Consider the following 56,869-nt stretch of genomic DNA (forward strand, 5'->3'; position numbering starts at 1 on the left):
GGCCAGGGTCAGCACCAGGTGCCAGCGCAGCGGCCCCCGTTGCAGGCGCTGGAGCAGGTCGTGGGCGAGGAAGTCCTTGTCGTCCGCCTCGCCGGCCAGCGGCTGGTAGGGCGTCTCCGGCTCCATGGCCCAGCGCACGTAGCGACCCTTGCCGTCGCCGTCCACCAGGCGGAAGGCGTTGATGCTGTTATAGGTGGCGTTGGCGAAGCTGTTGGAGGGCTTGTTGTCCTTGGCCCACTGGCGGAAGGCGGCGCTTTCCGGGTGGGCGGCGAAGAAGGCCTGCAGGCGCGCCGGGTCCGGCTTGCCGGTGGCCGGATCGGGTTTGGAGGCCAGCACCTGCTCGAAGAAGCCCTCGATGGTGGACACCGGCAGCACCGGTGGCGTGTTCATGCCGGTGCGCCATTCCTGGCCGCTGGCCGTGCGCAGCTGCAGCGCCAGGCTGCGCACCGGCACGCTGGCATCGGGCGCGTAGGGGTTGCTGCCGCCGATGGCCAGGCGCCCGACCACCGGCACGTCGCCCGGGGCGAACACCTCGGCGCGGGAAAGGCCGGCGGCCGCGCCGTTGCTGGCGAAGTGGCCGCTGATGCAGAGGCCCTTCGCGTGGTTCTTGCGGTAGCCGGGGTAGCTGCCGGCGTTGGCCTCGAAGGTATCGATGATGCGTTGCGGGGTCAGGCGCTGCGGGCCGATCCAGCCGGCGACATAGGCGAAGGTGCCGGCCAGCGTGGCCAGGCCGAGGCCTATCAGCGCCAGGCGGCCCAGGGTCTGGGAGGGGGAAAGCGGGGGTTGGCTCATCGGTGGCTCCAGGGTGAGCGATCGGGTCGTCGAGCCTGTGGGACGAACGGGATGGAGATTTATTCCCGGCACCTGGAATAAAGTCGTTTCCCGGGCGTCTTCCTGCACCCGATCCACGACGAGCCGCGCCACCCATGCACGACATCGATGACGACGAACTACGCGAGCTGTTGCAGCGCCTGCGCCGCTTCGCCCTGTGGCTGACGCGCAACCCCGCCAGCGCCGACGACCTGGTGCAGGCGACCCTGGAGCGGGCGCTGGACGGCCGCGCCGGGCCGCGTACCGATGGCAGCCTGCGTGCCTGGCTGTTCGCGATCCTCTACCGCAAGTTCCTCGACGGCCAGCGGCGTGCACGGCGCTATGCGCGCATCCTCGAGTTCTTCGGCGCGGCGCCGGCCGAAGCCCCCTCCACCGAGGAACTGGTGATGGCGCAGTCCACCCTGGAAGCCTTCGCCAGGCTGCCGGCCGAGCAGCGTGCGCTGCTGGTGCTGGTGAGCGTCGAGGGCCTGAGCTACAAGGAGGCCGCCGTGGCCCTGGACGTACCCATCGGCACCGTGATGTCCCGCCTGTCCCGGGCGCGCAAGGCCCTGCGCGAGCTGGCCGAGGGCGAAATCGCCAACCCACCGCTACGGATACTCAAATGAATCGCCTGGAACCCAGTGAGAACGACCTGCACGCCTACCTGGACGGCCAGCTGGACGCAGGCCAGCGGGCCTGGGTGGAAGCCTGGCTGGCGAACGACCCCGAGGCGCGCGCGCGCGTGGAGGCCTGGCGCCGTGATGCCCAGCAGCTGCGGGCCGGCCTTGCCAACCTGGAAGCGCGCCCGACCAACCCGGCGCTGGACCCGCTGGCCATCCGCCGCTCCCTGCGTGCGCGTCGGCGCCAGCGCCTGGCCACGGCCGCCGCGCTGGTGCTGGCCCTGGGCTTCGGCGGCCTGGGTGGCTGGCAGGCCCGCGACCGCACGTTGCTGGCGGAGAACCCGCCGATGCAGGACGCCCTGGAGGCCCACCGCCTGTTCGCCACCGGGCAGGCCGGCGTGGTCGACGTCGCCGCTCGTGATCCGGGGCAGTTGCAGGCCTGGCTGGACCAGCGCTTCAGCCATGCCTCGCGCATCCCCGACCTCGCGCCCTACGGTTTCCACCCCGTGGGCGGGCGCCTGCTGACCAACGAGCAGGGCGTCGCGGCCATCCTGCTGTTCGAGGATGTGGGCGGGCAGCGCATCAGCCTGTACCTGCGCTCGCCGGGCTCGCTCTATGCCGAGATGCCCGCCGGCAACCGTCGCGATGGCGAGCTCCAGGCGCGCTACTGGTCACGCGATGGCTACAACTACGCCCTGGTCGCGCCCAGCGATGATCCGCGCGGCGAGGTGGTGCAGCGGGCGTTCTCGTTGTAAGCCGGGCACCGCCGGTTGGCGCCGAGCGCAGCGCGGGCGGCTCATGGGGACACCTGCGTGATGGGAGCGCAGTGGTGGCCGGGTGACGCGTCGTCCACCCTGCCGGGGCGCAGCGGTTGGAAGCGGGAGCCCCGCGCCGACTGGCGCGGGGCGGGGCAGTTACATGCCGTTGGCGAAGGCCGGGATGCTCAGGTCGATGGTTTCGCGGACGGGTTTCAGCGCGCTGGCGTACTTGGCCAGGATGTCTAGGTCGTAGTCCATGCGTGCGCGGATGCGCTGGTCGTCTTCACCGGTCACTTCGGCGCCGTTGAGCACCTTCTCCACGCCGCGCACGATCAGGTGCTCGGGCAGGTAGCAGAGGCGGCAGTTCTTGTAGCTGGAGGCGCGCAGCTCGCTGATCGGGTAGCCGCCGCCGATGCCGGAGGACACGCCCACCAGCAGGCCCGGCTTGTGCGCCAGTTCCGCCTTGCTGGCATAGATGAAGAAGTTCTTGATCGCCGGGCAGGCCATGCCGTTCCACTCGGGGGCGATGACGATCACCGCGTCGGCGGCCTTCAGCTGCTGCTGGAATTCGGGCCAGGGCCCCGTGTCTTCGGCCGGCCACAGGGGCAGCGGCTGGGCGCCCAGGTCGATGACGCTGGTGTGGGCTTCGCTGGCCAGTTGCAGTTCCACCAGGCGCTGGCGAATGAAGCGGGCGACCTTGCCGGACTGGCTGTTGGCACGGCTGGAGCCGGCGACTATGGCGTAGTTGAGCATCTCGGGTTTCCTTGCTGAGGGATGACGCAGGCTAGCTGGCGGCGAAACGGCGGACAAGCACCGGCGCGTCAGTGGGGCGGGCAAATGGTGTCAGGGCGCGGTGGACGCCCTGGCGCGGGCGTCCACTGCTGCGCATCAGGCGCGGAACTGGTCCATCAGCCCCTGCTGGTGGTTGGCCAGGCGGTTGAGCGCCTGGCTGACCTGGGCGGATTCCTGGGCCTGGCCGGAGAGGGATTCGGTGACGTCGCGGATGGCGGCGACGTTGCGGTTGATCTCCTCGGCCACCGCGCTCTGCTCCTCGGCGGCGCTGGCGATCTGCAGGTTCATGTCGGTGATCACCGCCACCGCGTCGCCGATGCGCTGCAGGGCGGCGACCGCGTGTTCGACCTGCTCGACGCTGCCCTGGGCCTGGCGGTGGCTGCTGTGCATGGAGCCGACCACTTCGCGGGTGCCGTTCTGCAGGCCTTCGATCACCTGGCGGATTTCCTCCACCGAGTCCTGGGTGCGCTTGGCGAGGTTGCGTACCTCGTCGGCGACCACGGCGAAGCCGCGCCCGGCCTCACCGGCGCGGGCCGCCTCGATGGCGGCGTTGAGGGCCAGCAAGTTGGTCTGCTCGGCGATGGCGCGGATCACCTCCAGTACCGAGCCGATCTGCTCGCTGCTGCTGGCCAGGCCCTGGACCTCCTCCATGGCGGCGCTCATCTCGCTGGCCAGTTGCTCGATGGCGCTGGTGGTCTTGCCGATCACCCCAAGGCCCTCGCGGGTGGCGTGGTCGGCGCCGCGTGCGGCTTCGGCGGCCTGGGCGGCGCTGCGGGCGACGTCCTGGGCAGTGGCGCTCATCTCGTGGGAGGCGGTGGCGACCTGGTCCACCTCGCGGTACTGCTGCTGCATGCCGGCGCTGGTCTGGCTGGCGATGGCGGCGGACTGGTCGGCCGTGCTGCGGGCGTCCTGCACCGAGCGCTTAACGTCGGCGATGATCGGTTGCAGCTTGTCGAGGAAGCGGTTGAACCAGCCGGCCAGTTCGCCCAGTTCGTCCTGGCGCGCATAGTCCAGGCGGCGGGTGAGGTCGCCTTCGCCGCTGGCGATGTTCTTCAGCATGGCGGCCACCCCGAGGATGGGCCGGGTCACGCCCAGGGCGGTGAGCCACACCAGCAGCAGGCCGATCACGGCGGCGGCGAGGCCGATCAGGGTGGCCACCAGGCTGCTGGAGGCGCTCTGCTCATCGAGTTGCGCCTCGAGCTTCAGGGCCGGGCCCAGCAGGACCTTGTCCGGCACTTCCAGCAGCACGCTCCAGGCGGCGCTGGTGGGGATCGGCTTGAACGGCTGAATGACGCGCAGGACGCCATCGTGGTCGATTTCGGCGGATTTGCCGGCCGTGACCACCGAGGCGATCTCGCTGGCGTCGGTACCGAAGGCCTTGTCCAGCTTGAAGCTGAGCTGCGAGGCGTCGCGGCTGTGGCCGGCGAGCAGCCCGGTGGGGCTGATGATGCTGACCTGGCCCTGGCCGTCGTAAAGGTCCTTGCTGCCATCGATGCTGAGCTGCTGGAGGCTGTCCAGGCTGATGTCCAGGCCCATGACACCGATCACCTTGCCGTTCAGCTCCAGGGGGAAGGCGATGCTGGTCATCAGCACCTTCTTGCCGCCGACGTCGTCGTAGTAGGGCTCCAGCACGCAGGAATCGCGGGTCTTCAGCGGGCAGGTGTACCAGGTGTTGTAGGGCATGCCGCTGGCCATGGGGCTGCTGTCGCCGAGCAGCTCCTCGGTCATGGATTCGGACTCCAGCTTGCCGGGGGTGGCCTGCGACCAGTAGAGCGAGAAGCGCCCCTTGTCGTTGCTGCCCAGCTCGGCCTGGTCGATGAACAGCTCGTCCTTGCCGTCCAGGGCGTTGGGCTCGAACACCAGGTAGAGGCCGAGCAGGTTGGGGTTGGCCTCCAGGCTGGTCTTCACCTGGCGGGTCATGTCCTCGCGCAGGTCGAAGGCGTCGAGGAAGCGCTTCTCGGCCTGGTCCTTGAGGAACAGCACCTGGCGCGAGAAGCCCTTGCCGTACTGGTAGGTGTCCATGAAGTAGCGCTGGATGCGCAGGGCCTGCAGCTCGCCACGGGCCTGCATGCGCTGGCGTGCGCTCTGGTCGAGCATCTGCGAACTCGCGGACTTCACCAGCTCGGCGCTGCGCTTGGACTGGTAGAGCGAGGCACCGACCAGGAGGGTCACGATGGCCAGCAGGCAGAGGCCGGCGAGCAGGGTGATCTTCCACTGAATGGACAGGCGACTGAACGGCATGGGGCTTTCCTTCTATCTCGTCGGACTGCAAGCCGCTATCGGCGCGGCAGGGAAAAACTTGATGCGCCTGCCATGGCGATGCGGCTCCATACGGAATGCATGGGAGCGGCGAATCTGGATGCAAATATTATGCACAGGGCGTCCAGTATTTCGCACGGCGTTTCTTTTGACACCCGCCCGCTCATTCGGCAGAGTACGCGGCTTTTTTTGCGGGACACCGCAAGGCGGGAGAGAAGCGGATGAATGCAGTGATTGTAGCTGTCGCCATCATGCTGGTGCTGAGCCTGTGCCGGGTGCACGTGGTGATGGCCCTGGTGATCGGCGCGCTGGCGGGCGGCCTGCTCGGCGGCCTGGGCGTGCAGGGCACGCTGGATGCCTTCAACAAAGGCCTCGGTGGTGGCGCGACCGTCGCCCTGTCCTACGCGCTGCTGGGGGCTTTCGCCGTGGCCATCGCCCGCTCCGGGCTGGCCCACGCGCTCGCCGACAGCGTCGTCGGGCGGGTCGAGCGTGGCGGGGATGCGGGCGGCGCTGCGCTGAAATGGGGCCTCATCGCCCTGTTGCTGGGCGTGGCCATCTCCTCGCAGAACATCCTGCCGATCCACATCGCCTTCATCCCGCTGCTGGTGCCGCCGCTGCTGTACGTGCTGACGCGCCTGCAGATCGACCGGCGCCTGGTGGCCTGCGTGATCACTTTCGGCCTGGTCACCCCCTACATGTTCCTGCCGGTGGGGTTCGGCAACATCTTCCTCAACGAGATCCTGCTGGCCAACGTGGCGAAAAGTGGCGTCGACGTTACCGGTGTGAACGTCACCGAGGCGATGGTGATACCGGCGCTGGGCATGGTGGCCGGCCTGTTCCTGGCCGTGTTCGTCAGCTACCGCCGCAAGCGCACCTACGACCTGGCGCTGATCGCCCGCGCCGAGCAGGTGGAGGCCAGGTACGACCGACGCAGCCTGGCGGTGGCCGGCCTGGCCATCGTCGTCGCCTTCGTGGTGCAACTGTGGCTGGACTCGATGATCGTCGGTGCGCTGGTGGGCTTCCTGGTGTTCTCGTTGTCGGGCGTGGTGCGCTGGAACGAGGTCGACGACCTGTTCACCCAGGGCATGAAGATGATGGCCATGATCGGCTTCATCATGATCGCCGCCGCCGGTTTCGCCGAAGTGATGCGCGCCACCGGCCAGGTGACCAGCCTGGTGGAGGCCTCCGCCGCGCTGATCGGCAACAGCCAGGCCCTGGGTGCGCTGCTGATGCTGCTGGTGGGCCTGCTGGTGACCATGGGCATCGGCTCTTCCTTCTCCACGGTGCCGATCATCGCGGCGATCTTCGTGCCGCTGGGCATGCAGCTGGGCTTCAGCCCGCTGGCCATCGTGTCCATCGTCGGCACCGCCGGGGCCCTCGGGGACGCCGGTTCGCCCGCCTCGGACTCGACCCTGGGCCCGACGGCCGGCCTCAATGTCGACGGCCAGCACGACCATATCTGGGACACGGTCGTCCCCACTTTCCTGCATTACAACCTGCCGCTACTGGCATTCGGCTGGGCGGCGGCCATGCTTCTCTGACAGCCCCCGTGCCATCCGGCCGAACGTCGGTGTCGGCCGGGTGCTACAGCTATTCACGGGGCTGCCGATAAGCGGTCGATCCCGTTTCGTTTTCCCGGCCTGCCTCCCTTCAAGGAATGGAAATATGCGCCTGACACTCAAATCCAAGGTCCTGCTGCTGGCGCTCGCGCCGGTGATCCTCTTCGCCCTCGTGCTCAGTGGCGCCGCCGCCAAGGTGCTGCTCGACCTGGCGGAAGGCGAGGTGAAGGAAACCCGCGAACGGCTGATCCAGGAGAGCCGCCAGGAGCTGCAGCACTACATGCAGATCGCCCTGGGCTCGGTCCAGACCCTCTATGACGCGTCCCCGGCCAACGATATGGCCACCCGCGACAAGGCCATCGAGATCCTCAAGAAGATCAAGTACGGCAAGGACAGCTACTTCTTCGCCTACGATTCGCAGGTGATCCGCCTGTTCCGCGGCGACAGCCCGGTGGACGTGGGCAAGAGCTTCTCGGGCCGCAAGGACGTCAACGGCGTGCCTGTCAACGACGAGCTGGTCCGGGTCGCCAAGGATGACAGCCACTACGTGTTCTACAGCTCGCCCCTGCCGGGCAACGAGAGCGTGCAGGTGCCCAAGCTCGGCTACACCTACTACCTGCCCAAGTGGGACATGGCGCTCGGCACCGCGGTGAACCTCGATGGCGTGGAGGCCCAGGTGGCGGTGGTGCAGGAGGCGATCGACGCGCGCATCAGCACCATCCTCACCAGCATCGCGGTGATCGCCGCGATCCTGCTGGTGGTGTTCGGCATCATCGGCACCGCGCTGAGCAACGCCTTCCTGCGTCCCCTGCAGCAGATCAAGGCCAACCTGGACGACATCGCCGCCGGTGAAGGCGACCTGACGCGCCGTTTGCCGGCCGACAGCCATGACGAACTGGGCGAACTGGCCGGTTCCTTCAACCGCTTCGTCGAGAAGATCCACGGCCTGGTGCGCCAGATCGTCGACATGACCGGCCAGCTCACCGGCCTGGTGGGGGAGGTGTCGGCCCAGGCCCACCGCTCCGAGCAGGCCATGGAGCGCCAGCGCCACGAGACCGACCAGGTGGCCACGGCGATCAACGAGATGTCCGCCGCCGCCCACGAAGTGGCCAAGAGCGCCCAGGGGGCCGCCGAGGCCGCCCAGCAGACCGACCAGGAAGGCCAGGCGGCGAAGAAGGTGGTGGACGGCAGCATCACCCGCATCCATGCGCTGGTGGGCGATATCCGCGAGAGCGGTGCATCCCTGGACAGCCTGCAGCAGGACGTGCAGTCCATCGTCAGCGTGCTGGGGGTGATCCGCTCCATCGCCGAACAGACCAACCTGCTGGCGCTCAACGCCGCCATCGAGGCCGCACGGGCCGGCGAGGCGGGGCGCGGCTTCGCCGTGGTCGCCGACGAGGTGCGCGCGCTGGCCAGCCGCACCCAGCAGAGCACCCAGGAAATCCAGGGCATGATCGACCGCCTGCAGCAGGGCACCCAGGAGGCGGTGACCTCCATGCGCCGCTCCAGCGATGCCGGCGAGATCACCAGCGAACAGGCCAACCAGGCCGGCTCCTCGCTGGACGCCATCGCCCAGCTGATCGGCACCATCAATGCGATGAACGCGCAGATCGCCAGCGCCGCCGAGGAGCAGACCGCCGTGGCCGAGGAGATCAACCGCAGCGTGCACCAGATCGCCGTCGCCGTTGACAGCGTCGCCGACGAAACCCAGCAGGGCGCCCAGACCGCCCGCAGCCTGGCGGCCCTCGGCGAGCGCCTGGGGGCGCTGGTGCGCCAGTTCCGCATCTGATCCGGTTGCCGTCCGTGGGGGCGAATCCTTATGCGGTTCGCCTCCCCGGGCTGAAGCCCGGGCTACACGCCACCCCGTAAAGTCTTCGCACTTTGCCCGCTTCGCGGCGGACTAATCAGGAACTCTCCCTGATGGCGTCCGCTCCATGTCCGAATCCCGCTACCCCCTCGAAATCCGTTCGCTGATCCTGCTGCTGGTCCTGGTGACCCTGGCCTTCGGCTGGATTCTCCTGCCGTTCTACGGCGCGGTGTTCTGGGCGGTGGTGCTGGCGGTGGTGTTCAGCCCCCTGCAACGACGGCTGGCCCTGAGGATGGGCGGGCGCGGCAACCTGTCGGCGCTGATTTCCCTGGGCGTCTGCCTGCTGGTGGCGATCCTGCCGGTGTTCCTCATCGCCGCCTTGCTGGTGCAGCAGGGTGCCGATCTCTACCAGCGGCTGGATTCCGGCGAGCTGGACGTCGGCTCCTATGTCGCGCGGGTTCGCGAGGTGCTGCCCGAATCCCTCCAGCACCAGCTCGACCGCTTCGGCCTCAACGACTTCGACGGCTTGCGCGACCGCATCGTCAGCGGCGCCATGCAGGGCAGCCAGTTCATCGCCACCCAGGCGTTCTCCATCGGGCAGGACACCTTCCAGGTGGTGATCGGCTTCTTCCTCATGCTCTACCTGCTGTTCTTCTTCCTGCGCGATGGCCTGGATATCGTCCGTGGCATCCGCACGGCGGTGCCCCTGGGGGACAACCACAAGCGCCGCTTGCAGATCAAGTTCACCCGCGTGGTCCGTGCCACGGTCAAGGGCAACGTGGTGGTGGCGGCGCTGCAGGGCACCCTGGGCGGGCTGATCTTCTGGGTGCTGGACATCCCCAGCGCGCTGCTCTGGGGCGTGATCATGGCGTTTCTCTCGCTGTTGCCGGCGGTGGGCTCGGGGATCATCTGGGCGCCGGTGGCGGCCTACCTGCTGCTTTCGGGCAGTACCTGGCAGGGCGTGGTGCTGGCGGTGTTCGGGGTGCTGGTGATCGGCATGGTGGACAACGTGCTGCGCCCCATCCTGGTGGGCAAGGACACGCGCATGCCCGATTACCTGGTGCTGCTCTCCACCCTGGGCGGGTTGTCGCTGTTCGGCCTCAACGGCTTCGTCATCGGCCCGCTGATCGCCGCGCTGTTCATGTCCAGTTGGGACCTGTTCGCCAGCACGCGGCGCCAGGTGAGGCTGCCCTGACCCGCGTTCAGCGCAGGATGCGGCGGAAGGTCAGGCTGATGCGCGGGCCGGCCGTCTCCACCCGGGGAATGGCGTGCAGCCACTGGGCCTGGACCGCCTGGTCCATGTACAGCAGCGAGCCCGGCAACAGCTCCCGGGTGACTTCCCGCTGGCGGTCCGCCTTGCTGCGGAAATGCATCGGCCGTGCGCTGCCGAGCGAGAGGATGGCGACGCCGGTATCCGGGGCCAGTTCGGAGCAGTCGTCGGAATGGAAGCCCATCGAGGATTGGCCGTCTTCGTAGAGGTTGAGCAGGCAGTTGTTGGGCAGGAAGCCCAGCCGACGGTGCAGCCGCTCGCACAAGGCCTGGAGGGCATCCGGCAATCGGGTGGCGGGGTAGTCGATCTGCGAGTAGTTGTAGGCGACGCCATAGCTGGCGGTGCGGCGGGCGCGCATCCGTGTATCCCACTCGACGCTGGCCATCAGATGCTGGAAGAGCGCGTCCGGGGCATCGAGGAAGTGCGGGTCGAACAACAGGTCGGGCGTGTCGTGCATGGGGCGGCATCCTTGCTGAAGGGGAAATTCTATGCCGAGGACAGGCGTCATGTATCGGCGGGTTTACCCAGTCTTTACCCTGAGCTGACCGACGCTGCCGGCACCGGTGCCGATAATGCCGGCTTCCTTCCCTGGTCTTCCGTCGGCTATCGCCATGCCCAATCCCCGTTCCCGTCGTTTGCGTTTTTCCCTGCTGCCTTTGCACCTGGCCATCGCCCTGGCGCTGGGGGCCTGTTCCAGCCCGCCGGAGAAGCCCCAGGACCAGGTGGCTGCCATTGAGGAGGCGCGCCAGGGCGGCTACGCGCCGACGGTCGGGCCGGTGCAGGGCTGGGATGCCATCTGGACGCTGGGCGGGCAAACGCTGGAAGTGAGCTGGCTGGCGCCGGCCGGCGAGCACGGCGCCGCGCCGCTGGTCCTCTACCTGCCGGGGCTGGGGGCGTCGGCCCGTTCCGCTGAACTCTGGCGCCGCGCCTGGGCCGAAGCGGGCTATGCGGTGCTGTCGATCCAGATGCCGCAGCAGGGGCGCGCGCTGTATTCCAGTGGCGACGCCCAGGCCGGGGCCTTCCGCAAACTGGCCCAGGACAACTACTCCCAGGCGTCCCTCAGGCAGCGCATCGCCCTGGCCCAGGCGGCACTGGCCGAGGCGGCGAAACGCGGCCGGGCGGGTGACCCGGCGCTGGCGGGGGTGGACTGGGACAACTGGATGGTGGCCGGCTTCGATCTGGGGGCGCAGACCGCCGCCGCCCTGGCCGGCGAGCGTGGCAATGGCCAGGCGCGGCTTTCCGCCCTCAGGCCCAAGGCGGCGATCCTGCTCAGCCCCTATGTGGAAAGCAGCTACGACACCGACCGCTTCACCCATATCGACGTGCCGGTGCTGAGCATCAGCGGGCCCCGCGACGAAGACCCCTTCAGCTGGATTCCCTCGCCCCAGCAGCGCCAGGTGCTCTGGCGCGGGCTGCAGGTGAACGACAGCTACCTGCTGACCCTGATCGAGGCCGATCACGCGTTGCTGGGGGGCGAACTGCCACGCCCGATGGGCGGGCCGGGGCACGGTGGCGAGCGTGGCGGGCCGGGTGGCGGCATGGCGCGGCCACCGGCTTTCAATGAGGGCGGTGGTGAGGGACGCCGAGGTGGCCCAGGTGAAGGCCCTGGCGGTCGCCATGGCGGCCGCAAGCCTGGCGCCGGCGGTGGCATACGCGAGCACTTCGACCCTCGGCAAGCCGCTTATGTGCAGGCAGTGACCTTGGCATTTCTCGATTCGCGCCTGCGCCATGCGACGGCGGCGGGCCAGTGGCTGGACCAGAGCGCGGCGACCTGGCTGGGCCATGGCGCCTGGCTGGAGAAGAAGAACCCCTGACCGCTGCGGCGGGGGAGGGGAGCACTCGCGCACTTCCTGCTCCCGGAAAAGAAAAAACCCGGCCTAGGCCGGGTTTTTCATTGCAGCGGCTGGCCTCAGTGAGCCAGGGCCACCAGGCCGGAGTGCTGGACCAGGTCCAGCAGCGGCTGCGGGTAGACGCCGAGGAAGAACGCCAGCAGGGCGACGAACAGCAGCATGATGCCGCCGGCGCGTTGCGCCCAGTGCAGGTCGGCGTCGTGGCGGCGCAGGTTGGGCTCCACCAGGAACAGGGTGACCATGACCCGCAGGTAGTAGAAGACGCCAATGGCGCTGCCCAGGACCATCACGCCCAGCAGCAGCCACAGGCCCGACTCGACGCCGGCGGCGATGACGAAGAACTTGCCGATGAAGCCTGCGGTGAGCGGGATACCGGCGAGCGACAGCATCATCACGGTGAGCACCGCGGTCAGGTACGGGCGGCGCCAGAACAGGCCGCGGTATTCGTACAGGGCGTCGCAGTCACGGCCGTTGTACGGGGTGGACATCAGTGTCACCACGCCGAAGGCGCCGAGGCTGGTCAGCACGTAGGTGGCCAGGTAGACGCCGATGGCTTCCACGGCCATGCCCTTGCTGGCGATCAGGGCGATCAGCAGGTAGCCGAAGTGGGCGATGGAGGAGTAGCCCAGCAGGCGCTTGATGTTGTTCTGCACCAGCGCGAGCAGGTTGCCGAACAGGATCGAAGCGATGGCGATGGCGCCCAGCAGGTCGTTCAGCCAGCCGCCGGCGGTGGCCGGGGAGATCTGGTACAGGCGCAGCAGCACGGCGAACACGGCGACCTTGCTGGCGGTGGCCAGGAAGGCCGAGACCGGTGCCGGGGCGCCTTCGTACACGTCCGGGGTCCAGAGGTGGAAGGGCACCAGGGACAGCTTGAACGCCAGGCCGATCAGCATCATGCCGATGCCCAGGTGGACCAGCATGTTCTGCGCGCCTTCGGCGGAGAACTTCGCGCCGATGCCGGTGAAGCTCAGGGTGCCGGCGTCGGCGTAGAGCAGCGCCATGCCGAACAGCAGGAAGGCGGAACCGGCGGCCGAGAGCACCATGTACTTGATGCCGGCTTCCAGCGAACGCTTGTTGAAGAAGGCGTAGGCGACCATGCCGTAGACCGGCACCGAGAGCAGCTCCAGGCCGATGAACAGGCCGGCCATGTGCTGCGCGGTGACCAGCACCAGGCCGCCGCAGGCCGACAGCAGGATCAGCAGGTACATCTCCTCGCGGTTGCCCGGGTAGCCCTGGCCGGTGTTGCCGCCCAGGTAGGCGTGGATCAGGGTGACGCAGGCGAGGGTCGAGGCCAGCACCAGGCCCATGTAGTAGCAGCCGAAGGTGTCGATCTTCAGGAGCGGGGTGACCTCGATGGGCGTGACGCCCAGGGCCGGGATGATCGCCAGCAGTGCCAGGTTGAGGCCGATCACCGAGAGCCCGAAGGTCAGGGTGTGGTTGCGCTTCCAGGCGATCGCCAGCATCACTACGACGACCGTGGCACAGGCGACGAGCAGCGGCAGCAGGGCGATCAGGTGTTGAGTCGTGAATTCCACAGCGTGATGTTCCATAACAGCTACCGGGCCGAGGCGAGTTGGGTGAAGGCTGCATCCAGCCACTGATGCACGCCGTGCATGCTAGCGGCGGAGGTGTCCAGCACCGGTTGCGGGTAAACGCCCAGGAGGATCAGCAGGACGGCGAGGCCGAGCACCATGGTCAGCTCGCGGGGCTTGAGGCCCAGCAGCGGGGTGTCGGACTTGGCCGGGCCGAAGTAGGCGCGGTGAATCATGATCAGCGAGTAGACCGAGCCGAACACCAGGCCGGTGGCGGCGATGACGGTGACCCAGGCGGCCTTCTGGAAGGAGCCGACCAGGATCAGGAACTCGCCGACGAAGTTGCCGGTGCCGGGCAGGCCGAGGGCCGCTGCGGCGAAGAACAGGCTGATGGCCGGCAGGTAGGGCATGCGGCCCCAGATGCCGCCCATCTCGCGCATGTCACGGGTGTGCAGGCGCTCGTAGAGCTGGCCGCAGAGGATGAACAGCGCCGCGGCGGAAAGGCCGTGGGCCATCATCTGCACCACCGCGCCCTGCAGGGCGATCTGGCTGCCGGAGTAGATGGCGATCAGCACGAAGCCCATGTGGGAGACGCTGGAGAAGGCCACCAGGCGCTTGATGTCGGTCTGCGCGAAGGAGAGCAGGGCGCCGTAGATGATGGCTAACACGCCGAGCCAGTGGGCGATGGGCGCGAACTCGGCCGATGCATGGGGGAACAGCGGCAGGGCGAAGCGCATCAGGCCGTAGGCGGCGGTCTTCAGCAGGATGCCGGCCAGGTCCACGGAACCGGCGGTCGGTGCCTGGGCGTGGGCGTCCGGCAGCCAGGAGTGGAACGGCACCACCGGGAATTTCACCGCGAAGGCGATGAAGAAACCGAGCATCAGCAGGTATTCGGCGGTCGGGGTGAGCTGGACCTTGAGCAGGTCTGCGTAGTTGAAGGTCATCACGCCGGTGTTGTTGTAGTTGATCAACACCAGGCTGAGGATGGCCACCAGCATCACCAGGCCGCTGGCCTGGGTGAAGATGAAGAACTTGGTGGCGGCGGTGATGCGGGTCTTGCCCTTGCTGCCGCTGTGACCCCAGAGCGCGATGAGGAAGTACATCGGCACCAGCATCATTTCCCAGAAGAAGAAGAACAGGAACAGGTCGACGGCGAGGAACACGCCGACGACGCCGCCGAGGATCCACATCAGGTTCAGGTGGAAGAAGCCGACGCGGTTCTGGATCTCGTTCCAGGAGCAGAGCACGGACAGCACGCCCAGCAGGCCGGTGAGGGTGACCATCAGGACCGACAGGCCATCCATCGCGAGGTGGATGGTGATGCCGAAACGCTCGATCCACTGGACCTTGAACTCGTGCGCCCACACCGGGCCGGCCTCGGGGGAGGGCGCCAGGGTGAAGTCGCCGGTGGCCCACAGCCAGAGGCCGAGGCCGAACAGCAGGGACATGGTCAGCAGCGCGATCCAGCGCGGCAGGGTGTTGCCGAAGCGCTCACCTTGCCAGCACAGCAGGCCGCCGATGAAGGGGATCAGGATTAGCCAGGGCAGAATCATGACGGGCTGGTTTCCTTAAGAAGATTCAAGTCAGCAACACGGCGCCGAGCACGAGCACGGCTCCGCCGACCAGGGATACTGCGTACCAGCGCAGCTGGCCGGTCTGGCTGCTGCTCAGCAGGCCGTTACCGCCCCGCACGATGCGTGGGATCAGGCCGATGCCGGAGTCGATCGGGTCATGACCGAGCAGGCGGGTGATCAGCAGGTACGGTTTGACGAACAGCTTGTCGTAGACCCAGTCGAAGCCCCAGGCGGCGTACCACCAGGCACCGAGGAAGCGGCCCGGTGCGCTCTGGGCGACGGCGCTGATGAAGCGACGCTTGCCGAGGAAGAGCAGGGCGGCTAGGAGGATGCCCGCCAGGGCGATGGCGCCCGAGGCGATCTCCAGGCTGTGCTGCGCTTCGCCGCCGGCATGGCCGACGCTCTGCGGCAGCACACCGTGCAGCGGCGGGGTGATCAGCGCGCCGACAAAGGTGGACAGCACGATCAGCACCGACAGCGGCAGCCAGTGGGCCACGCCATGGCCGGCATGGGCCTCGGTCTTGGCCTCGCCATGGAAGGCGATGAAGATCAGGCGGAAGGTGTAGATCGAGGTCAGGAAGGCACCGGCCAGGCCTGCGTAGAGCAGCCACTGGTGGCCGCTGGCGAAGGCTTCCCAGAGGATCTCGTCCTTGGAATAGAAGCCGGCGGTGACCAGGGGCAGGGCCGCCAGGGCCGCGCCGCCGACGATGAAGCTGGCGTAGGCCAGCGGCAGCTTCTTCCACAGGCCGCCCATCTTGAAGATGTTCTGCTCGTGGTGGCAGGCGTTGATCACCGCACCGGAGGCGAGGAACAGCAGGGCCTTGAAGAAGGCGTGGGTCATCAGGTGGAAGATCGCCGCGTCCCATGCGCCAACGCCCAGGGCGAGGAACATGTAGCCGATCTGGCTCATGGTGGAGTAGGCGAGGATGCGCTTGATGTCGGTCTGCACCAGCGCGGCGAAGCCGGCCAGTACCAGGGTGACGCCACCGACGATGCCGACCAGTTCGAGGATCTCGGGGGTCAGCAGGAACAGGCCGTGGGTACGGGCGATCAGGTAGACGCCCGCGGTGACCATGGTGGCCGCGTGGATCAGTGCGGAAACCGGGGTCGGGCCCGCCATGGCGTCGGCCAGCCAGGTCTGCAGCGGCAGCTGGGCGGACTTGCCCACGGCGCCGCCGAGCAGCATCAGGGTGGCGATCCACAGCCAGGCGTCGCCGGCGACGTATTTCTGCGGGGCCAGCACCATCAGCTCCTGGATGTTCAGGGTGCCCAGGTGCATGAACAGCAGGAACAGGCCGATGGCCATGAACACGTCGCCGATGCGGGTGACGATGAAGGCCTTGAGCGCGGCGTTGCCGTTGTTCGGGTTGCTGTAATAGAAGCCGATCAGCAGGTAGGAGCACAGGCCCACGCCTTCCCAGCCGAAGTACAGGAACAGCAGGTTATCGCCGAGCACCAGGAACAGCATGCTGGTGATGAACAGGTTGGTGTAGGAGAAGAAGCGCGAATAGCCTTCTTCACCGCGCATGTACCAGGAGGCGAACAGGTGGATCAGGAAGCCGACGCCGGTGACCACGCCCAGCATGGTCAGCGACAGGCCGTCCAGGTACAGGGTGAAGCTCGGGGCGAAGCCGTCGACGTTCATCCACTGCCAGAGCACCTGGGTGTAGACGCCGCCTTCCGGCGGGGCGACGTTGAACTGGAAGATGATCCAGGCCGCGGTCAGTGCGGAGAGGCCTACGGAGCCCACGCCGATGACGGCGGAGGTGTTTTCGGAGAAGCGCCCGCGGGAGAACGACAGGATCAGCCAGCCGAGCAGCGGGAAGAGGAAGGTCAGGAATAGAAGGTTCATCCGCGCATCTCGCTGGCAGCGTCGATATCGAGGGTGTGGAAGCGGCGATACAGCTGCAACAGGATCGCCAGGCCGATGCTGGCCTCGGCGGCTGCGAGGGTGATCACCAGAATGAACATGATCTGGCCGTCGGCCTGCGCCCAGCGGGCACCGGCGACGACGAAGGCCAGGGCGGCGGCGTTCATCATCACTTCCAGGCTCATCAGTACGAAGAGGATGTTGCGGCGCACCATCAGGCCGACCAGCCCGAGGCCGAACAGCATGCCGGCGACGGCAAGGCCATGTTCCAGGGGGATTGCTTGCAGCATGGCGTTACTCCTTCGCTTCGTGGCGGCCGAGGTGGTAGGCCGCGACTAGGGCTGCCAGAAGCAGCATGGAGGCGAGTTCGACGGCCAGCAGGTAGGGCCCGAAGAGGCTGATGCCCACTGCCTTGGCGTCTACCGTGGTCTGGCCGATGGTGGCGCCGCTGCTCTGGCTGAACAGCACGTAGAGCAGTTCGGCCAGCAGGGCCAGGGACAGCGCCGAAGGGCCGACCCAGATGCCGGGCTTGAGCCACTTGCGTTCCTGCTCGACGATGGCCGGGCCGAGGTTGAGCATCATCACCACGAAGACGAACAACACCATGATGGCGCCGGCGTAGACGATGATCTCCAGGGCGCCGGCGAAGGGGGCGCCGAGGGCGAAGAAGCACATCGAGACGGCCAGCAGGGAAATGATGAGGTAGAGCAGCGCATGCACCGGGTTGGTGTTGGTGACCACTCGCAGGGTGGACACGACCGCGACGCCTGCAGCGAAATAGAAAGCGAATTCCACGCACGTCTCCTTAGGGCAGCAGGCTCTTCACGTTGATCGGCTCGGCTTCGTTCTGCGCGGCGCCTTTCGGCTTGCCGGCAATGGCCATGCCGGCCACGCGATAGAAGTTGTAGTCCGGATTCTTGCCGGGGCCCGAGATCAGCAGGTCTTCCTTCTCGTAGACCAGGTCCTGGCGCTTGTACTCGCCCATCTCGAAATCCGGGGTCAGCTGGATCGCGGTGGTGGGGCAGGCTTCCTCGCACAGGCCGCAGAAGATGCAGCGGGAGAAGTTGATGCGGAAGAACTCGGGGTACCAGCGACCGTCCTCGGTCTCGGCCTTCTGCAGCGAGATGCAGCCGACCGGGCAGGCCACGGCGCACAGGTTGCAGGCCACGCAGCGCTCCTCGCCGTCGGGGTCGCGGGTCAGCACGATGCGGCCACGGTAGCGCGGCGGCAGGTACACGGGCTCTTCGGGGTATTGCAGGGTGTCACGCTTGCGGAAGCCGTGGGAGAACACCATCACCAGGCTGCGCAGCTGGGTGAAGGTGCCGACCACCACGTCATAGATGTACTTGATCATGGTCTTTCTCCTTACTGGGCCGTGGCCAGCACGACGGCGCCGGTCACCAGCAGGTTGATCAGGGTCAGCGGGAGGCAGAACTTCCAGCTGAAGGCCATCACCTGGTCATAGCGCGGACGCGGGATCGACGCGCGGAGCAGGATGAACAGCATGATGAAGAAGGCGGTCTTCAGGGCGAACCAGATGAACGGGATCTGCGGCAGGATGCCGAAGGGACCGTGCCAGCCGCCGAAGAACAGGGTCACCAGCAGCGCGGACACCAGCACGATGCCGATGTACTCGCCGACGAAGAACATGCCCCATTTCATGCCGGCGTATTCGATGTGGTAGCCGTCGGCCAGTTCCTGTTCCGCTTCCGGCTGGTCGAACGGGTGACGGTGGGTCACGGCGACGCCGGCGATGAAGAAGGTACAGAAGCCGAAGAACTGCGGAATGATGAACCACAGGTGCTGGGCCTGGTATTCGACGATGTCGCGCAGGTTGAACGAGCCGACCTGGGCGACCACGCCCATCAGCGACAGGGCCAGGAACACCTCGTAGGAAACGGTCTGGGCCGAGGCGCGCAGGCTGCCGAGCAGGGCGAACTTGTTGTTGCTCGACCAGCCGGCGAAGAGCACCGCGTACACGGTGATGCCGGCCATGGCGAAGAAGAACAGGATGCCGATGTTCAGGTCCGCGACGCCCCAGGTGGGGGTGATCGGGACCACGGCGAAGGCGATGAGCAGGGCGCTCATGGCGATCACCGGCGCCAGGGTGAAGATCACCTTGTCGGCGAACGGCGGCGTCCAGTCTTCCTTGAAGAACATCTTCAGCATGTCGGCGGCGATCTGGAACATGCCGAACGGGCCGACGCGGTTGGGGCCGTAGCGATCCTGCCACCAGCCCAGCAGGCGTCGTTCGACGAAGCTGAGCAGGGCGCCGCAGACGACCACGGCAAGCAGGATGACGATGGCCTTGACCACCGCGATGATGACGTCGATCACCTCGGGAGTGAGCCAGCTCATTGCGCGGCCTCCTGCAGCAGGGTCACGGTGGCACCGGCGATGGCACCCGGGATGCCCGGCAGGCCGGCAGGCAGGCCGACGAGGCCGGCGGCCAGCTCCTCGCGGACCTGCAGCGGCAGGCGCAGGGCCTGGCCCTTGACGCGCAGCGACAGCATGGCGCCGTCGTTCACGCCCAGGCGGTCCGCCTCGGACTTGGCCAGGGCGACATAGGCCTCGGGCATGCGTTCCTGGATCGGCGCGGCGCGGGAGGAGTTCTCCTCGCTGCCGAACAGGTGATGGAAGGGGACGACCTGCCAGGTGCCTTGCGCGGGGTTGAACGGAGCGACGGCGGCGAACCAGGGCAGGGCGGCGCCCTTGGCCTCGATCAGGCGCACACCCGGGTCACCGGCGCGCAGGTGGCCACCGACTTCGTCCTGGAACTTGTTCCAGGCCTGGGGCGAGTTCCAGCCCGGGGACCAGGCGAAGGGGATCTGCTGGCGGGGTTCGGCGCTGCCGGCATAGCCTTCCATGGAGAAGGCGAAGGGCGAGTCCTTGTCCTGCGGCTGGCGCGGCTCGTGCACGCTGATGTTGGCGCGCATGGCGGTACGACCGCTGTAGCGGTGCGGTTCGCGGGCCAGCTTCAGGCCCTTGATGCGGAACGAGGCACTGGGCGCGGCGTCGCGGATCGACGCCAGCAGGCTGCTGCTGTCGGCGACGGCGGCGGTGACCTGGTCGAGCTGGGTCCAGTCGACGGACTTGCCTTCCAGGGTGCTGTGCAGGGCGTGCAGCCAGCGCCAGCCCTCGCGAACGAGGATGTTGGCGTCGTAGTAGGTCGGGTCGTAGACCTGGAAGAAGCGCTGGGCGCGGCCTTCCTGGCTGACCAGGGTGCCGTCGCCTTCGGCGAAGCTGGCGACCGGCAGTACCAGATGGGCGCGCTCGACGGTCGCGGTCTGCTGGTGATCGGCGACGATCACCACCTTGGCGGCGGCCAGCGCGGCGTCGACCTTGGCGGCTTCGGCGCGGCGGTACAGGTCGTTCTCCAGTACCACCACGGCGTCGGCCTGGCCGGCGGTCAGGGCTTGCAGGGCGGCGTCCAGGGATTCGCCGCCAAACAGGGCGAGGCCCATGCTGTTGGCTTCCGGCACCACCAGGCTGATGGAACCGTTCTTCTCACGGTTCTTCAGGGCGCTGGCGATGTTGGCGGCGGCTTCGATCAGGGCCTTCTCGCCCAGGGAGGAGCCGGAGACGATCAGCGGACGCTTGGCTTGGATCAGGGCGTCGGCGATGGCCTTGACCAGCTCGGCGGCCTCGCTGTCCAGGCCGTCCACGGCCGGGGCGCTCGGGTCGATGGCATGGGCCACGGCGAAGCCGATGCGGGCGAGGTCGGCCGGGGCGGCGTGTACACACTGGGTGGCCACGTCGTCGAGGCGGGTTTCGGCGACACTGGCGATGAACAGCGGGTTCAGCGCGTCCTGGGCGACGTTCTGCACGGCCGCCATGTGCCAGTCCTGGATCTTCATCGAGGCGGCGATCTCGGTGGCCTTGCCCTTGACCGACTGGCGCAGGGCCAGGGCGACGCGCGCGGCGGTCTGGGTCAGGTCTTCACCGAGCACGAACACGGCGTCGTGGCTTTCGATGTCACGCAGGGTGGGCACCGGCAGCGGGCCGTTCTGCAGGATGTCGCGGATCAGGCGGATGTTTTCCAGCTCACCCGCGGCGATGCCGGAGTAGTAGTTGGCTTCGCCCACCAGTTCACGCAGGGCGAAGTTGGACTCCAGGCTGGCGCGGGGTGAGCCGATGCCGATCACGCGCTTGCCCTTGAGCAGCTCGGCGGCCTTGTCCAGGGCGGCGTCGAGGCCCAGTTTCTGGGTGCCGAACGACGGCTGGCGCGGGCGATCCTCGCGGTTGACGTAGCCATAGCCGAAGCGGCCGCGGTCGCAAAGGAAGTACTGGTTCACCGAGCCGTTGAAGCGGTTCTCGATGCGGCGGATCTCGCCGTAGCGTTCGCCGGGGCTGATGTTGCAGCCGCTGGAGCAGCCGTGGCAGATGCTCGGGGCGAATTGCATGTCCCACTTGCGGTTGTAGCGCTCGGAGTGGGTCTTGTCGGTGAACACGCCGGTCGGGCAGACCTCGACCAGGTTGCCGGAGAACTCGCTCTCGAGGGTGCCGTCCTCGACCCGCCCGAAGTAGACGTTGTCGTGGGCGCCGTAGACGCCGAGGTCGGTGCCGCCGGCGTAGTCCTTGTAGTAGCGCACGCAGCGGTAGCAGGCGATGCAGCGGTTCATCTCGTGGGAGATGAACGGGCCGAGCTGCTGGTTCTGGTGGGTGCGCTTGGTGAAGCGGTACCGGCGCTCGTTGTGGCCGGTCATCACCGTCATGTCCTGCAGGTGGCAATGGCCGCCTTCCTCGCACACGGGGCAGTCGTGCGGGTGGTTGGTCATCAGCCATTCGACGACGCTGGCGCGGAACTGCTTCGCCTCTTCGTCCTCGATGGAGATCCAGGTGTTGTCGGTGGCGGGGGTCATGCAGGACATGACCAGGCGGCCGCGCTTGTCGTTTTCGTCGGTGTACTGCTTGACCGCGCACTGGCGGCAGGCGCCGACGCTGCCGAGCGCCGGGTGCCAGCAGAAGTAGGGGATGTCGAGTCCGAGGGACAGACAGGCCTGCAGGAGGTTGTCTGCACCATCGACTTCGAGCGTCTTGCCGTCTACGTGGATAGTGGCCATGGTTCAGTCTTCATCTGCCCGTTTGACCGGGCTTGGCTAATGGAATCAGGTTGCGGTCGGGGCCGCGCGCGGCGGCCGCCAACCGGCGGAACTGGCTCTTATGCGCCGACCGGTTCGGGTCGGATCACCGGTGCGTTCTCGGCGATGCCCGCTTCGAACTCCGGACGGAAATACTTCATCGCGCTACCCAGTGGCTCGACGGCGCCCGGTGCGTGGGCACAGAAGGTCTTGCCTGGGCCGAGGAAGTTGACCAGCCCTTCGAGGGTCTCCAGGTCGCCTCGCTGGCCTTCGCCGCGCTCGAGGGCGCGCAGGACCTTGACGCTCCAGGGCAGGCCGTCACGGCACGGCGTGCACCAGCCGCAGGACTCGCGGGCGAAGAACTCTTCCATGTTGCGCAGCAGGGAGACCATGTTGATGCTGTCGTCCACGGCGAGCGCCAGGCCGGTGCCCATGCGGGTGCCGACCTTGGCGATGCCGGCGGCGTACATGGGGGCATCCAGGTGTTCGGGGAGCAGGAAGCCGGTGCCGGCGCCGCCGGGCTGCCAGGCTTTCAGCTTGAAGCCATCGCGCATGCCGCCGGCGTAGTCCTCGAAGAGTTCACGGGCGGGGACGCCGAAGGGCAGTTCCCACAGGCCGGGGTTCTTCACCTTGCCGGAGAAGCCCATGAGCTTGGTGCCCATGTCTTCGCTGCCCGGACGGGCGAGGCCCTTGTACCAGTCCACGCCGTTGGCGACGATCGCCGGCACGTTGCACAGGGTCTCGACGTTGTTGACGCAGGTGGGCTTGCCCCAGACGCCGACGGCGGCGGGGAAGGGCGGCTTGGAGCGCGGGTTGGCGCGGCGGCCTTCCAGCGAGTTGATCAGGGCGGTTTCCTCGCCGCAGATGTAGCGGCCGGCACCGGTGTGGACGAACAGCTCGAAATCGAAGCCCGACCCGAGGATGTTCTTGCCCAGCAGGCCGGCGGCCTTGGCTTCGTCGATGGCGCGGTTGAGGTTGCGCGCTGCGTCGACGTATTCGCCACGCAGGAAGATGTAGCCGCGATAGGCCTTGAGCGCGCGGGCGCTGATCAGCATGCCTTCCACCAGCAGGTGGGGCAGCTGTTCCATCAGCATGCGGTCCTTCCAGGTGTTGGGCTCCATTTCATCCGCGTTGCACAGCAGGTAGCGGATGTTCATGGATTCGTCGGCTGGCATCAGGCCCCACTTGACGCCGGTGGGGAAGCCCGCGCCGCCGCGGCCCTTGAGGCCGGAGTCCTTGACGGTCTGCACGATGTCGGCCTGGGCCATCTCGCCCAGGGCCTTGCGTGCGGCTGCGTAGCCGTTCTTCTGCTGGTATTCCTCGAGCCAGACGGGCTGAGCGTCGTCACGCAGGCGCCAGGTCAGCGGGTGCGTCTCGGCGCTGCGCTGGATGCGGTTGGCTGGGCCGACGGAGGTGAGGGTCTTCATTGATAGGCCTCCAGCAGTTGCGCGACGCCGTCGGCGCTGACGTTGCCGAAGGTGTCGTCGTCGATCATCAGGGCCGGGGCCTTGTCGCAATTGCCCAGGCAGCACACCGGCAACAGGGTGAAGCGATTGTCGGCGGTGGTCTGGCCGAGGCCGATGCCGAGGTTCTGCTGGATGCTGCCGAGTACCGACTCATGGCCGCCGACGTAGCAGGTCATGCTGTCGCAAACGCGGATGATGTGGCGGCCCACCGGCTGGCGGAAGATCTGACTATAGAAGGTGGCCACGCCCTCGACGTCGCTGGCGGGGATGCCGAGGATCTCGCCGATGGCATCGGCGGCGCCGTCAGGCACCCAGCCGCGCTCCTTCTGGACGATCTTCAGGGCTTCGATGGACGCCGCGCGCGGGTCCTCGTAGTGATGCATCTCGTGCTCGATGGCCGAGCGCTCGGTTTCGCTGAGGGTGAAACGGTCGGTCTGGATAATGCTCATGTCAGCGGTCCACGTCAGCCATAACGAAGTCGATACTGCCCAGGTAGGCGATCAGGTCGGCCACCATGCTGCCGCGGATCACCGAGGGGATCTGCTGCAGGTGGGGGAAGCTGGGCGTCCGGATCCGGGTGCGGTAGCTCATGGTGCTGCCATCGCTCGTCAGGTAGTAGCTGTTGATGCCCTTGGTCGCCTCGATCATCTGGAAGGCTTCGTTGGCCGGCATGACCGGGCCCCAGGAAACCTGCAGGAAGTGGGTGATCAGGGTTTCGATGTGCTGCAGCGTGCGCTCTTTCGGCGGCGGCGTGGTCAGCGGGTGGTCGGCCTTGTAGGGGCCTTCCGGCATGTTCTTCAGGCACTGGTCGATGATGCGGATGCTCTGGCGCATCTCTTCGACGCGGACCATGCAGCGGTCATAGGCGTCGCCGTTGTGGGCCAGCGGCACTTCGAACTCGAAGTTCTCGTAGCCGGAGTAGGGGCGGGCCTTGCGCAGGTCGAAGTCCAGGCCGGTGGAGCGCAGGCCGGCACCGGTGACCCCCCATTCCAGGGCTTCCTTGGTGTTGTACTGGGCGACGCCGATGGTGCGGCCCTTGAGGATGCTGTTCTTCAGCGCCGCCTTGGTGTACTCGTCCAGGCGCTTGGGCAGCCATTCGACGAACTCCTTGACCAGGCCGTCCCAGCCGCGCGGCAGGTCGTGGGCAACCCCGCCGATGCGGTACCAGGCCGGGTGCAGGCGGAAGCCGGTGATGGCCTCGATGACCTTGTAGGCGCGCTGGCGGTCGGTGAAGGTGAAGAACACCGGGGTCATGGCGCCGACGTCCTGGATGTAGGTACCCAGGAACAGCAGGTGGCTGGTGATGCGGAAGAATTCAGCCAGCATCACGCGGATGGTGTCGACCTTCTGCGGCACCTTGATGCCGGCGAGCTTCTCCACCGCGAGCACGTAGGGCAGGTTGTTCATCACCCCGCCGAGGTAGTCGATGCGGTCGGTGTAGGGGATGAAGCTGTGCCAGGACTGGCGCTCGGCCATCTTCTCGGCTCCCCGGTGGTGGTAGCCGATGTCCGGGACGCAGTCGACGATCTCTTCGCCGTCGAGCTGCAGCACGATGCGGAAGGCGCCGTGGGCAGAGGGGTGGTTGGGGCCGAGGTTGAGGAACATGTAGTCCTCGTTCTCGCCCTGGCGCTTCATGCCCCAGTCCTCGGGGTTGAAGCGGGCGGCTTCTTCCTCGAGTTGCTGCTTGGCCAGGGTGAGGCTGTAGGGATCGAACTCGGTGGCGCGCGCCGGGTAGTCCTTGCGCAGCGGGTGGCCTTCCCAGGTGGGCGGCATCATGATCCGCGAGAGGTGCGGGTGGCCGGTGAAGTGCACGCCGTACAGGTCCCAGACTTCACGCTCGTACCAGTTGGCGTTGGGCCAGATACCGGTGACGCTGGGCAGGTTGAGATCGCCTTCCTGGAGCGACACCTTGATCATCACGTCGCTGTTACGCTCCATGGAGATCAGGTGGTAGAACACGGTGAAGTCGGCGCCCGGCAGGCCGCGGCGCTGCGTACGCAGGCGCTCGTCGACGCCGTGCAGGTCGTACAGCATGACGAAGGGACGCGGCGAATTGCGCAGGAAGGTCAGCACCTCGACGAGCTTCTCGCGAGCCACCCAGATAACCGGCATGCCGGTGCGGGTGGCCTGGAGGGTGAAGCTCTCGGCGCCAAAGCGGGAATTCAGTTCAACAACGACATCTTGGTCGTCAGCCTTGTAAGGCGGAATAGACAGAACGGTGTCTGCAGTCATGGTCTCGGTCGCTTTCGGTCAACGTACAGAGTGAGCCGGGCCTCTTCTTGTGGAAGAGACCGGATCAGACTTCGTCGGGGCTGCGCAGGTTGGTGACCTGGATACGCTGTTCGCGGCGCTGTTCCTTCTGCGACGGCATTTCGGCACGGTAGATGCCTTGGTCGCCGACGACCCAGGAAAGCGGGCGGCGCTCCTGGCCGATGGACTCCTGCAGCAGCATCAGGCCTTGCAGGAATGCCTCCGGACGAGGAGGGCAGCCAGGGATGTACACGTCCACGGGGAGGAACTTGTCCACGCCCTGGACCACCGAGTAGATGTCGTACATGCCGCCGGAATTGGCACACGAGCCCATCGAGATCACCCACTTGGGCTCCAGCATCTGCTCGTAGAGGCGCTGGATGATGGGCGCCATCTTGATGAAGCAGGTGCCGGCGATGACCATGAAGTCGGCCTGGCGGGGTGATGCACGAATGACTTCTGCACCGAAGCGGGCGATGTCATGCGGCGCCGTGAAGGCGGTGGTCATCTCCACGTAGCAGCAGGACAAACCGAAGTTGTACGGCCACAGGGAGTTCTTGCGACCCCAGTTGACTGCACCGTTGAGAACATCTTCCAGCTTGCCCATGAAGATGTTCTTGTGGACCTGATCTTCTAGCAGGGGGTCGGAAACGATCTCCCGCTCACCGATCGGGTACTGCTCGTTGGGAGCAGTCGGATCGATCCGAGTAAGTTTGTATTGCATCGCCAAAGCCTCATTGTTTTAGCTTCGCCTGCCGATTGCGACGACCTTCGGGGGCCCAGTCGAGGGCTCCGATGCGCCAGAGATAGGCAAGACCTGCCAACAGAATTGCTATGAAAATGGTAGCTTCGATGAGGCCCGCCCACCCGCTTTCGCGAACGGATACGGCCCAGGCGAAGAGAAAGAGGGCTTCGACGTCGAAGATCACGAAGAGCATCGCGACCAGATAGAATTTTGCGGAGAGGCGCAGGCGGGCACTGCCGGTGGGGAGCATCCCAGATTCGAAGGGTTCGTTCTTGGCGCGACCGTGGGCGCGGCTGCCGAGCAGGCTCGATACGCCGAGCATGAAGGCGCAGAGGCCGATGACGCCCAGCAGGAAAACAGCGAAACCCCAGTTATGGGAAAGAATGGCAGTGGCTTCCGACATGCCTGAACTCCTTCAACAAGGAACGGCGTTCACTCGTTATTAAAATGATCCTTGCCCGCACAAGAGTGCCCGGCAATCTATTCGGACAATTTTATGCCCGTATGGGCGTACAAGTAAATTTTTCAGACTAAAAAATTAACCCGAAAGCCAGTTTAAACACCTTGTACAGCTCTGAAAGCCTAGGGCGGCGGGGGTTCCGGTTTTTTGTCAGGCTTTGGTCGGATTGCGGCGCTATGCCGCAGGGCACAGATACAGGCTGGTTAATGATAGTCATTATCATTTGACTGGAGAATATATAACCACTACAGAGCGAGTCCTACGAAAGTGGTTAAAACATGCGCACTTAATAGCCGCTGTTACTCACAACTTCTTTCCTCTATGCCTAATTCTTATGGGGCTATCGTTGTTGCTCTGACGACCTTGTACTAGCGTGCTAGGTGCGTCGTGGATACGGCGCGTTCCCCCTGTTTCCCTGTCGTACTCAGTGGGTCGGCTGGACCACGGATTCGCCTGCCTGGGCGCGCTGGTCCACTTGAAAAACAAGAAAAAAGAGGGAATCGCCATGGGCGTTGCCAAGTCGCTGCGTCATTGCTTCGTGCTCCTGCTGTTCTTCCTGCCGTCCTTGCCTGCCCACGCCGAGCTCGGCGATTACGGGTTCTGGCGGACCTTGATCAACCTCACCTCGCCGCCCAAGGCCGACAACAAGGTCCTGCCCGAGCAGCGGGTCGGGCCCTATCCGTTGCTGGCCAACCCCGCCGGGTTCGATTCCGGCTTCAAGGCGGGCAACTACTACGCCTGGCAGACGGTGCAGCTCGCGCCCGAGACGGGTGCGGTATGCGGTAACGGCTCGCCCTACAAGTTCTTCGTCAATCGGGTGCCCAATACCAGCAACACCATCATCTATATGGAAGGCGGCGGCGCCTGCTGGGACTACGCCAGTTGCACCGGGCAGACCGGCATCCGCGGTGCGCGCAACCCCAACGGGATTCCCGATGACTACATGAAGCTGCTGAACCCCAGCGCCAGCCTGGTCAGCCCCTTCGTGGTGCGGCTGCATCCCTGGACGCGGGTGAAGACGCAGAACTGGAACATGGTCTATGTGCCCTATTGCACGGGCGACATCTATTCCGGCGACAAGGTGGCGGTCTACCAGGACCCCACCGGGCAGAAGCCGCAGCTGATCTGGCACCACAACGGGCTGCGCAATACCCGTGCGGTGACGGCCTGGCTCAAGGACAACCTGGAGCGCCCGGAGCAGATGTTGTCCACCGGCTGCAGCGCCGGCGGGGCGGGGAGCCTGATCAGCCATGCGGTGACCCGCCAGGACATCGCGCCCACCCGCGGTTTCATGATCGACGACTCGGGGCCGGTGTTCAGCGCGGTGGCAGGCGGCAGCAACCAGGCCTACCCGTCGCTGCCATTGCAGACTTTCATCCGCCAGGCCTGGGGCCTCGACAATGGCCCGCTGCAGTTGCTGCAGAGCCGCCTGCCGGGCGTCACCCTCAACGACCTGGGCAGCATCTACCCGGCGCTTTCCGCGAACCTGCCGGGTGATCGCCTCGGGCACACGCACTTCTGGAAGGACCTCAACTACTCGTCGTATTCCTACGAGCGCTTCTATCCGGAGATCGCCAACGCACCGGACCAGGCCACCAAGGAGGCGTTGATCCACGCCAAGTGGGACGTGGACACCGGTCGCCTGCGCAATACCCTGGCCAACCTGCACAATTTCGGCGGTTACTTCCCGCAGTACCGCGCGGTGAACGAGAGCCATTGCACCAGCATCATCGAGTTCGCCAATGCCGATATCCAGGAGCAGAACCTGCAACTGGATGATTTCGTCACCAATGTGCTGGATGGCAGCGGGCCGGTTATGGATGCCTCCGAGACGAGCGATGCGGCCGATCGGGCCAAGCCCTTCAACCTGCTCTACTACATTCTCAACCAGCTGCTCTGATGGAGGGGCGCGAGGCGGGCGATCCGCCTCGCGGCCTTAGTGGTAAGCCTGCTCGCGGGCCTGCTGCAGGCGCTGCCTGAGGTACTCGTCGCGGCTCAGGCCGTCGGGGATGTTCTGCATCGCCAGCACTTCTTCGACGATGCGCTTTTCTTCCTGCTTGTAGTGATCGAACTGGGGCGAGGGCTTCGCCGCCAGCTTCTTCTCCAGCGCATCGCTGCGGGCCTTGTAGCGTTGCAGCAGGGCATTGGCCCGCGCTTTCTGTTCTTCCACGTCCGTGCTGGTCGCCTGGATGAGGGCGATCTGCAGCATCAGCGATTCGCTTGCTGCCAGCTCGCCGCTCTGCTCGTGGGCCTGTACTTCCTCGGCCAGGCGGGCGGCCTGTTGCTCGCGCGCTTCGGCCGAGAGGCCGGGCGCGGCCTTGAAGAAGTCGCGGTAGGCCGAGTGAAACTCCAGGCGCTTCTCGTATTCCGTCATCCGCGCAGGATCGATGCGCGGCGTCCCCGTCGTCTCCGGCGCGTCGCTCGCCGAAGAGGCAGGCGCCTGGGTGGCCTGTGGTGAGCGCTGGGCGGCGACCTGGGCTTCGGGGGGCAGGCGCCAGTAGAGGGTGGCGGCGGCGGTAACCGCGGCGATCGCAGTGCTTGCCAGGATGAGATGGATTCGTGCCATTGGGGCTCGCCCTTCCAGTTGGGACATTCGTACAGCTTAGTCAAGGCTCGCGCTTGCGGGTGACCCAGGCCCAGATCATTTCGCAGCGGATGGGCTCGATGCCGGTTTCGTCGGTGATGATCACTGCGACACGGACTTCGCCCCGGTCCTCTTCGTGGATGCGGCGGACCTGCTCGGCGTCCAGTTCGGCCACCGCTTTCAGGCCGCCTGTGGCGCGCTTGAGGTAGTCCACGTGCAGGCTCTTTATCAGCGGCAGCTTGTCGTCCGGCACGTTCATGCCCACCAGCAAGCCGGTGGCGGACTCTGCCAGCAATGCCATGGCGGCCGCATGCACGCCCTTGATGTGATTGCGCACGCGGGGGCGATTGGCGAGGCTCATTACCGCGCGCTGCTGGCTCAGGTGATGGACGCGCACGCGTGCGGTGCCGGCGAAGCGGACCTGGCTGCCTATCAGTAGGCTCAGGAGGGGCGTGTGCAGCGTGGCGGGCAGTCGGCTTACCAGGGCGGTGGCGCGACTCAGACGGTTGGCTGGCATGGATGGGCCCTTGGTGAATGGGCGGCCAGTCTGTCACCGGTAAAAAGGACCGGCCATTGCTGGCCGGTCGCAAATGCCTGGCACTTCGGCCAGTGGCTGGGGGGATCAGAGAATGCGGCGGCGGTCCTCTCGGGTGATGACCACCGTGGAGGAGCGCGGCCGCTTGCCCGGTCCGTCCGGCCAGGTGCTGGTCAGGTTGGTGGGCGTGGAGCCCTCGCCCGGGTGCTGGATGTTGACGAACAGGGTGCGGAAGTCCGGGGTCGCGGCGATGCCGGTGACCTCGGCGCCCAGCGGGCCGACCAGGAAGCGCTTGAGTTCGCCGGTGCGCGGGTCCGCCACCAGCATCTGGTTGTTGCCGAAGGGACCGGAAGCCAGTTGGCTGCCGCTCATGTCGGTCTGGATCCACAGGCGGCCGTCGTCGTCGAACCACAGGCCGTCGGGGCTGGCGAGGATGTTGCTGGCATCCAGCGGCTTGCCGCTCGGGCTGCGGCTGTCGGTTTCCGGGCCGGCAAGCATGAACAGGTTCCAGTTGAAGGCCTTGCCTGCATAGTCGCGGCTCTGTTCGCGCCAGCGGATGATATGGCCGTAGGCGTTGACCGGGCGCGGGTTGGGCGCATCCGGCGTGGTGCGTGCGGTGTTGTTGGTGAGGGTGAAGTACACCTCGCCGTTGTCGGGGTTCACCGCGCCCCACTCGGGGCGGTCCATCTTGGTGGCGCCGACCACGTCCGCCGCCAGACGGGTGTTGATCAGCACCTCGCCCTGGTCGGCGAAGGCCACGCCTGCGGCGAGGCAGGCCTTGAGGAAGGATTTGTCGTTGATGTCCAGCGCCAGCCACTGGCCGCTGCCATCGGCGTTGAAGCGCGCCACGTACAGGGTGCCTTCGTCGAGCAGGCGGCCGTTGCTGCGGCCGGGGCGGTAGGCGTCGCGGCTGACGTATTTGTAGATGTACTCGTTCTGCGAGTCGTCGCCGGAATAGCACACCACCGGGCGGCCGGCCTTCACCGGGGCGAAGATCAGGCCTTCGTGGGCGAAGCGGCCCAGGGCGGTGCGCTTGACCGGTACGGAGTCGGGTTCGAAGGGGTCGATCTCGACGATCCAGCCGAACTGGTTCGGCTCGTTGCGGTAGTCGCCCTTGGCGTCGGCGGCCTTGCGGGTGGCGTCGAAGCGCTCGAACTCATCGCCGGGGAGGGTTTCCCAGCCGAAGCGGCTGCCGTTGCGCAGGCCGTAGCGTTTCAGCTCGCGGGGCAGGTCGGCGTCGCGGGTGGAGAAGTAGCCGGCCCAGTTCTCCTCGCAGGTGAGGTAGGTGCCCCAGGGCGTGAAGCCGTTGGAGCAGTTGTTCTGGGTGCCGCGTGCGGCGGTTCCGTTGGGGCTGTGGCGGGTCTGCAGCAGCTTGTTGCCGCGTGCCGGGCCGCTGATCTGCATCGGCGTGGCGGCGGTGATGCGCCGGTTGCGGCGGCTCGGCACCACCGTCCACTCGCCGCGCACGTCACGGCGGATCTCCACCACCGATACGCCGTGGGCGTTGATCTCCTTGCGCACTTCCTCGGCGCTCGTGCGCTTGCCGCTCACGACGGTCGGGCCATTGGGGTGCAGCAAGGGCGCATCGATGTACTCGTGGTTGAGTACCAGCAGGCCGTGGTCGGAGCGCAGGCCCAGGCCGTGGCGGGTGTCGATGGGGAAGAAGTGCATGCCGTCGTGGTGCATGCCGGTCTGTTCGGCCTGGTCTTGAGCGCTGTTGCTGGCGTCCTCGGCGAACGCCGGGTAACGGCCGGTGATGGGCGTGCCCCAGGGAATGAAGGGCGTTGCCTTGTAGCCCGGCGGCACGGTGATGGTGTCGGCGCGGCCGGCCGGGATGCCTTCGAAGGCCAGTCGGCGGCGCGGCTTGAAGGGGAAGCCGAGGCTGCGGGCCTCATCCTGGCCGGCCTCGGCCTGGCCGGGCAGGGATACGCCGAGGAAGGCGAGGGCGCCGAGTGCGGCGCCACCGGCCAGCACCTCGCGGCGTTTCACGCCTTCGATCAGCTCGCTGATGTGGGGGTTCCGGGACTGGTTGCTCGGCACTTCGTCGCCATTTCCAAAGAGGACGGCGTTCTCTTTCTCGTTGTTCAAGGCTCTGTCTCCATACGGGCGAATCGGCGGAGACTTGACGCTACGACCTGAAGGCGACGGAACTGTGACAGTGCGACGGGCGTGGTGCCTTATGTGCTGTGCCGCACAAAACGCTTCAGGGCGTCCCGGATGATGCAGGCGTCGGCTGGATGGCGAAGATCAGTGCGCCGCCGCGGAGCGCTTCGATCACCTGGTCGCGGTCGTCGTCGGACAGCACCAGGCAGCCGAAACTGCGCCCGGCCACGCCGTGCTGGCGGATGAACCTCTCCTCCATGTAGTCCATGGCGTGGATGACGATGGCGCGCTGCATGGCCTTGTCATTGCTCGAGTCCAGCCCGGCCAGGCGCATCGACAGGCCATGGCCGGGCTGTTCGCTCCGGTAGACCTCGCCGGTGCGGTAGGCGCCGAGGGCGGAGGCGTGGCTTTCAGGTTCGTTGGAGAAGCGCTCGGCGTAGCCGTCGTGGTCGGCATCCGAGCCCTTGCCATGGGCCACGCGGTAGCGCGCAAGCAGCTTGTGGGTGTGGCGGTCGTATAGAAGGAAGCGCTTCTGGTCAGAGCGCTGGGAGTAGTCGACCACGGCGAAACGCGGATGCTCGTTGTGCTGAAGGTGGTCGAGGATGGGCTGGAGCGTGCCTGGGGTGAAGCGTTGCTCCAGGTCGCCGGCATGGGCGAGGAAGGGGATCAGGGTCAGCAGGCAGGAAATGAGCGATCTGGGCATCGGATTGAAACCGTCGGCTGTCGGCCAGAGGTAAGTTCAGACGCGCGATGGATGCAAGGCGTTCCTCCGGGGAGGTTTCGCGGTGCATAAAAAAAGCCCCGGCATCGCTGCCAGGGCTTCGAGGCATCCAGCCGACCCGAGGGTCGTGCTGGTGAACAGTTCCTATTAGTGGAACTGGTTCATGGTGTTGTCTTTACCGCTTGCCTTCAGAGCCGCTTCGCCAGCGAAGTACTCTTTGTGGTTGTCGCCGATGTCGGAGCCAGCCATGTTCTGGTGCTTGACGCAGGCGATGCCCTGACGCAGTTCCTGACGCTGTACGCCTTTGACGTAGGCCAGCATGCCCTGGTCGGCGAAGTACCCTTTGGCCAGGTTGTCGGTGGACAGCGCGGCGGTGTGGTAGGTCGGCAGGGTGATCAGGTGGTGGAAGATGCCGGCGTGAGCCGAACCGTCGCGCTGGAAGGTGCGGATCTTCTCGTCTGCAACCTGGGCCAGTTCGGTTTCGTCGTACTCGACGCTCATCAGCTTGGCGCGGTCGTAGGCGGAAACGTCCTTGCCTTCGGCGACGAACGCATCGAACACCTGCTGGCGGAAGTTCAGGGTCCAGTTGAAGGACGGGCTGTTGTTGTAGACCAGCTTGGCGTTCGGGATGACCTGACGAATGCGGTCAACCATGCCCTTGATCTGGCCAACGTGCGGCTTCTCGGTTTCGATCCACAGCAGGTCGGCGCCGTTCTGCAGGCTGGTGATGCAGTCCAGTACGCAGCGGTCTTCGCCAGTGCCGGCACGGAACTGGAACAGGTTGGACGGCAGGCGCTTGGGACGCAGCAGCTTGCCTTCGCGGTTGATCACCACGTCGCCGTTCTTCAGCTCGGCAGGGGTGATTTCTTCGCAGTCCAGGAAGGAGTTGTACTGGTCGCCCAGGTCGCCCGGCTGCTTGGTCACGGCGATCTGCTTGGTCAGGCCGGCACCCAGGGAGTCGGTACGGGCAACGATCACGCCGTCGTCAACGCCCAGCTCGAGGAAGGCGTAGCGAACTGCGTTGATCTTGGCGAGGAAATCTTCGTGCGGAACGGTCACTTTGCCGTCCTGGTGGCCGCACTGCTTCTCGTCGGAAACCTGGTTCTCGATCTGGATGCAGCAGGCACCCGCTTCGATCATCTTCTTGGCCAGCAGGTAGGTGGCTTCCGGGTTACCGAAGCCAGCGTCGATGTCGGCGATGATCGGAACGACGTGGGTTTCGTAGCCGTCGATCTGGGCCTGGATCTCATCGGCCTTGACCTTGTCGCCAGCGGCGCGGGCGGCGTCCAGGGCGGTGAAGAGCAGATCCAGTTCGCGGGCGTCAGCCTGGCGCAGGAAGGTGTACAGCTCTTCGATCAGGCCGGAAACGGCGGTTTTCTCGTGCATCGACTGGTCCGGCAGCGGGCCGAAGTCGGAACGCAGGGCCGCGACCATCCAGCCGGACAGGTAGAGGTAGCGCTTGTTGGTGGTCTTCAGGTGCTTCTTGATGGAGATCAGCTTCTGCTGACCGATGAAGCCGTGCCAGCAGCCCAGGGACTGGGTGTAGACGGAGGCGTCGGCGTCGTATTCGGCCATGTCCTTGCGCATGATGGCCGCGGTGTACTTGGCGATGTCCAGACCGGTCTTGAAGCGGTTCTGGGCGCGCATACGAGCGACGGATTCCGGGTTGATAGCGCTCCAGCTGTTGCCTGCGGCTTCTTTCAGAGCGGCAACTGCCTTGATGTCGTTTTGATATGCGGACATGGTCAATCCTTCAAATGTGTTTGGTTGAGCACCGACTTCCCCCTGTGAAGCCCTTGAAGGCATCACGGGTAGCTCACCACAGAACGTCGAGAATGTGACCGGTACGAGTAGGACACTCGAGAGGAGGGGGTGACGAGACGAGCGGTACAGATGACTTCGCTGTCCGTCCTGTTCGCCTACGGCTCGTGGATGCCTTTGGCGGATCAGGTTCGGTTGGATCGTCGATCTGGCTGCTGCGTTAAACGCTTCCCCGTCCCTCAGGACAACTTCGTTCCAGTCGCAACCTCGTCGAACTGCCTTGTGGGCTGTAACAACACGGGACGGCTCGAAGGTATTGAGCGCGGCCCGGGAGCCCGTTGCAGGGCCCCTGGTTAGCGGGAGCGGGGCCATGATGCGCTTCAAACAAGTGTTCGTCAAACGTTTTGTAGTGATTTTTTCGCACTACTACATAAGTCTTAAGAACGACCGATTGGTCAGGGAAAGGGAGGGTCAGTCGAGGCTCTCGACCTTCAGGCGCATGGTCATGTTTTCGCCGCCCTGGGTGCTGCGGCGCTGCAGGAAGCCGCTGTCATCGGACTGGCTGGACTGATTGACGCCGCCGACCGTGATCCACTCGCCGAGGCGACCGCTGACACGGGTATCGGTGCTCTGCACGTCGATCACTCCGGGCTGGGACTGGCTCAGGCGGTCGCTGTTGCTGCTGATGCTGACGTGGACGATGTCGCCTGTGACGCTGGCGGTGACATAGAAGCCGCGGGTCACGTTGCGGTACTCGGTGTTGCTGTAGACCTGCCCGTAGGGGCCGGTGCTGGCGGTGGTGATGGGAACGCTTTGGCCGACCTGGATCAGCGCCGGGTAGCCCTCGCTGGCCTGAACCTGTTGCACGCCGCCGCCGCGGCTGTCGGTGCTGCGGCGGATGATGCGTACCTGGTCGCGGCCGCGCACCTCACCACGCCCCGCTTCCACATCCACGCCGCCTACGCTGGCCGAGCCGTTGACCGCGTAGCCACGATCGTCCTGGTAGTTGCTGTCGCTGGTGTCCACCGAGATCAGCAGGCGCTTGGGCGCGGTGTCCAGCTGGCCAAGGACCGTGCGCAGCTCCTGGATCTTCGCCGGCTCGGCATTGACGATCAGCTGGTTGCCGTAGGCGCTGACGCGGCCTTCGTTGCCGAGCACCGATTGCACCACGGGCATCACGTCCTCTGCGGTGCGGTAGTTGAGCGGGATCACCTCGGTCGCGGCCAGGAGCGGCAGGCTCAGGGCAATGAGCAGGGCGGCGAGGAGCGCGCGTGGGGTCATAGCAGGAAACTCCGCAGGTCGGGATCGCTGACGCTCTGTTCCCAGGCCTGGTCGAACTGGGCCTGGCGCAGGCGGCAGCGCCCGGGGTCGTTGTACAGAGCGTAGCCGGAGAAGCTATCCAGTTCCGGGCGCAGCAGCAGGCCGCGATCATCCACCAGCAGGTAGGCGCACTCTTCGTTGGAGTGATCGGGATTGAGCTTGCGGATCTGGCTGTTGCTGGACAGGCGTCGCACCAGGTTGAGCAGGCGATGGCCTTCCTTTACCGGGCGCGTGACGTCACGTATCAGGATGCGCAGGCGGTTGCGCGGGTTGGCCAGGAGAAAGCGGGTACAGGCGTCCTGGATGCTGCTGTGGTGGTAGAGCCAGGCTTCGAGGTCCGGCGTGTAGAAACACAGGTTGCGCTGCGCCTGCTGCAGCAGGGCGAGGGCGTGGGGGCGTGCATCGTCGGGCTTGGCGAAGCGCTGCAGGTCGGGGTGTTCGCCAAGGGTGTAGGGCGCTGGCTCCCAGGGGGCCGGCTCACGCAGATCCGGGACCGGGTTGTGGACCTCGAAACGCCCCGGTGACTGGAATTCGATGGCCGGCAATTCGGCATCGGGCTCTTGGTTTTCCGGGGCGTTGGGTTCCATGTCGACCTCTACTGGCTGTCGCGCACCATGTCCACGTGGGGGATGCCGGCTTCGAGGAACTCGCCGCTGACGACGCGGAAGCCGTGGCGCTCATAGAAGGGGGTGGCGTGCACCTGGGCGGAGAGCATCTGCTGTTTGAGGCCGCGACGCTCCGCTTCGGCGATCACCGCTTCCAGCAGGCGATCGCCGACCCGCAGGCCGCGCCAGTCCTTGAGTACCGAGACGCGGCCGATATGTCCGTCGGGCAGCAGGCGCGCGGTGCCGATGGCGTAATCGCGCTCCAGGGCGAGGAAGTGGACTGCGTCGACGTCTTCCGCATCCCATTCCTGCTCCGGCGCCACCGCCTGTTCGGCGATGAACACGGTTTCACGGATGCGGCGCAGGTCGGCATTGTCCTTCTGCCAATCGGCGATGCGGACGTGTATCTCACTCATCGGCAAACTCCAGACTTCCTTGCTTGACCAGTTCCCACAGAAGCTTACGCCCGTCCTCGTCGGCCAGCCATTGGCCGAGGTTGTCGATGTGCAGTGCGTCGCTGGCGCAGACCAGTTTCAGCAGCTCGCGCAGGCTGCTGGGCAGCAGGCGGCTCTGGCCGCTGGCGAAGAGCACCAGGCCGATATCCACTTCGGACCAGGCCATGCGGGCGCTGGGGTTGCGGATCAGCACGGCGCCATCTTCCAGGGCGCCGACGAACTCGTCTTCGTCCACTTCGGTGCCGGCGACCAGTTCGGGGTAGCGCGGCTCGGTCATGAACTGGCCGAACCAGGTCAGCAGTAGGCGTTCGTCGCTCATGTGCTCGGCCAGCAGGGCCTTGAGGCGATCGAGGGAGTCCTGCTGGATCTGGTAGGGGTCGCTGACCGGCGTGATGTCGGCGTCGCTGTAGCGTTCTTCGTCCGGGATGAACTGGGCGAGGAAGTCGGTGAAATGGGTCAGCACTTCAGCGGCGCTAGGGGCGCGGAAGCCGACCGAGTAGGTCATGCAGTCGTCCTCGGCGATGCCGAAGTGGGCCAGGCGCGGCGGCAGGTAGAGCATGTCGCCGGGTTCCAGCACCCACTCATCGGTGCCCTGGAAGTCGGCGAGGATGCGCAGGTCGGCGTGGGGCAGCAGCGGGCTTTCGGCGTCGCACATCTGGCCGATCTTCCAGCGGCGCTGGCCGTGGGCCTGGAGCAGGAACACGTCGTAGTTGTCGTAGTGCGGACCGACACCACCGCCCGGCGCGGCGAAGCTGACCATGATGTCGTCGATGCGCCAGCTGGGCAGGAAGCGGAAATGTTCCAGCAGCTCGGCGACTTCCGGGACGAACTGGTCGACGGACTGGACGAGGAGGGTCCAGTCCTTTTCCGGCAGGTCCTGGTAGGTGTCTTCGGAGAACGGGCCGCGGCGGAGTTCCCATGGGTGCTCGCCATGTTCGATCACCAGGCGCGATTCGACTTCCTCTTCCAGGGACAGGCCGGCCAGTTCGTCGGGGGAGATGGGGCTCTCGTAGTCCGGGATGGCCTGGCGGATCAGCAGAGGTTTCTTCTGCCAGTAGTCGCGGAGGAATTCACGGGCGGAGATGCCGCCGAGGATTTGCAGGGGAAGATCGGAAGTCATGGCGGAACCTTTCAAATAAAAACGCCCGGCACAGCCGGGCGTGCAAGGGAGCGATAGCCGTCAGATACGCTTGGCCTGGGCTGCCGCGTTGCCGATGTAGGCGGCGGGGGTCAGCTTGCGCAGTTCGGCCTTGGCTTCGGCCGGCATGTCGAGGCCGTCGATGAAAGTCTGCAGCGCTTCGGGGCTGATGCCCTTGCCGCGGGTCAGTTCCTTCAGCTTCTCGTAGGGATTTTCGATGGCGTAGCGGCGCATCACGGTCTGGATCGGTTCGGCGAGGACTTCCCAGCAGGCGTCCAGGTCGGCGGCGATGCGTGCTTCGTTCAGTTCCAGCTTGCCGATGCCCTTGAGGCTGGCTTCGTAGGCGATGACGCTGTGGGCGAAGCCGACGCCGAGGTTGCGCAGCACGGTGGAGTCGGTCAGGTCGCGCTGCCAGCGGGAGATCGGCAGCTTGCTGGCCAGGTGCTGGAACAGTGCGTTGGCGATGCCGAGGTTGCCTTCGGAGTTCTCGAAGTCGATCGGGTTGACCTTGTGCGGCATGGTCGAGGAGCCGATCTCGCCGGCGACGGTCTTCTGCTTGAAGTAGCCGAGGGAGATGTAGCCCCAGACGTCGCGATCGAAGTCGATGAGGATGGTGTTGAAGCGGGCGATGGCGTCGAACAGCTCGGCGATGTAATCGTGCGGCTCGATCTGGGTGGTGTAGGGGTTGAAGCTCAGGCCCAGGTCACCTTCGATGAATTCGCGGGCGTTGGCTTCCCAGTCGATTTCCGGGTAGGCCGAGAGGTGGGCGTTGTAGTTGCCCACGGCACCGTTGATCTTGCCCAGCAGCGGTACGGCGGCTACCTGGGCGATCTGGCGCTCCAGGCGGTAGACGACGTTGGCCAGTTCCTTGCCCAGTGTGGTGGGGGAGGCGGGCTGGCCGTGGGTGCGGGAGAGCATCGGCACGTCGGCGAAGCGGATCGCCAGCTCACGGATGGCCTCGGCGGTCTGGCGCATCAGCGGCAGCAGCACGCCGTCGCGGCCTTCGCGCAGCATCAGGGCGTGGGACAGGTTGTTGATGTCCTCGCTGGTGCAGGCGAAGTGGATGAACTCGCTGACCTTAGCCAGTTCGGGCAGCTTGGCGGCCTGCTCCTTGAGCAGGTACTCCACGGCCTTGACGTCGTGGTTGGTGGTGCGCTCGATTTCCTTGATGCGCTCGGCGTGCTCCAGCTGGAAGTTCTCGGCCAGCTCGTTCAGCAGAGCATTGGCTTCGGCAGAGAAGGGGGCGACTTCCGGAACGCCGGAGTGGGCGGCAAGGCGCTGCAGCCAGCGGACTTCGACCTGTACGCGGAAGCGGATCAGGCCATATTCACTGAAGATCGGGCGCAGTGCGCTGGTTTTGCCGGCGTAGCGGCCATCGACGGGGGAAACCGCGGTGAGCGAGGAGAGCTGCATGGGGCGTTCTCGGACAATCGGTCAACGAAAAGGGCGCACATCATACACGAAAACCGGCCCCGATAACGCGAGCGGGCTTGCGCCGTTCGGCGCTTGCCCACGAATTCAGTTGCGCAGCATGGGGTAGAGCTCGCCCAGCAACTTGCGGCGACTGAACAGCAACTGCCAGCGATGGCCGCCGAGTTGGCGCCAGAGGCGGGCGGAGCGGATGCCGGTGAGCAGCAGGGCGCGGATCTTGGCGGCATTGCTGGGTTGTTGCAGGTGGCGCATGTCGCCATGGACCTGGATGCGCTGGCGGAAGGTGCTGAGGGTGTCCTGGTAGAGGCTGCCGCACGAGGCGATGACGTTGTCGTGGACGACGCCGAAGTGCTGCGTCTGCTGCTGGATCTGGTCGAGCCGGCTACCGATCAGTTGCAGCATGTCCTCGCGCTTGTTCAGCTGGCGCTCCAGGGTCAGGAGTGACAGGGCGTAGCGCAATGGTTCGCGCTGCAGGCTGCTGGGCTCGCGTTCCAGGGCGCTGATCAGGGCCTTGTAGCCGTCGCGCAGGTTGATGTCGTCGCCGCCATAAACGTCCAGGGTGTTCTTCGGGTCGCGAACCAGCAGGCTGCCGAGCATGCAGCCCAGCGGGGCTTCGCTGACCTGGCCGGTCTTGGCGATCTTGTCCACCAGCACGGCGGCTTCGAACACGGCGCCCAGTGCTACCAGTTGTTCCTGCAGGGGCGTCATGGGCGGCGCACCTCGGCGTCCCAGGCTTCGGCCGTTTCGATCACGCCACCACCCAGGCAGATTTCGCCGTCATAGAAGACTACCGACTGGCCGGGCGTTACAGCCCGTTGGGGATCGTCGAAGACCGCACGATAGCCATTGGCGGTGCGCTCCAGGGTGCAGGCCTGGTCGCTCTGCCGGTAGCGGACCTTGGCGGTCAGGGGGCGGGGCTGGTCGAGCTCGATCGGATTGACCCAGAAGATCTCCGACACGAGCAGGGCGCGGGAGAACAGCCAGGGGTGTTCGTTGCCTTGGCCGACGACCAGTACGTTGCGCGCGACGTCCTTGGCCAGGACGTACCAGGGTTCGTCGCTGGCGTCCTTCATGCCGCCGATGCCGAGGCCCTGGCGCTGGCCGATGGTGTGGTACATCAGGCCGTGGTGGCGGCCGATGACTTCGCCGTCGGTGGTTTCGATGTCGCCGGGCTGGGCTGGCAGGTATTGCTTGAGGAAGTCGCTGAAGCGGCGCTCACCGATGAAGCAGATGCCGGTGGAGTCTTTCTTCTTCGCGGTGGCCAGGCCGTGTTTTTCGGCAATGGCGCGGACTTCGGGCTTCTCCAGTTCGCCGACGGGGAACAGGGTGCGGGCGATTTCCTTGCCGCCGACGGCGTGGAGGAAATAGCTCTGGTCCTTGTTCGGGTCCAGGCCCTTGAGCAGTTCGGTGCGGCCGTCGATGTCGCGGCGACGTACGTAATGGCCGGTGGCGATGAGGTCGGCACCGAGCATCAGGGCGTAGTCGAGGAAGGCTTTGAACTTGATCTCGCGGTTGCAGAGGATGTCCGGGTTGGGCGTGCGGCCCGCCTTGTATTCGGCGAGGAAGTGCTCGAACACGTTGTCCCAGTACTCGGCGGCGAAGTTGGCTGTGTGCAGCTTGATGCCGATGCGATCGCACACGGCCTGGGCGTCCGCCAAGTCTTCCTTGGCGGTGCAGTATTCGGTGCCGTCGTCCTCGTCCCAGTTCTTCATGAACAGGCCTTCCACCTGGTAACCCTGTTCCATCAGCAGGAGGGCGGAAACGGAAGAGTCCACGCCGCCGGACATGCCGACGATCACGCGGGTTTTGGCTGTATCGGACATAAGACTCTGGGACTGCTGCAAAAAAGAACGGGATTCTAACAGGTGCGGTCGGCTCGGGCGATCACGCCGGGTCGCGGATCAGGCTCAGTGGGAAGCGTTCTCCGGCCAGGTAGTCGTCGATGCAGCGGATGATCAGCGGACTGCGCCATTGTTCGCGGTGGGCCAGGAGCTCGTCACGGGTCAGCCAGCGCGGACCGATGATACCGGTGTCGAGCTCGCGCTCGGGGCAGTGGCGCAGCGGGCGCGCGGCGAAGCAGACGCGCTGGTAGGTCACGCCGTTGCTCGGAGCTGTATAGAGGTAGATGCCGGTGACGGCGGTCAACTCGACTTCCCAGCCGGTTTCCTCGAGGGTTTCGCGCAGGGCGGCCTGGATGAGACTTTCGTCGGCTTCCAAGTGGCCGGCAGGCTGGTTTAATACCGCCCGGCCATCCGATATCTCCTCGACCATCAGAAAACGGCCCTGGTCTTCTACCAGGGTGGCGACTGTGACATGGGGGGTGAAGCGCATGGGATCCTCCTCGGTGGGCGGCCAATCTTAGTCATCCGCGGAGGGGGAGGCGAGAGGAGCGGCAATCCGGAAGCAAGCTGCTAGGATGAATAGCGCTTGCTCAGGTGGCCATGTGTAGCGATGTTGTAGTTTGACTACATGCACGGCTAAAGCACAGGTTTCATGCGGGTTTAACTGCCAGCCCGCTCTGCGTGAACAAGGAAAAGTGCGTGACTTTCTGTAGAAAAACTACAAGAATGTCCCGCCTTTCCGAGACCCAAGATCCATCCGTCGCGCCGACCGCGTGATGGTTGTCAGACCACGAGAACTACGGAGTCCAGCATGGGATACCAAAAGATCCAGGTGCCTGCTACCGGTGACAAAATCACCGTCAATGCCGATATGTCCCTGAACGTCCCGAATAACCCGATCATCCCCTTCATCGAAGGTGATGGCATCGGCGTCGACATCAGCCCAGTCATGATCAAGGTGGTAGATGCCGCCGTTGCCAAGGCCTACAACGGCACTCGCAAGATCTCCTGGATGGAAGTCTACGCTGGCGAGAAGGCCACCCAGGTCTACGACCAGGACACCTGGCTGCCGAAAGAAACCCTGGAAGCGGTGCGTGACTACGTCGTTTCCATCAAAGGCCCGCTGACCACTCCGGTCGGTGGTGGCATCCGCTCCCTGAACGTGGCCCTGCGCCAGGAGCTGGATCTGTATGTTTGCCAGCGCCCCGTTCGCTGGTTCGAAGGCGTGCCCAGCCCGGTCAAGAAGCCCGGTGACGTGGACATGGTGATCTTCCGTGAGAACTCGGAAGACATCTACGCAGGCGTCGAGTGGAAAGCTGGCTCCCCTGAGGCCGAGAAGGTCATCAAGTTCCTCACCGAGGAAATGGGCGTCAAGAAGATTCGCTTCACTGAAAACTGCGGTATCGGCATCAAGCCGGTTTCCCTGGAAGGCACCAAGCGTCTCGTGCGCAAGGCCCTACAGTACGCCGTGGACAACGATCGCAGCTCCGTGACCATCGTCCACAAAGGCAACATCATGAAGTTCACCGAAGGTGCCTTCAAAGAGTGGGGCTACGAAGTCGCGCGTGAAGAGTTCGGCGCCGAGCTGCTGGATGGCGGCCCGTGGATGCAGTTCAAGAACCCGAACACCGGCAAGAACATCGTGGTGAAAGACGCCATCGCCGACGCCATGCTGCAGCAGATCCTGCTGCGTCCGGCCGAGTACGACGTGATCGCCACCCTGAACCTGAACGGTGACTACCTGTCCGACGCCCTGGCGGCCGAGGTGGGTGGGATCGGTATCGCTCCGGGTGCCAACCTGTCCGACACCATCGCCATGTTCGAAGCGACCCATGGCACTGCGCCCAAGTACGCTGGCCAGGACAAGGTCAACCCGGGCTCGGTCATCCTCTCCGCCGAGATGATGCTGCGCCACATGGGCTGGACCGAGGCTGCCGACCTGATCATCAAGGGCACCAACGGTGCCATCGCTGCGAAGACCGTGACTTACGACTTCGAGCGCCTGATGGACGGTGCCAAGCTGGTTTCCTGCTCTGGCTTCGGCGACGCCACCATCGCTCACATGTGAGACTGATGGTGTAAACAAAAAGGCCGGTCATCATGACCGGCCTTTTTTATGCCCTAAGGAATGGGCTCAAGCTTCGACCGTGCTGCCCTGGGGGAGGCTGGCAGTGGCGGCAGGTGCTTCGGAGTTTGCCGTGACCGTACTGATGTTCACGGCGTGCAGGCCTTTGGGGCCCTGGATGATATCGAAGCTTACCGGTTGGCCAGCTTTCAAGGTTTTGTAACCATCCATCTGGATGGCCGAATAATGGGCGAACAGGTCCTCATCTCGGCCGTCAGCGAGGATAAATCCATAGCCCTTGGCGTTGTTGAACCACTTGACCTTACCGCTAACCATGCTGATATCCCTCTGCAAAGGACTCCATCACTGGAGTATCATCCACTTCGACCCCGCGCCTGTTTCGACCGAATGGACGAGGGTGCGGAACCCCTGATACCCGTAGGTGGGTATCCATTGTTTGTAACACCGTTTTGCCTTTAGTCAAGGCGATGCAGCGACCAGCCGAGAAGCGGGTCAAAGTCCAAACGGCGTCTTCCTTTCGCCTATCAAGAAGCTTTATTCCAGCATGCATGCAAGCAGCCAGATTCGACTAACATTCAATCAGGATCGCCCTGGGCATCATGGGGACGACGACACGGGTCTGGTCGTCCAGGAAGCCAAGCCGATCCTTCAGGCGCCACCTATGTATAAGGTGGTCATGTTTAACGATGACTACACGCCGATGGATTTCGTCGTCGAGGTTCTTGAGGTGTTCTTCAATCACAACCGCGAAACGGCGACCAAGGTCATGCTGACCGTTCACACCGAGGGGCGGGCGGTCTGTGGGGTGTTTACACGCGATATTGCTGAAACCAAGGCTATGCAGGTGAATCAATACGCGAGAGAGAGTCAGCATCCGCTACTCTGTGAGATCGAGAAGGACGGTTAACGCCGACCGCTTGGGTATGAGGTGAAGCTATGTTAAACCGTGAGCTCGAAGTCACCCTCAATCTTGCCTTCAAGGAGGCCCGCGCCAAGCGTCATGAGTTCATGACGGTCGAGCATCTGTTGCTTGCCCTTCTTGATAACGATGCCGCTTCTGCAGTGCTGAAAGCCTGTGGCGCGAACCTGGACAAGCTGCGGCATGACCTGCAGGAATTCATTGACTCCACCACGCCGCTGATCCCTCAGCATGACGAGGACCGCGAAACCCAGCCCACGCTCGGTTTCCAGCGCGTGTTGCAGCGCGCCGTGTTCCACGTACAGAGCTCGGGCAAGCGCGAAGTCACCGGTGCCAATGTGCTGGTGGCCATCTTCAGTGAGCAGGAAAGCCAGGCGGTATTCCTGCTCAAGCAGCAGAGCGTCGCCCGTATCGATGTCGTCAACTACATCGCCCACGGCATCTCCAAGGTGCCCGGCCATGGCGAGCAGCATGATAGCGAGCAGGAAATGCAGGATGACGAAGGTGGGGAATCTTCTTCCGCTGGGCATCCGCTGGATGCCTATGCGAGCAATCTGAACGAGCTGGCGCGCCAGGGGCGCATCGATCCTCTGGTCGGGCGTGAGGCCGAGGTCGAGCGCGTGGCGCAGATCCTTGCCCGTCGCCGCAAGAACAACCCGTTGCTGGTGGGGGAGGCGGGCGTCGGCAAGACGGCCATCGCCGAGGGCCTTGCCAAGCGCATCGTCGACAATCAGGTCCCCGACCTGCTGGCCGACAGCGTCGTCTATTCGCTGGACCTTGGGGCATTGCTGGCCGGTACCAAATACCGTGGTGACTTCGAGAAGCGCTTCAAGGCGCTGCTGAACGAGCTGCGCAAGCGTCCGCACGCCATCCTCTTCATCGACGAGATCCACACCATCATCGGTGCTGGCGCAGCCTCGGGGGGGGTAATGGACGCGTCCAACCTGCTGAAGCCGCTGCTCTCTTCCGGCGAGATCCGCTGCATCGGCTCCACAACCTTCCAAGAGTTCCGTGGCATCTTCGAGAAGGACCGCGCCCTCGCGCGGCGCTTCCAGAAGGTCGATGTTACCGAGCCTTCCGTTGAGGACACCGTCGGCATCCTCCGTGGCCTGAAGGGGCGCTTCGAGCAGCACCACCATATCGAATACAGCGATGAGGCGTTGCGTGCGGCTGCGGAGCTCGCGGCGCGCTACATCAACGACCGTCATATGCCCGACAAGGCCATCGACGTCATCGACGAGGCGGGCGCCTACCAGCGCTTGCAGCCCGAAGACAAGCGTGCTCCGCGTATCGATGTTGCCCAGGTCGAGGACATCGTCGCCAAGATCGCGCGGATTCCTCCGAAGCACGTCACCAGCTCCGATAAGGAGTTGCTGCGCAACCTCGAGCGCGACCTGAAGCTGACGGTATTCGGCCAGGATGCGGCCATCGACTCCCTGTCGACTGCCATCAAGCTGTCCCGGGCAGGTCTCAAGTCGCCGGACAAGCCTGTGGGTTCCTTCCTCTTCGCCGGCCCCACCGGTGTCGGCAAGACCGAGGTCGCTCGCCAGTTGGCCAAGGCCATGGGGATCGAGCTGGTGCGCTTCGACATGTCCGAGTACATGGAGCGGCACACTGTTTCGCGCCTCATCGGTGCGCCTCCGGGGTACGTCGGTTTCGATCAGGGTGGATTACTCACCGAAGCCATCACCAAAATGCCGCACTGCGTCCTTCTGCTCGACGAGATCGAGAAGGCGCATCCCGAGGTCTTCAACCTGCTTCTGCAGGTCATGGATCACGGTACGCTCACTGACAACAACGGCCGCAAGGCAGACTTCCGTAATGTCATCGTGATCATGACCACCAACGCGGGGGCTGAAACCGCTTCGCGCGCTTCCATCGGCTTCACTCATCAGGACCACTCGTCCGATGCGATGGAAGTGATCAAGAAGAGTTTCACGCCGGAGTTCCGCAACCGCCTGGACACCATCATCCAGTTCGGTCGCCTCACTCACGAAACCATCAAGAGCGTCGTCGACAAGTTCCTGACCGAGCTGCAGGCGCAGTTGGAAGACAAGCGCGTTCAACTGGTCGTCAGTGACGAGGCGCGTAGTTGGCTGGGTGAGCGTGGCTATGACGCGCAGATGGGGGCTCGACCCATGGCGCGCCTGATTCAGGACAAGATCAAGCGGCCGCTGGCGGAGCAGATCCTGTTTGGTGAGTTGGCCGAGCACGGTGGCGTGGTCCACATCGACGTGAAGGACGATGAGCTCGAGTTCGACTTCGAGACCACTGCTGAAATGGCCTGATGCTGATGTGGAGAAACGCAAAAAGCCCGGCGATTGCCGGGCTTTTTATTGTTTGCCTGATTAGCGGGCGCGGTAGGTGATGCGGCCTTTGCTCAGGTCGTAGGGGGTCAGCTCGACGCGAACCTTGTCACCGGTAAGGATGCGGATGTAGTTCTTGCGCATCTTGCCGGAAATATGCGCGGTGACGACGTGCCCGTTTTCCAACTCCACGCGGAACATGGTGTTGGGCAGGGTATCGATGACAGTGCCTTCCATTTCGAAGCTGTCTTCTTTCGACATGCAGTAAAGCCCTCGGTATCAATGATTGGCCGGGTGCAAACGGCGCCTGGCAAAAACGGCGTGCATTGTGCCCGAAAAATGCATCGTAAGCCAAGGGTTTCAGGTGAGGGTGACCCAGCGCTGATTGACGAAGAGCTCAATGGGGCGGTATTGGGTCTTGTAGTTCATCTTCCTGCAGTTCTTGATCCAGTAGCCGAGATAGACCGCCTGGAGGCCCAGGCGCAAGGTCTCGCCGATCTGCCAGAGGATGGCGAAGCGGCCGAGGCTGCGGCGCTCTTCCGATGGGTCGTAGAAGGTGTAGACGGCGGAGAGGCCGTTGGGCAGGACGTCGGTCACGGCGATCGCGACCAGTCGACTCTCCAGGCGGAATTCGTAGAAGCGCGAGAAAGGCAGGTCGCGGACCAGGAAGGTGGAAAACTGATCGCGACTTGGTGGGTACATGTCGCCGTCGGCATGGCGCTCCTCGATGTAGCGCACATAGAGGGCGTAATACTCTTCGTTGAATGCTGGGCGCACGGCACGGACTTCGATGTCGGTGTTGCGCTTGAGTATGCGTCGCTGCTGACGGCTGGGTGCAAAGGCTTCGGCGGGGATGCGGGCCGGTACGCAGGCTGTGCAGCGTTGGCAATGTGGGCGGTAGAGGTGGTCGCCACTACGGCGGAAACCCATTTCCGAGAGCTCGGCGTAGACCTCCACATCCATCGGCTGGCTGGGATCGAGAAACAGTGTGGTGGCCTGTTCCTCGGGCAGGTAGCTGCAAGGATGCGGTTGAGTGGCATAGAACTTCAGGCGAGCCAGCTCGGTCATGGTCGAATCTCGAAAAAGCCTTCCGCAAGTGTAAGCCAGGCTTGGCGACTCGCCTAGGCGACAACCCAGTTGGCGCTGTTGGGTTGGTCGAGATAAAGCTGGAGGTAGCGCGAGAACTTCTCACGGGTGATCGAGCGGGCGCCGAAGCTGTGCAGGTGCTGGGTCGGCATCTGGCAGTCGATGAGCACGAAGCCCCAGTCGTTGAGGTGTCGGGTGAGGGTCACGAACCCGACCTTGGAAGCGTTATCGGTGCGGCTGAACATGGATTCGCCGAAGAACAGCTTGCCCATGGCGAGCCCGTACAGGCCGCCGACCAGTTCGTCATCCAGCCAGACCTCGACCGAGTGGGCGATGCCGCGGCGATGCAGTTCCAGATAGGCGGCCTGCATCGGCGTGGTGATCCAGGTGCCATCGGTGTAGCTGCGTGGCCCGGCGCAAGCCTCGATGACGGCGGCGAAACACTGGTCGAAGGTGACGCGGAAGCGTTGCTGGCGGATCAGCTTGGCGAGGCTGCGGGAAACGTGCACCTCCTGTGGGGGTAGAACGGTGCGCGGGTCGGGTGACCACCAGAGGATCGGCTGGCCATCCTGGAACCAGGGAAAGCAGCCGTGGCGATAGGCTTGGACCAATCGTTCGGGGGACAGGTCGCCGCCGGCCGCCAGCAGTCCGTTGGGCTCGCGGAGGGCGCGCTCGAGGGGCGGGAAGGTGAGGTTTTCGCGGCTAAGCCAGGTCAGCATGGGAAGGGGAGGGCGGCGTGAGGTGCGCCGCCCCTGCGCCTCAGTTGTCGTCGAGGAATTTTTCGGCATCCAGCGCGGCCATGCAGCCGGCGCCTGCCGAGGTGATCGCCTGGCGATAGACGTGGTCGGCCACGTCGCCAGCGGCGAAAACGCCCTCGATGCTGCTGGCGGTGGCATTGCCTTCGGAGCCGCCGCGGACCACCAGGTAGCCGTCACGCATTTCCAGTTGGCCCTGGAACAGTTCGGTGTTGGGCTTGTGGCCGATGGCGATGAAGACGCCGGCCAGGGGCATTTCCTTGGTTTCGCCGTTGGTGGTGTCTTTCAGTCGGACGCCGGTCACGCCGGTGGCGTCGCCCAGCACCTCTTCCAGGGTGTGGTTCCAGTGCAGGCGCACATTGCCGTTCTTGGCTTTCTCGAACAGTTTGTCCTGGAGGATCTTCTCCGAGCGCAGCTTGTCGCGGCGGTGGATCAGGTGGACTTCCTTGGCGATATTGGAAAGGTAGAGGGCTTCCTCGACGGCGGTGTTGCCGCCGCCGATCACGCAGACCACCTGGTTGCGGTAGAAGAAGCCGTCGCAGGTGGCGCAGGCCGAGACGCCCTTGCCGGCGAAGGCTTCCTCGGACGGCAGGCCCAGGTACTGGGCGGAGGCGCCGGTGGCGATGATCAGTGCATCGCAGCTATAGGTTCCGCTGTCGCCCTTGAGAATGAACGGGCGTTGCTGCAACTCGGCGGTATGGATGTGGTCGTAGACGATCTCGGTGTCGAAGCGTTCGGCGTGCTTCTGCATGCGCTCCATCAGGGCGGGGCCGGTGAGGCCTTCGACGTCACCCGGCCAGTTGTCGACCTCGGTGGTGATGGTGAGTTGGCCGCCCGGCTGGATGCCGGTGATGACAACGGGTTTGAGGTTGGCGCGGGCGGCATACACGGCAGCGGTGTAACCGGCTGGGCCGGAGCCCAGGATGATCAGGCGTGAATGCTTGACGTCGCTCATAAAAAGGCCTCATAAGTCTTTGTCACAAAAGAGAATGCATGCTCAAATTGAGCGCTGCGCAAGATGCTGGCGGCTATGCTACACCGAAGCACGAATCAGCCGCAAAACGCCCCGCGGCCAGGGCGGACGCTGTGGCGCCGGGCGGTTAAACCCGTACAATGGGCGGCATTTCCGCCAGTAACCGATTCTTGAACGCGCCAAGGGCGCAGGAAAAAAGGCGTTTGAAGAATTCCACGAGTACTGCCCAGACGCCCGTCTGGCGCCAGCAACTGCATTACCGCCTCAAGGAAGGTGCGCTGATCGCGCTGGGCGCGTTGTGCCTCTACCTGTGGATGGCGTTGCTCACCTACGACTCTTCCGATCCGGGCTGGACCCACACCAGCAATGTCGAGCAGGTACAGAACGCCGCAGGCCGCCTGGGCGCCTGGTTCGCCGACATCCTCTTCATGGCCCTGGGCTACTTCGCCTACATCTTCCCGTTGCTGCTTGCGATCAAGACGCTGCAGGTGTTTCGTCATCGCCACCAGGCCATCGACTGGAGTGGCTGGCTGTTCTCCTGGCGCCTGATCGGGCTCGTCTTCCTGGTGCTTTCGGGTGCCGCGTTGGCCGATATCCACTTCCAGGACAGCGTCGGCATGCCTGCATCCGCCGGCGGTGCGCTGGGCGAAAGCCTCAGCCACCTGGCGGTCAACGCCCTGAACGTGCAGGGCAGCACACTGATGTTCTTCGCCCTGTTCCTCTTCGGCCTGACGGTGTTCACCGACCTGTCGTGGTTCAAGGTGATGGACCTGACCGGCAAGATCACTCTCGACCTGGTCGAACTGATCCAGAGCCTGATCAACCGCTGGTGGAGTGCGCGTGCCGAGCGCAAGCAGCTCGTGGCCAAGCTGCGCGAGGTGGATGACCGCGTCAACGAGGTCGCCGCGCCCGTGGTTCGCGACAGTCGCGAGCAGGCGAAGGTCAAGGAGCGCCTGATCGAGCGCGAAGAAGCCCTGGCCAAGCACATGATCGAGCGCGACAAGCGTCCGGCACCGGTCATCACCCCCCCCGCGCCGGCCAAGGCTGCCGAGCCCAGCAAGCGCGTGCAGAAGGAGAAGCAGGTCCCTCTGTTCGTCGATAGCGCCGTAGAGGGCACCCTGCCGCCGATCTCCATCCTCGATGTGGCCGAGAAGAAGCAGAAGAGCTACTCCCCCGAATCCCTCGAGGCCATGTCACGCCTGCTGGAGATCAAGCTCAAGGAGTTCGGCGTCGAAGTGATAGTCGAATCCGTGCACCCGGGCCCCGTGATCACCCGTTTCGAGATCCAGCCCGCCGCAGGCGTCAAGGTCAGTCGTATCTCCAACCTGGCCAAGGACCTGGCGCGCTCCCTCGCCGTGATCAGCGTCCGCGTGGTGGAGGTCATTCCCGGCAAGACCACCGTGGGCATCGAAATTCCCAACGAAGACCGCCAGATCGTGCGCTTCTCCGAAGTGCTGTCCTCGACCGAGTACGACGAGGCCAAGTCGCCGGTCACCATGGCCCTCGGCCACGACATCGGTGGGCGCCCGGTGATCACCGACCTGGCCCGCATGCCGCACCTGCTGGTGGCCGGTACCACTGGCTCCGGTAAGTCCGTGGGCGTCAACGCCATGATCCTGTCGATCCTGTTCAAGTCCACGCCCGAGCAGGCGAGGCTGATCATGATCGACCCGAAGATGCTCGAACTGTCGATCTACGAAGGCATTCCGCACCTGCTGTGCCCGGTCGTGACCGACATGAAGGAAGCCGCCAACGCGCTGCGCTGGAGCGTCGCCGAGATGGAGCGGCGCTACAAGCTGATGGCCGCCATGGGCGTGCGCAACCTGGCGGGCTTCAACCGTAAGGTCAAGGACGCGGAGGAGGCCGGCACGCCGCTGACCGACCCGCTCTATCGCCGCGAGAGCATGGAAGACGAAGCGCCGCTGCTGAAGCAACTGCCGACCATCGTGGTGATCGTCGACGAATTCGCCGACATGATGATGATCGTCGGCAAGAAGGTGGAAGAGCTGATCGCCCGTATCGCGCAGAAGGCACGTGCGGCGGGCATCCACCTGATCCTCGCCACCCAGCGCCCCTCGGTGGACGTGATCACCGGCCTGATCAAGGCCAACATCCCGACCCGCATGGCCTTCCAGGTCTCCAGCAAGATCGACTCGCGCACCATCCTCGATCAGGGCGGCGCCGAGCAACTGCTGGGCCACGGCGACATGCTCTACCTGCCGCCGGGCACCGGCTTGCCGATCCGTGTCCACGGCGCCTTCGTCTCCGACGACGAGGTGCATCGCGTGGTCGAGGCCTGGAAGCTGCGTGGCGCTCCCGACTACATCGAAGACATTCTCGCGGGCGTCGACGAGGGTAGTGGTGGCTCCAGCGGCGGCTTCGATGGCGGTGAGGGCGGTGAAGGCAGTGAGGAAGACCCGCTCTACGACGAGGCCGTGCGCTTCGTCACCGAGAGCCGCCGCGCGTCCATCTCCGCGGTACAGCGCAAGCTCAAGATCGGCTACAACCGCGCCGCCCGAATGATCGAGGCGATGGAGATGGCCGGCGTGGTCACGCCCATGAACACCAACGGCTCGCGTGACGTGATCGCGCCGGGCCCGGTTCGCGACTAACCCTGAACGGAATTCTGATGAGGACCCCCATGCGACTGATCCGCATGCTGCTCGTTGCCGCACTGAGCCTTGGTGCCATGCAGGCCCAGGCTGATGACCAGGTGGCCATCGCCCGCCTGACCGAAATGCTCAACAAGGCCCAGACCATCACCGGTCGCTTTTCCCAGCTGACCCTCGATGGTTCCGGTACCCAGTTGCAGGAAACCTCCGGCGAGCTCGCCCTCAAGCGCCCGGGCCTGTTCCGCTGGCACACCGACGAGCCGATGGAGCAATTGCTGGTTTCCAATGGACAGAAGGTCTGGCTGTATGACCCGGACCTGGAACAGGTCACGATTCAGACCCTTGATCAGCGCCTCACGCATACGCCGGCGCTGCTGCTGTCCGGCGATGTGTCCAAGATCAGCGAGAACTTCGAGATCAGCCACAAGGAAGGGGGCGACGTGGTCGACTTCATCCTCAAGCCGAAGGCCAAGGACACCTTGTTCGACACCCTGCGTCTGTCCTTCCGCAATGGCGTGATCAACGACATGCAACTGATCGACAGCGTCGGCCAGCGCACCAACATCCTCTTCCTCGGCGTGAAGATGAACCAGTCCATCGACGCCGCCCAGTTCGACTTCAAGGTTCCGGAAGGCGCCGACGTCATCCAGGAATAAGAGGTTTCACGCGTACCCATGGACCTGTTCCGTTCCGAGCCCATCGCCCAGCCCCTGGCCGCGCGCCTGCGTGCCAACAGCCTGGACGAGTACGTTGGCCAGGAGCACCTGCTGGCGCCGGGCAAGCCCCTGCGTGAGGCGCTGGAGCAGGGGGCGTTGCACTCGATGATCTTCTGGGGGCCGCCCGGGGTGGGCAAGACCACCCTGGCCAAGCTTCTGGCCCAGGTCAGCGATGCCCATTTCGAGACGATTTCCGCGGTGCTCTCCGGCGTCAAGGAAATCCGCCAGTCGGTGGAGATGGCCAAGCAGCAGGCCGCCCAATACGGGCGCCGCACCATCCTCTTCGTCGACGAGGTGCATCGCTTCAACAAATCCCAGCAGGATGCCTTCCTTCCCTATGTCGAGGACGGCACGCTGATTTTCATCGGTGCCACCACCGAGAATCCTTCGTTCGAGCTGAACAACGCGTTGCTTTCCCGTGCCCGGGTCTATGTGCTCAAGAGCCTGGACGAAGCGGCACTGCGCCGTCTCGTCGATCGGGCGCTGAACGAGGACAAGGGGCTCGGCAAGCGAAAGCTGCGCCTGCCTGATGAGAGCTTCGCGATCCTGGTAGCGGCAGCCGACGGCGATGGCCGGCGCTTGCTCAACCTGCTGGAGAATGCGGCGGACCTCGCCGAGGACGACAGCGAGATCGCCCCCGAGCTGCTGCAAAATCTGCTCGGTGACAGCCGTCGTCGTTTCGACAAGGGTGGCGAGGCCTTTTACGACCAGATTTCCGCGCTGCACAAGTCGGTGCGTGGCTCCAGCCCCGACGGTGCGCTTTATTGGTATGCGCGCATGATCGACGGTGGCTGCGACCCGCTCTACATCGCGCGCCGCGTGGTGCGCATGGCCAGCGAAGACATCGGCAATGCCGACCCCCGTGCCTTGAGCCTGTGCCTGGCCGCCTGGGATGTGCAGGAGCGCCTCGGCAGTCCGGAAGGTGAATTGGCGGTGGCCCAGGCCATCGTCTACCTGGCCTGCGCGCCGAAGAGCAACGCTGTCTACACCGCCTTCAAGGCGGCCATGCGTGATGTCGCCGAGAATGGTTCCCACGAGGTGCCGCTGCACCTGCGCAATGCGCCGACCAAGCTGATGAAGCAGCTCGGCTACGGCGACGAATATCGCTACGCCCATGATGAGCCGGATGCCTATGCTGCGGGCGAGGACTACTTCCCAGAGAAGCTCGAGCCCCGCCAGTACTACCAGCCTGTGCCTCGGGGGCTGGAGCTGAAGATTCGCGACAAGCTCGATCACCTGGCTGGGCTCGATGCGCGCAGCCCCAGAAGGAGAAGGCCTTGAGCCCCTTGATTCTCTCGGTGTCCCTGGGGGGTATCGTCGGCACCCTCCTGCGTTTCGCCACGGGCAACTGGGTGGCTGCCCACTGGCCTCGTTACTTCTACGCCGGTACTCTTGCCGTCAATATCGTCGGCTGCCTGCTCATCGGCTTTCTCTACGGCCTGTTCCTCCAGCGTCCTGAAGTGCCTGTGGAGATCCGTGCCGGGCTCATGGTCGGTTTCCTGGGCGGCCTGACGACGTTTTCATCCTTTTCCCTGGACACGCTGCGCTTGCTGGAAAGCGGCCAGCTGCCCCTGGCCTTTGGCTATGTGGCGGTGAGCGTGCTGGGAGGCCTGCTCGCGACCTGGGCCGGCCTGACACTGACCAAATTCTGATAGACGGGAACCTCACATGCTCGATTCCAAACTGGTACGCACCCAGACCCAGGACGTGGCCGATCGCCTCGCCACCCGTGGCTTCCAACTGGACGTGGCGCGCCTCGAATCTCTGGAGAACCAGCGTAAGTCCGTGCAGACCCGCACTGAGCAGCTGCAGGCCGAGCGCAACAGTCGCTCCAAGGCCATTGGCCAGGCCAAGCAGCGCGGCGAGGACATCGCGCCGCTGCTGGCCGATGTCGACCGCATGGGGACCGAGCTGGAAGAGGGCAAGCGCGAACTGGAGAGCATCCAGGCCGAACTGGACAACCTGCTGCTGAACATCCCCAACCTGCCGGACGCCTCCGTACCCGTGGGCGAGGATGAAGATGGCAACGTCGAGGTCCGCCGCTGGGGTACACCGCGCAGCTTCGATTTCGAGATCAAGGACCACGTGAGCCTGGGTGAAATCCATGGCTGGCTGGACTTCGAGACCGCCGCCAAGCTCTCCGGTGCACGCTTCGCCTTGCTGCGCGGCCCCATCGCCCGCCTGCACCGCGCCCTGGCGCAGTTCATGATCAACCTGCATACCGCCGAGCACGGCTACGAAGAGGCCTATACCCCTTACCTGGTCCAGGCCCCGGCACTGCAAGGCACCGGCCAGTTGCCCAAGTTCGAGGAAGACCTGTTCAAGATCGGTCGCGAGGACGAAGCGGATCTGTACCTGATCCCTACCGCCGAAGTGTCCCTGACCAACATCGTCGCCGGTGAAATCCTCGACGTGAAGCAGCTGCCGTTGAAGTTCGTCGCCCACACCCCCTGCTTCCGCAGCGAAGCGGGCGCTTCCGGTCGCGACACGCGCGGCATGATCCGCCAGCACCAGTTCGACAAGGTCGAGATGGTGCAGATCGTCGAGCCGTCCAAGTCCTTTGAGGCACTGGAAGGCCTGACCGCCAATGCCGAGAAGGTCCTGCAACTGCTGGAGCTGCCGTATCGCGTTCTCGCCCTGTGCACCGGCGACATGGGCTTTGGCGCGACCAAGACCTACGACCTGGAGGTCTGGGTGCCGAGCCAGGACAAGTACCGCGAGATTTCCTCCTGCTCCAACTGTGGTGACTTCCAGGCCCGCCGTATGCAGGCTCGCTACCGCAACCCGGAAACCGGCAAGCCCGAGCTCGTGCACACCCTCAACGGCTCCGGCCTGGCCGTCGGCCGTACCCTGGTAGCCGTGTTGGAGAACTACCAGCAGGCGGATGGTTCCATTCGCGTGCCGGACGTCCTCAAACCCTACATGGGCGGTATCGAAATCATCGGTTGATCCTCGCCGCCCCGCGTGCGCGGGAGCGGTTCGAGCTTTCCCGAGCGCCCGCGTTCCGGCTCCTGCCGGATGCGGGCGTCGTTTTCCACGGCAACCACTGCAGCAAGGCGCTCCCATGGATTTCCTCCCGCTCTTCCATAACCTCAAGGGCCGTCAGGTGCTCGTCGTCGGCGGTGGCGAAGTCGCACTGCGCAAGGCCCGCCTGCTGGCGGATGCCGGAGCGGTTCTCCGGGTGGTAGCGCCGCAGATCGACAGTCAGTTGATTAAGCTGGTGGGGGCTTCGTCGGGGCTGGCCCATGTCCGTGGCTATGCGGAGGCGGACCTCGATCAGTGCGTGCTGGTCATTGCCGCGACCGATGACGAGTCCCTCAACGCATTGATCTCGCAACAGGCCCAGGCGCGCGGCGTGCCGGTCAACGTGGTCGATGCGCCGGCGCTGTGCAGCGTGATCTTTCCCGCCATCGTCGACCGTTCGCCGCTGATCGTCGCCGTGTCGAGTGCCGGGGATGCCCCAGTGCTGGCCCGGCTGATCCGCGCCAAGATCGAAACCTGGATTCCTTCCGCCTATGGCCAGTTGGCGGGGCTCGCCAAGCGCTTCCGCAGCCGGGTCAAGACCCTGTTCCCCGATGTGCAGCAACGACGCGTGTTCTGGGAGGACGTTTTCCAGGGGCCGATCGCCGAGCGCATGCTTGCCGGGCAGCCCGCCGAAGCCGAGCGCATGCTCGAAGAGCGTGTGGCCGGTGGCGGTGCGAAGCGGGCGCTGGGCGAGGTCTACCTGGTGGGCGCCGGCCCCGGTGATCCCGACCTTTTGACGTTCCGCGCCCTGCGCCTGATGCAGCAGGCCGATGTGGTGCTCTACGACCGCCTGGTGGCGGGCCCGATCGTCGAGATGTGCCGGCGCGACGCCGAACGCATCTATGTGGGCAAGCGTCGTTCGGAGCATGCCGTGCCGCAGGAGGAGATCAATCGCCTGTTGATCGACTTGGCGCGCCAGGGCAAGCGCGTGCTGCGCCTGAAGGGAGGGGACCCGTTCATCTTCGGACGTGGTGGCGAGGAGATCGGCGAGCTGGCGGCCAACGGCATTCCCTTCCAGGTGGTGCCGGGCATTACCGCCGCCTCGGGCTGCGCGGCCTATGCCGGTATCCCGCTGACCCACCGTGACCACGCCCAATCGGTGCGCTTCGTTACCGGGCACCTGAAGGACGGCAGTAGCGACCTGCCCTGGAACGACCTGGTCGCGCCGGGCCAGACCCTGGTCTTCTACATGGGC

Annotated in this window: 51 protein-coding genes and 1 pseudogene (1 of these 52 cut by a window edge); 16 read left to right on the forward strand and 36 right to left on the reverse strand. The window is 65.1% G+C overall.

The window, feature by feature from the left end:
* Positions 1–792, reverse strand: a 792-nt coding sequence (locus DMX10_RS16670) for a catalase family peroxidase (RefSeq protein ID WP_111262111.1), incomplete at its 3' end; no start/stop codon positions are given.
* Between the two features lie 134 nt (positions 793–926).
* Between DMX10_RS16670 and DMX10_RS16675 the strand changes: the two genes are divergently transcribed.
* Positions 927–1,436: a sigma-70 family RNA polymerase sigma factor gene (locus DMX10_RS16675; RefSeq protein WP_111262112.1), complete on the forward strand. Its 510-nt coding sequence runs from the start codon at positions 927–929 to the stop codon at positions 1,434–1,436.
* Positions 1,433–2,185 (forward strand): anti-sigma factor, encoded by a 753-nt coding sequence (locus DMX10_RS16680; protein WP_111262113.1) that lies wholly within the window; start codon positions 1,433–1,435, stop codon positions 2,183–2,185. The genes DMX10_RS16675 and DMX10_RS16680 overlap by 4 nt, the downstream gene beginning before the upstream one ends.
* 159 nt (positions 2,186–2,344) lie before the next feature.
* Here the strand turns inward: DMX10_RS16680 and DMX10_RS16685 are convergent, their stop codons facing one another.
* From DMX10_RS16685 to DMX10_RS33640, 3 genes and pseudogenes are all read right to left on the reverse strand, one after another.
* The gene (locus DMX10_RS16685; protein ID WP_111262114.1) at positions 2,345–2,941 is read right to left on the reverse strand and encodes an NADPH-dependent FMN reductase; all 597 of its coding nucleotides are present in this window, start codon (positions 2,939–2,941) and stop codon (positions 2,345–2,347) included.
* A 135-nt stretch (positions 2,942–3,076) separates the two neighbouring features.
* A complete protein-coding gene (locus tag DMX10_RS33635; protein ID WP_371921701.1) occupies positions 3,077–3,832 on the reverse strand; it encodes a methyl-accepting chemotaxis protein in 756 nt (251 codons plus the stop codon).
* A gap of 150 nt (positions 3,833–3,982) precedes the next feature.
* A pseudogene (locus DMX10_RS33640) lies at positions 3,983–5,221 on the reverse strand (chemotaxis protein); the annotation flags it as partial.
* Positions 5,222–5,460: 239 nt separating this feature from the next.
* On the opposite strand from DMX10_RS33640, the gene DMX10_RS16695 reads away from it, so the two are divergent.
* From DMX10_RS16695 to DMX10_RS16705, 3 genes are all read left to right on the forward strand, one after another.
* Positions 5,461–6,780, forward strand: coding sequence for a Na+/H+ antiporter family protein (locus tag DMX10_RS16695; RefSeq protein WP_111262116.1), 1,320 nt, complete (start codon positions 5,461–5,463; stop codon positions 6,778–6,780).
* Between the two features lie 124 nt (positions 6,781–6,904).
* Positions 6,905–8,587: a methyl-accepting chemotaxis protein gene (locus tag DMX10_RS16700; protein WP_111262117.1), complete on the forward strand. Its 1,683-nt coding sequence runs from the start codon at positions 6,905–6,907 to the stop codon at positions 8,585–8,587.
* Between the two features lie 145 nt (positions 8,588–8,732).
* On the forward strand, positions 8,733–9,800 hold the full coding sequence (locus tag DMX10_RS16705; RefSeq protein WP_111262118.1) for an AI-2E family transporter: 1,068 nt from the start codon (positions 8,733–8,735) through the stop codon (positions 9,798–9,800).
* Positions 9,801–9,807: 7 nt separating this feature from the next.
* Here the strand turns inward: DMX10_RS16705 and DMX10_RS16710 are convergent, their stop codons facing one another.
* The gene (locus tag DMX10_RS16710; protein ID WP_111262119.1) at positions 9,808–10,332 is read right to left on the reverse strand and encodes an alpha-ketoglutarate-dependent dioxygenase AlkB; all 525 of its coding nucleotides are present in this window, start codon (positions 10,330–10,332) and stop codon (positions 9,808–9,810) included.
* Positions 10,333–10,486: 154 nt separating this feature from the next.
* Between DMX10_RS16710 and DMX10_RS16715 the strand changes: the two genes are divergently transcribed.
* Entirely contained in the window at positions 10,487–11,689 is a 1,203-nt protein-coding gene (locus DMX10_RS16715; protein ID WP_146603019.1) for an alpha/beta hydrolase, read from the forward strand.
* Positions 11,690–11,784: 95 nt separating this feature from the next.
* On the opposite strand, the gene nuoN is transcribed toward DMX10_RS16715, so the two are convergent.
* From nuoN to DMX10_RS16780, 13 genes are all read right to left on the reverse strand, one after another.
* On the reverse strand, positions 11,785–13,260 hold the full coding sequence (gene nuoN, locus DMX10_RS16720) for an NADH-quinone oxidoreductase subunit NuoN (RefSeq protein ID WP_111262121.1): 1,476 nt from the start codon (positions 13,258–13,260) through the stop codon (positions 11,785–11,787).
* Between the two features lie 20 nt (positions 13,261–13,280).
* Positions 13,281–14,810, reverse strand: a complete 1,530-nt coding sequence (gene nuoM, locus DMX10_RS16725) for an NADH-quinone oxidoreductase subunit M (RefSeq protein ID WP_111262122.1) — start codon at positions 14,808–14,810, stop codon at positions 13,281–13,283.
* A 25-nt stretch (positions 14,811–14,835) separates the two neighbouring features.
* On the reverse strand, positions 14,836–16,683 hold the full coding sequence (gene nuoL, locus DMX10_RS16730; RefSeq protein ID WP_111262123.1) for an NADH-quinone oxidoreductase subunit L: 1,848 nt from the start codon (positions 16,681–16,683) through the stop codon (positions 14,836–14,838).
* Entirely contained in the window at positions 16,680–16,988 is a 309-nt protein-coding gene (gene nuoK / locus DMX10_RS16735) for an NADH-quinone oxidoreductase subunit NuoK (RefSeq protein WP_031287559.1), read from the reverse strand. The genes nuoL and nuoK overlap by 4 nt, the downstream gene beginning before the upstream one ends.
* Positions 16,989–16,995: 7 nt before the next feature.
* Positions 16,996–17,496: an NADH-quinone oxidoreductase subunit J gene (gene nuoJ / locus DMX10_RS16740; protein ID WP_021219043.1), complete on the reverse strand. Its 501-nt coding sequence runs from the start codon at positions 17,494–17,496 to the stop codon at positions 16,996–16,998.
* 10 nt (positions 17,497–17,506) lie between these two features.
* Positions 17,507–18,055 carry an NADH-quinone oxidoreductase subunit NuoI gene (gene nuoI, locus DMX10_RS16745; RefSeq protein ID WP_021219042.1) on the reverse strand — a complete coding sequence of 183 codons (549 nt, stop codon included), beginning with the start codon at positions 18,053–18,055 and terminating at the stop codon, positions 17,507–17,509.
* Between the two features lie 11 nt (positions 18,056–18,066).
* On the reverse strand, positions 18,067–19,059 hold the full coding sequence (nuoH, locus tag DMX10_RS16750) for an NADH-quinone oxidoreductase subunit NuoH (RefSeq protein ID WP_111262124.1): 993 nt from the start codon (positions 19,057–19,059) through the stop codon (positions 18,067–18,069).
* Positions 19,056–21,764, reverse strand: coding sequence for an NADH-quinone oxidoreductase subunit NuoG (gene nuoG / locus DMX10_RS16755; RefSeq protein WP_111262125.1), 2,709 nt, complete (start codon positions 21,762–21,764; stop codon positions 19,056–19,058). The genes nuoH and nuoG overlap by 4 nt, the downstream gene beginning before the upstream one ends.
* Before the next feature lie 98 nt (positions 21,765–21,862).
* Positions 21,863–23,209: an NADH-quinone oxidoreductase subunit NuoF gene (gene nuoF / locus DMX10_RS16760; RefSeq protein ID WP_111262126.1), complete on the reverse strand. Its 1,347-nt coding sequence runs from the start codon at positions 23,207–23,209 to the stop codon at positions 21,863–21,865.
* On the reverse strand, positions 23,206–23,697 hold the full coding sequence (nuoE, locus tag DMX10_RS16765) for an NADH-quinone oxidoreductase subunit NuoE (RefSeq protein ID WP_111262127.1): 492 nt from the start codon (positions 23,695–23,697) through the stop codon (positions 23,206–23,208). The genes nuoF and nuoE overlap by 4 nt, the downstream gene beginning before the upstream one ends.
* A 1-nt stretch (position 23,698) precedes the next feature.
* Positions 23,699–25,480 (reverse strand): NADH-quinone oxidoreductase subunit C/D, encoded by a 1,782-nt coding sequence (gene nuoC, locus DMX10_RS16770; protein WP_111262128.1) that lies wholly within the window; start codon positions 25,478–25,480, stop codon positions 23,699–23,701.
* Between the two features lie 64 nt (positions 25,481–25,544).
* Positions 25,545–26,222 (reverse strand): NADH-quinone oxidoreductase subunit B family protein, encoded by a 678-nt coding sequence (locus DMX10_RS16775; RefSeq protein WP_111262129.1) that lies wholly within the window; start codon positions 26,220–26,222, stop codon positions 25,545–25,547.
* Between the two features lie 10 nt (positions 26,223–26,232).
* Complete coding sequence (locus DMX10_RS16780; RefSeq protein WP_111262130.1) at positions 26,233–26,646, reverse strand: NADH-quinone oxidoreductase subunit A; 414 nt, start codon at positions 26,644–26,646, stop codon at positions 26,233–26,235.
* A gap of 562 nt (positions 26,647–27,208) precedes the next feature.
* On the opposite strand from DMX10_RS16780, the gene DMX10_RS16785 reads away from it, so the two are divergent.
* Entirely contained in the window at positions 27,209–28,603 is a 1,395-nt protein-coding gene (locus DMX10_RS16785; RefSeq protein ID WP_111262131.1) for a pectin acetylesterase-family hydrolase, read from the forward strand.
* 36 nt (positions 28,604–28,639) lie between these two features.
* Here the strand turns inward: DMX10_RS16785 and DMX10_RS16790 are convergent, their stop codons facing one another.
* The 13 genes from DMX10_RS16790 to DMX10_RS16855 all read right to left on the reverse strand — a co-directional run bounded on the left by DMX10_RS16790 (position 28,640) and on the right by DMX10_RS16855 (position 41,687).
* Entirely contained in the window at positions 28,640–29,269 is a 630-nt protein-coding gene (locus DMX10_RS16790; protein WP_111262132.1) for a hypothetical protein, read from the reverse strand.
* Between the two features lie 40 nt (positions 29,270–29,309).
* Positions 29,310–29,804, reverse strand: a complete 495-nt coding sequence (locus tag DMX10_RS16795) for a DUF4442 domain-containing protein (RefSeq protein ID WP_111262133.1) — start codon at positions 29,802–29,804, stop codon at positions 29,310–29,312.
* A 105-nt stretch (positions 29,805–29,909) separates the two neighbouring features.
* Positions 29,910–31,910 carry a PhoX family phosphatase gene (locus tag DMX10_RS16800; protein WP_111262134.1) on the reverse strand — a complete coding sequence of 667 codons (2,001 nt, stop codon included), beginning with the start codon at positions 31,908–31,910 and terminating at the stop codon, positions 29,910–29,912.
* Between the two features lie 115 nt (positions 31,911–32,025).
* Complete coding sequence (locus DMX10_RS16805; RefSeq protein ID WP_111262135.1) at positions 32,026–32,628, reverse strand: murein L,D-transpeptidase catalytic domain family protein; 603 nt, start codon at positions 32,626–32,628, stop codon at positions 32,026–32,028.
* Positions 32,629–32,793: 165 nt separating this feature from the next.
* Entirely contained in the window at positions 32,794–34,389 is a 1,596-nt protein-coding gene (locus DMX10_RS16810; protein WP_111262136.1) for an isocitrate lyase, read from the reverse strand.
* Positions 34,390–34,878: 489 nt separating this feature from the next.
* Positions 34,879–35,688 carry a secretin N-terminal domain-containing protein gene (locus DMX10_RS16820; RefSeq protein ID WP_111262137.1) on the reverse strand — a complete coding sequence of 270 codons (810 nt, stop codon included), beginning with the start codon at positions 35,686–35,688 and terminating at the stop codon, positions 34,879–34,881.
* A complete protein-coding gene (locus DMX10_RS16825) occupies positions 35,685–36,314 on the reverse strand; it encodes a histone acetyltransferase HPA2 (RefSeq protein ID WP_111262138.1) in 630 nt (209 codons plus the stop codon). The genes DMX10_RS16820 and DMX10_RS16825 overlap by 4 nt, the downstream gene beginning before the upstream one ends.
* Positions 36,315–36,322: 8 nt before the next feature.
* On the reverse strand, positions 36,323–36,748 hold the full coding sequence (locus DMX10_RS16830; RefSeq protein WP_111262139.1) for a GNAT family N-acetyltransferase: 426 nt from the start codon (positions 36,746–36,748) through the stop codon (positions 36,323–36,325).
* Positions 36,741–37,907, reverse strand: coding sequence for a cupin domain-containing protein (locus DMX10_RS16835; RefSeq protein WP_111262140.1), 1,167 nt, complete (start codon positions 37,905–37,907; stop codon positions 36,741–36,743). The genes DMX10_RS16830 and DMX10_RS16835 overlap by 8 nt, the downstream gene beginning before the upstream one ends.
* Positions 37,908–37,967: 60 nt before the next feature.
* Positions 37,968–39,338 carry an adenylosuccinate lyase gene (gene purB / locus DMX10_RS16840; RefSeq protein ID WP_111262141.1) on the reverse strand — a complete coding sequence of 457 codons (1,371 nt, stop codon included), beginning with the start codon at positions 39,336–39,338 and terminating at the stop codon, positions 37,968–37,970.
* A gap of 105 nt (positions 39,339–39,443) precedes the next feature.
* Positions 39,444–40,064, reverse strand: a complete 621-nt coding sequence (hflD, locus tag DMX10_RS16845) for a high frequency lysogenization protein HflD (protein ID WP_111262142.1) — start codon at positions 40,062–40,064, stop codon at positions 39,444–39,446.
* Positions 40,061–41,179: a tRNA 2-thiouridine(34) synthase MnmA gene (mnmA, locus tag DMX10_RS16850; protein ID WP_111262143.1), complete on the reverse strand. Its 1,119-nt coding sequence runs from the start codon at positions 41,177–41,179 to the stop codon at positions 40,061–40,063. Before mnmA ends, hflD begins: the two co-directional genes overlap by 4 nt.
* A gap of 61 nt (positions 41,180–41,240) precedes the next feature.
* Positions 41,241–41,687, reverse strand: a complete 447-nt coding sequence (locus DMX10_RS16855; protein WP_111262144.1) for an NUDIX hydrolase — start codon at positions 41,685–41,687, stop codon at positions 41,241–41,243.
* 321 nt (positions 41,688–42,008) lie between these two features.
* On the opposite strand from DMX10_RS16855, the gene icd reads away from it, so the two are divergent.
* The gene (gene icd, locus DMX10_RS16860; protein WP_111262145.1) at positions 42,009–43,265 is read left to right on the forward strand and encodes an NADP-dependent isocitrate dehydrogenase; all 1,257 of its coding nucleotides are present in this window, start codon (positions 42,009–42,011) and stop codon (positions 43,263–43,265) included.
* 66 nt (positions 43,266–43,331) lie between these two features.
* Here icd and cspD read toward each other — a convergent pair whose 3' ends face one another.
* Positions 43,332–43,598, reverse strand: coding sequence for a cold shock domain-containing protein CspD (gene cspD, locus DMX10_RS16865; RefSeq protein ID WP_111262174.1), 267 nt, complete (start codon positions 43,596–43,598; stop codon positions 43,332–43,334).
* Between the two features lie 229 nt (positions 43,599–43,827).
* Here cspD and clpS point away from each other — a divergent pair, with 229 nt between their 5' ends.
* Together clpS and clpA are read left to right on the forward strand one after the other, a co-directional pair.
* Entirely contained in the window at positions 43,828–44,190 is a 363-nt protein-coding gene (gene clpS / locus DMX10_RS16870; RefSeq protein ID WP_111262146.1) for an ATP-dependent Clp protease adapter ClpS, read from the forward strand.
* 29 nt (positions 44,191–44,219) lie between these two features.
* Positions 44,220–46,490, forward strand: a complete 2,271-nt coding sequence (gene clpA / locus DMX10_RS16875) for an ATP-dependent Clp protease ATP-binding subunit ClpA (protein ID WP_111262147.1) — start codon at positions 44,220–44,222, stop codon at positions 46,488–46,490.
* A gap of 60 nt (positions 46,491–46,550) precedes the next feature.
* Here clpA and infA read toward each other — a convergent pair whose 3' ends face one another.
* From infA to trxB, 4 genes are all read right to left on the reverse strand, one after another.
* Positions 46,551–46,769, reverse strand: coding sequence for a translation initiation factor IF-1 (gene infA / locus DMX10_RS16880; protein ID WP_016492441.1), 219 nt, complete (start codon positions 46,767–46,769; stop codon positions 46,551–46,553).
* A 99-nt stretch (positions 46,770–46,868) separates the two neighbouring features.
* On the reverse strand, positions 46,869–47,576 hold the full coding sequence (locus DMX10_RS16885) for an arginyltransferase (RefSeq protein WP_111262148.1): 708 nt from the start codon (positions 47,574–47,576) through the stop codon (positions 46,869–46,871).
* A gap of 53 nt (positions 47,577–47,629) precedes the next feature.
* Positions 47,630–48,313, reverse strand: coding sequence for a leucyl/phenylalanyl-tRNA--protein transferase (aat, locus tag DMX10_RS16890; protein WP_111262149.1), 684 nt, complete (start codon positions 48,311–48,313; stop codon positions 47,630–47,632).
* A 40-nt stretch (positions 48,314–48,353) separates the two neighbouring features.
* Positions 48,354–49,304 (reverse strand): thioredoxin-disulfide reductase, encoded by a 951-nt coding sequence (trxB, locus tag DMX10_RS16895; protein WP_111262150.1) that lies wholly within the window; start codon positions 49,302–49,304, stop codon positions 48,354–48,356.
* Between the two features lie 221 nt (positions 49,305–49,525).
* On the opposite strand from trxB, the gene ftsK reads away from it, so the two are divergent.
* The 6 genes from ftsK to cysG all read left to right on the forward strand — a co-directional run.
* Positions 49,526–51,934, forward strand: a complete 2,409-nt coding sequence (ftsK, locus tag DMX10_RS16900; protein WP_111262151.1) for a DNA translocase FtsK — start codon at positions 49,526–49,528, stop codon at positions 51,932–51,934.
* 29 nt (positions 51,935–51,963) lie between these two features.
* Complete coding sequence (gene lolA, locus DMX10_RS16905; RefSeq protein WP_111262152.1) at positions 51,964–52,590, forward strand: outer membrane lipoprotein chaperone LolA; 627 nt, start codon at positions 51,964–51,966, stop codon at positions 52,588–52,590.
* Positions 52,591–52,608: 18 nt separating this feature from the next.
* Positions 52,609–53,931: a replication-associated recombination protein A gene (locus DMX10_RS16910; protein ID WP_111262153.1), complete on the forward strand. Its 1,323-nt coding sequence runs from the start codon at positions 52,609–52,611 to the stop codon at positions 53,929–53,931.
* On the forward strand, positions 53,928–54,302 hold the full coding sequence (gene crcB, locus DMX10_RS16915; protein WP_111262154.1) for a fluoride efflux transporter CrcB: 375 nt from the start codon (positions 53,928–53,930) through the stop codon (positions 54,300–54,302). Before DMX10_RS16910 ends, crcB begins: the two co-directional genes overlap by 4 nt.
* 16 nt (positions 54,303–54,318) lie before the next feature.
* Positions 54,319–55,599, forward strand: coding sequence for a serine--tRNA ligase (serS, locus tag DMX10_RS16920; RefSeq protein ID WP_111262155.1), 1,281 nt, complete (start codon positions 54,319–54,321; stop codon positions 55,597–55,599).
* Positions 55,600–55,714: 115 nt separating this feature from the next.
* Positions 55,715–56,869, forward strand: the 5' portion of a protein-coding gene (gene cysG, locus DMX10_RS16925; protein WP_111262156.1) for a siroheme synthase CysG. 240 nt of this gene lie beyond the right edge of the window; 1,155 of the gene's 1,395 nt are visible here — the first part of the coding sequence; its start codon is at positions 55,715–55,717; its stop codon lies beyond the right edge, outside the window.

The sequence above is a fragment of the Pseudomonas sp. 57B-090624 genome (genome assembly GCF_003234055.1).
GTDB lineage: Bacteria > Pseudomonadota > Gammaproteobacteria > Pseudomonadales > Pseudomonadaceae > Metapseudomonas > Metapseudomonas tohonis.

Coding starts and splice junctions, on each gene's coding strand:
- DMX10_RS16675 (WP_111262112.1), top strand. CDS start 927: ATGCACGACATCGATGACGACGAACTACGCGAGCTGTTGCAGCGCCTG.
- DMX10_RS16680 (WP_111262113.1), top strand. CDS start 1,433: ATGAATCGCCTGGAACCCAGTGAGAACGACCTGCACGCCTACCTGGAC.
- DMX10_RS16685 (WP_111262114.1), bottom strand. CDS start 2,941: ATGCTCAACTACGCCATAGTCGCCGGCTCCAGCCGTGCCAACAGCCAG.
- DMX10_RS33635 (WP_371921701.1), bottom strand. CDS start 3,832: ATGCAGCAGCAGTACCGCGAGGTGGACCAGGTCGCCACCGCCTCCCAC.
- DMX10_RS16695 (WP_111262116.1), top strand. CDS start 5,461: ATGAATGCAGTGATTGTAGCTGTCGCCATCATGCTGGTGCTGAGCCTG.
- DMX10_RS16700 (WP_111262117.1), top strand. CDS start 6,905: ATGCGCCTGACACTCAAATCCAAGGTCCTGCTGCTGGCGCTCGCGCCG.
- DMX10_RS16705 (WP_111262118.1), top strand. CDS start 8,733: ATGTCCGAATCCCGCTACCCCCTCGAAATCCGTTCGCTGATCCTGCTG.
- DMX10_RS16710 (WP_111262119.1), bottom strand. CDS start 10,332: ATGCACGACACGCCCGACCTGTTGTTCGACCCGCACTTCCTCGATGCC.
- DMX10_RS16715 (WP_146603019.1), top strand. CDS start 10,487: ATGCCCAATCCCCGTTCCCGTCGTTTGCGTTTTTCCCTGCTGCCTTTG.
- nuoM (WP_111262122.1), bottom strand. CDS start 14,810: ATGATTCTGCCCTGGCTAATCCTGATCCCCTTCATCGGCGGCCTGCTG.
- nuoL (WP_111262123.1), bottom strand. CDS start 16,683: ATGAACCTTCTATTCCTGACCTTCCTCTTCCCGCTGCTCGGCTGGCTG.
- nuoI (WP_021219042.1), bottom strand. CDS start 18,055: ATGATCAAGTACATCTATGACGTGGTGGTCGGCACCTTCACCCAGCTG.
- nuoH (WP_111262124.1), bottom strand. CDS start 19,059: ATGAGCTGGCTCACTCCCGAGGTGATCGACGTCATCATCGCGGTGGTC.
- nuoG (WP_111262125.1), bottom strand. CDS start 21,764: ATGGCCACTATCCACGTAGACGGCAAGACGCTCGAAGTCGATGGTGCA.
- nuoF (WP_111262126.1), bottom strand. CDS start 23,209: ATGAAGACCCTCACCTCCGTCGGCCCAGCCAACCGCATCCAGCGCAGC.
- nuoE (WP_111262127.1), bottom strand. CDS start 23,697: ATGAGCATTATCCAGACCGACCGTTTCACCCTCAGCGAAACCGAGCGC.
- nuoC (WP_111262128.1), bottom strand. CDS start 25,480: ATGACTGCAGACACCGTTCTGTCTATTCCGCCTTACAAGGCTGACGAC.
- DMX10_RS16775 (WP_111262129.1), bottom strand. CDS start 26,222: ATGCAATACAAACTTACTCGGATCGATCCGACTGCTCCCAACGAGCAG.
- DMX10_RS16780 (WP_111262130.1), bottom strand. CDS start 26,646: ATGTCGGAAGCCACTGCCATTCTTTCCCATAACTGGGGTTTCGCTGTT.
- DMX10_RS16785 (WP_111262131.1), top strand. CDS start 27,209: ATGGGCGTTGCCAAGTCGCTGCGTCATTGCTTCGTGCTCCTGCTGTTC.
- DMX10_RS16790 (WP_111262132.1), bottom strand. CDS start 29,269: ATGGCACGAATCCATCTCATCCTGGCAAGCACTGCGATCGCCGCGGTT.
- DMX10_RS16795 (WP_111262133.1), bottom strand. CDS start 29,804: ATGCCAGCCAACCGTCTGAGTCGCGCCACCGCCCTGGTAAGCCGACTG.
- DMX10_RS16805 (WP_111262135.1), bottom strand. CDS start 32,628: ATGCCCAGATCGCTCATTTCCTGCCTGCTGACCCTGATCCCCTTCCTC.
- DMX10_RS16810 (WP_111262136.1), bottom strand. CDS start 34,389: ATGTCCGCATATCAAAACGACATCAAGGCAGTTGCCGCTCTGAAAGAA.
- DMX10_RS16820 (WP_111262137.1), bottom strand. CDS start 35,688: ATGACCCCACGCGCGCTCCTCGCCGCCCTGCTCATTGCCCTGAGCCTG.
- DMX10_RS16825 (WP_111262138.1), bottom strand. CDS start 36,314: ATGGAACCCAACGCCCCGGAAAACCAAGAGCCCGATGCCGAATTGCCG.
- DMX10_RS16830 (WP_111262139.1), bottom strand. CDS start 36,748: ATGAGTGAGATACACGTCCGCATCGCCGATTGGCAGAAGGACAATGCC.
- DMX10_RS16835 (WP_111262140.1), bottom strand. CDS start 37,907: ATGACTTCCGATCTTCCCCTGCAAATCCTCGGCGGCATCTCCGCCCGT.
- purB (WP_111262141.1), bottom strand. CDS start 39,338: ATGCAGCTCTCCTCGCTCACCGCGGTTTCCCCCGTCGATGGCCGCTAC.
- hflD (WP_111262142.1), bottom strand. CDS start 40,064: ATGACGCCCCTGCAGGAACAACTGGTAGCACTGGGCGCCGTGTTCGAA.
- mnmA (WP_111262143.1), bottom strand. CDS start 41,179: ATGTCCGATACAGCCAAAACCCGCGTGATCGTCGGCATGTCCGGCGGC.
- DMX10_RS16855 (WP_111262144.1), bottom strand. CDS start 41,687: ATGCGCTTCACCCCCCATGTCACAGTCGCCACCCTGGTAGAAGACCAG.
- icd (WP_111262145.1), top strand. CDS start 42,009: ATGGGATACCAAAAGATCCAGGTGCCTGCTACCGGTGACAAAATCACC.
- cspD (WP_111262174.1), bottom strand. CDS start 43,598: ATGGTTAGCGGTAAGGTCAAGTGGTTCAACAACGCCAAGGGCTATGGA.
- clpS (WP_111262146.1), top strand. CDS start 43,828: ATGCATGCAAGCAGCCAGATTCGACTAACATTCAATCAGGATCGCCCT.
- clpA (WP_111262147.1), top strand. CDS start 44,220: ATGTTAAACCGTGAGCTCGAAGTCACCCTCAATCTTGCCTTCAAGGAG.
- infA (WP_016492441.1), bottom strand. CDS start 46,769: ATGTCGAAAGAAGACAGCTTCGAAATGGAAGGCACTGTCATCGATACC.
- DMX10_RS16885 (WP_111262148.1), bottom strand. CDS start 47,576: ATGACCGAGCTGGCTCGCCTGAAGTTCTATGCCACTCAACCGCATCCT.
- aat (WP_111262149.1), bottom strand. CDS start 48,313: ATGCTGACCTGGCTTAGCCGCGAAAACCTCACCTTCCCGCCCCTCGAG.
- trxB (WP_111262150.1), bottom strand. CDS start 49,304: ATGAGCGACGTCAAGCATTCACGCCTGATCATCCTGGGCTCCGGCCCA.
- lolA (WP_111262152.1), top strand. CDS start 51,964: ATGCGACTGATCCGCATGCTGCTCGTTGCCGCACTGAGCCTTGGTGCC.
- DMX10_RS16910 (WP_111262153.1), top strand. CDS start 52,609: ATGGACCTGTTCCGTTCCGAGCCCATCGCCCAGCCCCTGGCCGCGCGC.
- serS (WP_111262155.1), top strand. CDS start 54,319: ATGCTCGATTCCAAACTGGTACGCACCCAGACCCAGGACGTGGCCGAT.